We start from the raw sequence: 56,340 nt of genomic DNA, 5'->3' as shown, positions 1-56,340 counted from the left end.
ACCTTCGGGGGCGGGTTCCAAGGGCAGCTTACATATCCTCTCAACGTAGGCCTCTCGCCAGTCCTCGAGCGGATGCTGCATCGGCAATCCAGCCTGATGGCTAAGCGCTTCGCGGATCGTGACCCGCTCTTTTCCTTTCTGGCCAAACTCTGGAATGATCTCTGCAATAAGCGTCGTCAGTCACGGTTGGCCGCGATCGATAAACCTGAACAAGGTAGCTGCCGTGAGCTGCTTGGTCAGCGACATGATGGGCAGGACGTCGTCGACGTTTGCCATCCGTCCCTTGCGCGTGTCGGAATACCTGATCGCTTCGTGCATGACGATCCGCCAGGCGCGGGCAACTCCTTGTTTTAGCGGTATTCGGGGTGGTGCTCGCGTCGCACTATTCCAGCCACGTTGGCGAAAGCCATCCCGCTGATCGCAGAACATCTGTAGCGCTAAAGGCTGTGGCAATCGGCTATTCGGCGCCTGGCGGGTGATCGCCGATTTCTACTGCCCGCGCTCGCGGCGCCTGGAGGAAGCAGCATGACCGATACGACCAAACCTCTCGCGCTCCTCACTGAGGTTGGTCCCGGCACCGGCCTCTCGCTGGTGCGGCGCTTCGCCGAGTGCGGCTACCGCGTGGCAACGCTGGCGCACGATGCCGACCGTCTCGCCGGGCTGGAGGCGGAGATCGCCGACACGGTGTCGGCGCCCTGCGACGTCAATGCCGACGCGCTGGGGCGGGCGATCGCCGAGGTCGGGATGCCCAAGGTTGTGGTCCACAACGTCGTCGGCGGCGCGTTTGGCACCTTCATGAACGTCGAGGCCGAGACGCTCCGGCAGAACTTCGAGGTCGACACGATCGGCGCTGTTCCATCTGGCGCGGCTTACGACGCCGGCGATGATCGAGGCGGGAAGGCGCGCTCATCGTCACCGGCAACGGCGCGTCGCAGCGCGCCAAGGCGCTGCGCCGTCTTGGTCGGCGCGAAGCCGGCGAACACCGTGCCGTGGCAGCGCGAGCTCCAGCCGACTAAGCCGGACGACTTCTTCATCTCGCCCAAGTCGATCGCGGCCGAGGTGCTCCACCTCGCGCACCAGCCACACAACGCCTGGTCGTCGCCGAGGTACGCCCGTTTCACGAGCCATGGTGACTATTATGGCCGACGTCGTCGAGTGGGAGATTGTGCATCGCCGCGGCGTTCTCGAGGGCGGGTCTAGCATTCACCGGCGAACCCGGCTGATGTGCATTGCAGCATGGTGTGGCGAGGCCCTGCTCGCTGCCGACCTCCGCAATAAGGCAGCGGTTGGCGTGCGTGGAGTTCAATTGGTTGCGGGCAAGCGAGCACACGCCTTGGGATACGGCCAGGCGCCGCACTCGGCTGTGGCCAATGATCAAAATTGTCTCCACCAATGTCAATTTCGGTCCGTTTTTGCCGTTTGGCCCCATGTTAACAGGCGAACGTAGCAGTACCGGGCTCATTCGCGAGTGTGAGTTCCGACACTCAAACAATAAGCAGCTGCGCCGTGGGAGGAATCATGAAACGCACGTTGACGATCTGCGCGGCAACTGGTCTGGCGCTAATTCTGAGCGGACAGGTTGCGCTGGCGGAAGTGAAGATTGGCGCAGTTGTCTCTACGACCGGGCCGGCGTCTTTCTTGGGAGAGCCGCAGAAGCAGACCCTTGAGCTCTATGTCAAGGAGCTCAATGATAAGGGCGGCATCAATGGCGAGCCGGTGAAGCTTGTCTTGTACGATGACGGAAGTGATGCAAATGCGTCGCGCACATTCGCAACTCGGCTAGTTGAAGAGGATCGTGTAGACGCGGTTGTTGGTGGGAGCGGCACCGGCAATTCCCTGGCCATGATCCCGGTCTTTGAAGACGCGCAGATACCGTATGTCTCCTTTTCGGGGGGCGTCGAGATCATCGATCCGGTGCGCAAGTGGGTATTCAAGCCTCCGCACACCGATTTGATGGCCTGTCAAAAGATCTACGAGGACATGAAGAAGAGGGGAATTTCGAAGATCGCGATCATCGCTGGACAAGGTGGCTTCGCAAAGTCGATGGAAAAGCAATGCAAGCGCGTCGCGTCCAACTATGGGATCTCTATCCTGATGTCGGAGAGCTATGGTCCTCGTGATAGCGACGTCACGCCGCAATTAAATCGCATCAAGGCCTCGACCGGTGTGCAGGCGGTTCTCAACCCCGACATAGGTCAAGGACCGGCGATCGTGACCCGCAATTTCCATCAGCTTGGCATGGGGGCCCAGCTCTATTTGAGCCATGCCGCCGCAACATCCGGCTATCTGAAGGCTGTCGGGAGCGATGCAAACGGGGCATTGCTACCGGCCCCTTCGCTCTTGGTCGCCGAAGCTCTGCCGGAGTCTGATCCACTGAAGAAGGTGCTGACCGGCTACAAAACGCTGTTTGAGAAATCGACTGGCAAGGAGGCGGATGCGTTCGGGGGGTATGCGCGGGATTCCTTCTTGCTGCTGGCGGACGCAATGAAGCGCGCCGGTACTAAGGAGAAAACGGCAGTGAGAGACGCGTTGGAGGCCACCAAAGGCTTCTTGGGCACCGTCGGTACGATCAATATGTCTCCAACTGATCACCTTGGGATCGATCTAAGCTCATTCAAGATGCTCAAAGTCGTGGACGCAAAGTGGGGCATCGCTGACTGAATGCTGTCAGGCGAAGGCAGATAGTCGGGACTTCGCAACATCTGAACCGAAGTATCTCAAGCTTGGAGCACGCGTTGACTACATTTTTTCAGCTCGTTGTTTCGGGCATCACGGTTGGTTCAATATATGCCTTGGTCGCGATCGGCTTCACTCTTGTCTATCGGGCCTCAGGCATCTTCAACTTCGCACAAGGCGAGTACGTGATGTTGGGGGGGATGATTACGGGCATCTTGATGACGACGTGCGGTGTGGGTTTTGTGCCCGCGTCGCTAGTTGCAATCTTAGTAACGGTGGCTATCGGAGCGATTAGCTATTTGCTTGCAATCAGACCGGCGCGTTCGGCTGCGCAGGTGCATCTTCTCATCATTACGATTGGCATTTCGGTGCTCTTGCGAGGGCTCACTTCGGCTCTGCTTGGCAAGGATTTCGTGCGGATTCCGACCTTTGTTTCGCCCGAGACGTTCAATATCGGCGGTGTAGTTATCCAATCCCAAGCCCTGCTGGTGATTGCGGGGGCAATGGCCATGGCGAGCCTGCTGTGGCTCTTTCTGACCAGAAGCTTCGTGGGCAAGGGCATAACAGCGGTGTCGGCCAATTTGATGGCGGCCAAACTGGTGGGCATCAACCCCGCCGCGATTGTTGCGCTCTGTTTTGGCATTTCGGCTTGCATCGGCGCCGTTGGTGGTTTGGTGGCCACGCCAATCACGATGACGAGTTACGACGCCGGCACAATGCTTGCGATTAAAGGATTTTCAGCCGCTATGCTCGGTGGGATATCGAGTGCAGCCGGACCACTGGTTGGCGGTCTCCTTATCGGATTGTTCGAAGCGTTCGGCGCCGGATACGTTTCGTCGACCTACAAAGACGCCTTTGCTCTATTGATTCTTCTGGGGGTACTAGCGTTTCGTCCGCAAGGGTTATTCGGTAACAGAAGTACCCAGAGGGTGTGATGCTGACCAAAGCGCTACAAAATCCCTTTGTTTCGACACTCGCGGTGGCTCTCATCGTCGTTGCACTACCGCTCGTCGTCGGGTCAAACTTTCACATTCGCTTGGCTACGATGGTGTACATCTTTTCAATCGTGGTGCTCGGGCTCAACCTCCTTATGGGCTATGCGGGGCAAGTAAGTCTCGGGCACGCGGGCTTCTTCATATTGGGAGCATACTCGGTCGCACTCGGCCCGTCTCAGCTCGGGCTTAATCCATGGCTATCGATGGCCGGAGGCGTGGCTCTCACCTCCGCCCTTGCGTTCGTCATCGGGCGGCCGCTCTTGCGCCTGAGCGGCTATCATCTTGCCATGGCGACGCTCGCTTTTGGCGCGATCGTGTACGTGTTTATAACCAACGAGGTGGATTTGACTGGTGGACCAGATGGTATGCAGGTGCAGCGAGCCAATCTGTCTGTGCTGGGACTTTCTCATCTTATGAGCTGGTATTGGCTCGCGGGCGGATTTCTCGTCCTCTCAATGCTGATACTGTCAAATCTCTTGTCCAGTCCAGCGGGGCGAGCACTACGCGCACTGCATGATAGCGAGGTGGCCGCGGGTGTTCTTGGAATAGATGTGGCTCGCGCCAAGCTCATGGCGTTTGTGATTTCGGCCGCTCTCGCGGCTCTGGCTGGCGCCAACCTGGCCTTGCTCGACGGTCATATTACGCCCGCGGCAGGAGGAATCTTACGGTCCGTAGAGCTGCTTACTATGGCGGTGGTTGGCGGCCTAGGTTCTCTCGTCGGAAGCGTCGCAGGAGCGGCCTTCTTGGTTCTCCTGCCTCAATTCCTGACTGAATTTCATGACTATGAGCACGCGATTCTTGGATTTCTGCTCGTGGTGATCATGGTGATGTTGCCACTCGGCATTGTGCCCTCACTGAATGCGGTTATGCGGCGGTGGCTGCCATGACGCGAATTCAGGTAGACGCAGTTTCCATCCATTTCGGCGGCGTTAAAGCACTACAAGACGTCTCGCTCGAAGTCCGCAAGGGCGAAGTCCTGGCGCTCATCGGTCCCAATGGGGCAGGCAAGACCACTCTGTTCAACGTAATTTCCGCAATCTATCAGCCAACGTCCGGCCGTGTCCGGCTAGAGGGACAAGATGTAGCCGGATTAGCGCCGTTTCAGCTTGCGCACAAAGGGCTCACCCGTACGTTTCAGAATCTCCAGATATTCTTCCGTATGACCGCACTGGAAAACGTGATGGTTGGGCGAAATATCCGGGAGCGAGGCAACCTGTTTGGTTACTTGTTCGGGCTGCCGTCTGTGCGGCGGCAGAATGCTGACAGCCGGCTTTGCGCGCTCGAGTTGCTAAAATTTGTCGGTCTCGATCGTTATGCAGATCGACCCGCGGGTGAACTTTCCTATGGCATTCTCAAGCGGTTAGAAATCGCCCGAGCACTGGCCTTGGAGCCTACTGTCCTCTTACTGGATGAGCCGGTCGCTGGTTGCAATGCGACGGAAACCGCCGAGATCGACCAGGTCATTCGCAAGGTCGTCTCGACCGGCGTATCGATCCTGTTGGTGGAGCACGATATTCATCTGGTCATGAATCTCGCCGACAAGGTTCATGTCCTCGACCGGGGGGTGACGCTGGCTACAGGAACTCCGCAGGAGGTACGAAGAAATCCAGCTGTAATCGAAGCGTATCTTGGTGAATCCCAAGACGAACAAGAGCCCGCGAATGCTGAAAGTTGACCAACTGGCGAGCGGCTATGGCCGCATCAAGGCTCTCCATCAGGTTAGTCTTGAAGTTAAGCGCGGCGAGATTGTCGCGCTTGTTGGTGCGAACGGCGCCGGAAAAACGACCTTGCTGAAGGCCATCGCCGGTGTTCAGCCCGTTGCCCAAGGGCGAATCTTTCTCGACGCCGCACCAATCGAGAAATTGCTACCCCACCAGCGGGTCAAACTCGGACTCGTGCTTGTTCCTGAAGGCCGGCAGATATTCGCGCCCTTGACGGTCGAAGATAATTTGCGCGTTGGCGCCTGGACCAGGGCGGATGACCGTTCGGACGGCGACCTTGAAAGGGTATTCTCATATTTTCCAGTACTTAAGGAATTTAGGGCCCGGCTTGCGGGCTCCTTGTCAGGAGGCCAGCAACAAATGTTGGCCGTCGGCCGAGCGCTGATGTCGCGTCCGAAAATGCTCTTGCTGGATGAGCCATCCATGGGGTTGGCGCCTCTGGTGTTCAAGCAGATCATCTCCGTGCTGGAGTCGATCCGGCAAAGTGGGGTGACGATCTTCGTCGTTGAGCAGAACGTCAATGCGGTCCTAAAAATAGTGGATCGCGCATACGTGCTTGAGATGGGAAAGATAACTCTTCAAGGGACTGGCAATGAGCTGCTCGCAGATACTCGCGTTCAAGCAGCCTATCTCGGCGTTTAGTCATGGCAACAGTATCGCTTCACGCGCTGCACGGAGTTCCGGATATTAGGCCAGGCGACGATTTGGCTGCAGTGGTTCTGCAGGCGGCAAATTCTTCCAGAATTCCTCTGGACGATGGTGATATTGTTGTTCTAGCTCAGAAAATCGTCTCGAAATCTGAGGACCGCTACGTCGATCTTGAATCGGTCGCCCCCGCCGCGGAAGCAAGGAGGCTCGCCGGGATCTGTGGCAAAGATCCGCGCATTGTGGACCTCATCCTAAAGGAATCGATCGAAGTACTGCGTTGCGTGCCCGGCGTAATCATCGTCCGGCATAAGCTCGGTCTGGTCTTGGCTAACGCCGGGATCGACCAGTCAAACTTGCCGGACAATCTCAGCAACGACCGAGCACTTCTCTTGCCGATCGATCCAGACGGTAGTGCCTTCGAACTTCAGCAGACGCTAGAGGCAAGGACCGGCCGGACGCTGGGGGTAGCCATCATCGACAGTCTTGGCCGAGCATGGCGTAATGGAACCACCGGCATTTGTATTGGAGCCTCCGGTTTCGAGGCATTGCGCGATATGCGTGGTAGCCGCGACCTATACGGCCGAGGACTGCAGGCGACCGTCATCGGAGTTGGCGATGAGCTTGCTGCCGCGGCGTCTCTCGTCATGGGCCAGGCAGATGAGGGGACACCAATTATACTTGTCAAAGGGATGAGCCTGACCAACTCGTCAGCGCGGGCTCGCGACCTCGTGCGCCCCGTACATCAGGACCTCTTTCGATGAATAAGAGCTATATCGCGCTTTGCGGCGGAGTGGGAGGCTCTAAGCTCGCGGATGGGTTGGCCCGCATCCTGCCTCCAGATCGACTCACGATCGTAGTCAACACCGCCGACGACTTCGACCATCTCGGTCTTCGGATCTGTCCCGATCTTGATACGGTGACGTACATGCTCAGCGACCTCGCTCACCCGCAAAGGGGGTGGGGGCGTGCCGACGAGACATGGGCCTGTATGGAGGTCACGAAGCAGCTTGGCGGGGACAGTTGGTTTCAGTTGGGTGATCGTGATTTGGCACTTCACCTGTACCGTACCCAACGTATCAAGGAAGGTGCATCGCTCTCGGCGATAACCAGCGAGATTTGCCGGCGATTTGGCGTGGAGCATTCGCTCGTGCCTATGTGCGAAGAAGTGGTCAATACGATCATAGATACTGAAATCGGAGAACTGAGCTTCCAAGACTACTTTGTCAGGCATCAATGCGCAATCACAGCACACCGTGTGCGCTACGAAGGACTTGGCCGCGCAAAGCCATCTGCCGCGTTCGAAGCAGCTCTGAGCTCGCCTCAACTCGCGGGGATTATCATCGCGCCGTCCAATCCGATCCTTAGTATCGGACCAATAGTCGGGTTAGCTGGCGTTCGCGAGGCTATTGCAGAGCGCAGGATTCCGGTAGCTGCGGTTTCACCCCTGATCGGGGGTAAAGCGGTGAAGGGACCTGCCGACAAATTATTGGCGGAGCTGGGCTATGAAGCAGGAAATGGTGGTTTGCTTGCCTACTACGGTGGTCTGATCGATGGCGTGATTATTGACAGCCGGGATGAGGTAATTGGCGCAAACCCCGGCAACTTGACCGTTTCCGGAGATATCTTGATGAAAGACGCACAAGACCGGATCCGCGTCGCGCAGCTTTGCATCGATTTGTTGAGTCGACTGACATGAATACCGCTGTTGTTGTCGGTGAAGGGAAAGTAGCTTCGGACATCTTCGAGCTACTTGTTCGAAGCAAAATCCAAGCAACACGCGTGGCAGTCGCTGAGATTTCTAGCGTGAGAGATATTGAGAGCGCGGCTTTAATTGTCGAGGCGAGCGGTTTCCCTTTGGAGCTGAAGAAGCCTCTGCTCTCTTCTATCTTCGTAAGGGCTTCTCGTGCCGCAATTGTTTGCTCTGATGAGTCCGTGATTCCGAGGCGTGAGTTGCTCGAGGGAGTTCCAAGTGAATTTCGCGAACGCTTTGCGATTTGTCACTTCTTTGTGCCGACGAAGAACCTGCCGTTAGTCGAGCTGGTATCCGGCGAGGAGCTCGATCCGGAGACCGAAGGCCACCTCACCGTACTCTTGCAGACCGTCCTCGAACGGATCGTCGTTAAATGTCCAGATACCCCTGGCTTCATCGCAAATCGCGCCGGTTTGTACTTTGCTTTCCGCGCTGCCATGCTTGCGATGGAATATGGCGTGCGGCCAGACCATGCTGACGCGTTACTTGCGGATACCTTCGGGGTACCGCGGATCGGCGCGTTTGGGCTATTCGATTTGGTTGGACTTGAAGAGATGAACGCAATCGCCAAAAACATGAGGGGCCGGCTGTCGGGGAGCGATCCCTGGCAAAGTTGTGAGCTCAGCAAGGAAGCGCTCGCCATAGTGCGCAAAGGAGCAGGAAAACCAAGCGGGTGCTTCTATCGGAGGGGCGGCGCAACCGGACACAGGATGGTCCTCGATCTCGCTCGTGCTGAGTATGTACCCTGCTCGGGTGGCTCAACCGATCCGCAAGTTGCATCCAAGCTGATAGCTCGGCTTGCAAGTGATCTCCAAGAATGTTGCTCTAGGATTGCAAATGCAACAAAGGTTCCGCCCGCCGCTATCGACAGCGTCATATGCGCCGGCTTCGGATGGGCCCGGGGTCCATTTGCCCTCTTGAAGCAATCGCCAATTTGCTATCAAATTGAGCCAATTCAATAAGTTAGTCGCTTAAACGGGGCTATCCGCAGTTTGGAGCGGGCGTACGCCGGTGGCAGCCGCTGCTCGATTACATGGTGAGCGCAGATTTAGGCGATCATGTCCACATCGAGCTCGCATTATTTTCGTGAAGCCATTCGTGGAGCCGAGCGCTGTGGCCTCGACGGGGAGCGGCTTCTTGCGGAGATCGGGGCGACAAGAATCCAGATCGAAGATCCGACCTGGCGCGGCAAATCTGAGCAATTGGCTCGGCTGATGCAATTGGTGTGGCTCGCACTCAGTGACGAGTTCATGGGGTTTACTGAGCACCGCTGCAAGGTCGGAACGTTCGCCATGATAACGCACGGCATCATCGGGGAGGAAACGCTCGAGAGGGCATTGCGCAAAGGCGTTCTGTTCTATGGACTCGTGACCGATGACATCCAAATGGAACTTGAGCCAAGTTCTAGCGGTACTCTGGCTCTCAAGATCGAATTTGCGCGTCCCGATTTGGATCCGAACCAATACATGCACGAGTTCTGGCTGTCGGTTTGGTATCGGCTGATCAGCTGGCTGGGCGGATCTCTGGCTCCCCTTGAGAAGGTTACGTTTTCGTATGTAAGGCCGGTCGTGCGGATCGAAGAATTCAAATACATGTTCCCGGCTGTCTATGAATTCGACGCGCCCGTGACGAGTCTCGTTTTCCGCCGCGAGTTCCTGCAAAATCCGATCGTCCGCTCCAAGCCGGAGCTTAAGAGCTTTCTTTCCGTCGCACCGCTTGGATTCATGACTATTCCGGCAGATGTCTTCAGCTACGGTCGCCGAATCCGCAATCTGATTCTGCCTGAACGCAAGCTTCCACTCGAATTTCCGGAGTTTGAAGAGGTCGCTACTCGCCTGGGGATCGGCGAGCAAACACTAAGGAGAAAGCTTCGGCAGGAGGCGACTTCCTATCGAGCGATCATCGAGAATATCCGCCGCGATATTGCCATTGAAAAACTGGTGAGAGGCAATCACTCCGTCGCGGAGTTGGCTGACATGCTCGGATATTCGGAAACGAGAGCTTTCACCAGAGCATTCGGCCAATGGACGGGAATGAGCCCTGTCCAGTATCGCGATCACTTCCGCTCCCACGTAAGTCAACCCTCACGGCGGTCCCCCAGCCAGCGCACTGGCTGACAGTGCCAATCTCGGTCCAGCACAAAGATCGTTTCTGTCCTGTCTAGGCCGGTGCGGCCGGCGATACCCTCTCCCTAATAGCAGAACATGCTGGGGAGGAGAGATTGTCCACGTCCGCCGTCCATCCGGTAGCACACACGGCTACCCCGCATACTCACGTCCTTGCATTTGCTTGGCGCTGGCAGGCTGGAACCATGTTTGTGGGGAGGATCGCATGACGGTACCTCATGCCTCGCTTCCGCTGGATCCGATCGAAAAGGCGAGTCTCGACGAGCTGCGTGCGCTTCAACTGACGCGCATGAAGAGATCGGTTCGGCATACCTACGATAATGTCGAGGGCTTCCGGCAGCGGTGTGAGAAGAGTGGCGTGCATCCGGATGATCTGCGCTACCTCGAGGATCTCAAACTGTTCCCCTTCTCGACCAAGCAGGATTTCCGTACAGGCTACCCGTTCGGGATGTTCGCGGTCCCGATGGATCAAGTCGTTCGTATTCACGCTTCCAGCGGAACGACGGGCAAACCTGCAGTGGTCGGATACACAGCCAACGACATGGATGTGTGGGCGAGCGTCGTCGCACGATCGCTCCGGGCTGCTGGCGCGCGGCCGGGCGACCGGGTTCATAACGCTTACAACTACGGATTATTCACCGGGGGGCTCGGTTCGCACGATGGCGCGCAGAGGCTCGGTTGCACTGTAATCCCGGTGTCTGGCGGGCAGACCGAACGACAGGCGCAGCTGCTCGTCGATCTTGAACCGACCATTATCATGGTGACGCCCTCGTACTTGCTCAACATCGCCGATGAGGTTGAGCGCCAGGGCATTCGACGCGATCAGTTGAAGTTGCGAATTGCAATGGTCGGTGCCGAGCCCTGGACGGAGGCGATGCGGGAGGAAATCAACCGCCGCCTGAATCTGACTGCGATCAATTACTACGGATTGTCCGAGGTGATTGGCCCGGGCGTTGCGTCTGAATGCATCGAAACGATGGACGGTCCGACCCTCTGGGAAGATCACTTCTATCCCGAGATCATCGATCCGCAGACAGGAGAGGTCCTTCCGGAGGGGTCTCACGGGGAACTCGTTATCACGAGTCTCACGAAAGAGGCATTGCCGGTTGTTCGTTATCGAACGCGTGATCTCACGCGGCTGCTGCCCGGAACAGCAAGGGCTATGCGACGTCTGGACCGGCTGACCGGGCGATCGGACGACATGCTGATCATTCGGGGCGTCAACATGTTTCCTTCGCAGGTTGAGGAGCAGATCCTCTCCATGCCTGAGTTGGCCGGTCACTATCAAATCGAAGTTTCACGCCAGGGCAATCTCGATGAACTCACCATCCAAGTCGAGGTGCGTTCAGGCGTCGAGATCTCCAGCCATCGCGAGCTGAGCGCCGAATTGGTCAAAAAGCTGAAGGCCTTTATTGGCGTGAGCGCTCGCGTAGAGGTCCAGCCAAGCGGAGCCATTCCACGCTCACTCGGCAAAGCGGTTCGCATCGTCGACCGCCGCAAGATCTGATTCCAGCTACAGCACAGAGGCAAACTATGAAGATCGAGACGCTGCTCCCACTCGGAAAAGTCGACCCCGGTTTGCGCGCGCCGGATACCCCCCTCGACATTAAAAAGGTCGGAGAGCAGGCCAAGCTCGTCGAGTCGCTTGGCTATGACGCGCTTATGACCGAGGAAACTAAGGACGATCCGTTTGTGATCATGGCCTTGGCTGCGCAAGCAACTAGTACCCTCAAGATCGGGACAGCGGTTACTATCGCATTTCCGCGTAGCCCAACCGTCATGGCACTGAGCGCGTGGACAATCCAGAAGCTCTCTGGCGGACGATTCATCCTGGGGCTGGGTCCGCAGGTGAGGGCGCATATTCAACGCCGCTACGGCGTTGAGCCGCATCCGGCCGGACCGTGGATGCGTGATTATGTCAAAGCGGTACGCGCGGTCTGGGATTGCTGGCAGAATCGGACCAAGCTGAATTACCAAGGTGAATTCTACAAGCTCGATCTGATGGTGCCCCTGTTTGATCCCGGCCCGATCGAACATCCTGAGATCCCGATCCACGTAGCGGCAGTCAATCCTGTGATGTGTCAGATCGCTGGAGAGGTCGCGGATGGTGTTCGGCCTCACCCGGTCTGCACTCCTTCCTACATCGAAGAAGTCATGCTTCCCGCAGTGCGCGCTGGTGCGAAGAAGGCGGGCCGCAGCCTCGACAACTTCAGCGTATCAATGAAGCCGCTTGTGGCGTCAGCGCCGAATGAGGAAGAGCTGCAACCGAAGATCCGGGACGCACGGGCTCGCATCGCATTTTACGCGTCGACGCCAGCATACGTCGCGGGCTTCGAGCATCTCGGCCTTCAAGACCTCGCCAACGAGGCAAAATACCTGTCGCGCGCGCAAGACTGGGAAGCGTTGCCGAAGCTGATCAGCGACGAAGTTCTTGAGAAATTCGCGGTTATCGGAACTTACGATAACATCGGCAAGAAGCTGGTGGAGCGCTTTGGCAGGGTTGTCACCAACTCGGAGTTCTCGATTCCGGTGCGGAACGAGGCAGAGCGCGAAGCGCTCGCGGGGCTAGTCACAGATGTGCATGCCTCAGGAGAGGCTGCTGCACGTGCTACCATTGCCGGCAAGGCCTGACCGGGATGAGCAACGAGGTGTTCCTGTTCGACGCGGTCCGCACGCCGCGAGGCCGTGGCCGGCCGGGCGGGGGACTCTACGAAACGAAACCGATCGACCTGGTGACGACGCTTCTCCGGGAACTCGAACACCGGAACGGGCTGGACACCGAACGGGTCGACGACATCATTCTTGGTGTCGTCAACCCCATCGGCGAGCAAGGAAGCGTTCTGCCGAAAATAGCCGCGCTGTCGTGCGGCTGGAGCGAGCGGGTCTGCGGCGTCCAGCTCAACAGGTTTTGCGCGTCCGGGCTTGAAGCGATCAATACGGCTGCTGCCAAGGTGGCATTTGGCCAGAGCGAGCTGATCGTAGCTGGCGGCGTGGAATCGATGTCCCGTGTGCCAATGGGGTCGGACGGCGGTCCTTGGGCAGAAGATGTGGCTACCAGCATCGCGACGAAGTTCGTGCCGCAAGGCATTTCCGCGGACTTGATCGCAACCCTGGACGGCGTCGACAGGGCTGCCGTCGACGGCTTTGCACTGAATTCGCATCGGAAGGCGTCTGCGGCCACCCGGGCTGGTCATTTCGCGAGATCCATGGTTCCCGTCAGCGACACCAGTGGGCTTCCCATTCTAGATCGGGACGAGCTGATCAGGCATGAAGCTACCGGAAGCGCGCTCGCTCAACTCAAACCCGCTTTTGATGGGATGGGAGCAATAGGCTTCGACGCGGTGGTGCAAGCGCGCTATCCAGAGGTCAATGTGATTTCGCACGTGCATACGGCGGGGAATTCGTCGGGCATTGCGGACGGAGCTGCGCTCGTTCTGTTGGGGACTGCGGAGGCCGGACGCGCGGCCGGACTCACGCCACGAGCGAAGATCAGTCGGGGCACCGTGACTTCCGGAGATCCGACGATGATGTTGGCGGAACCGGCGCCGGTCACACGCAAGCTGCTGAAACAAGCTCGGCTTCGCGCGGAAGACGTCGATCTCTTCGAGGTAAATGAGGCGTTCGCGTCTGTCGTCCTTCGCTGCATCAGCGAGCTGCGCGTCGACCCGGACCTTGTTAACGTGAATGGCGGGGCCATAGCGATGGGGCATCCGCTTGGCGCCACGGGCGCTGTATTGATTGGCACGCTCGTCGACGAGCTGGAAAGACGGGACCTCAAGCGTGGCCTAGCTACACTGTGCGCCGCAGGCGGCATGGGAATCGCCACGCTTGTCGAAAGGGCCTGACGACATGACGGCCAGTTGTTATTCGCTCGTAGTCGATGAGACCGGTATTGCCACAGTGGGATTCGATCTCCCTGGCAAAGTCAACATTATGGACGATACGTTCATGCAGGTTATGCCGCGTCTGATCGACCGGCTGGAAGGGATGCGGGAACACCTGCGTGGTGTAATCCTGACATCGCGCAAATCAACATTCTTCGCTGGTGGCGATCTTGCTCTGATGAGACGCGCCGAGAGGGGACAGGAGCAGTTTCTGTTCACTCACTTCCAACGGTTGAAGAGCTTTTTACGCCGGCTGGAGAAGCTCGACCGTCCGCTCGTGGCAGCGATCAATGGAACCGCGCTGGGTGGAGGCTACGAACTGTGTCTGGCGTGTCACCGGCGTATCGCATTGGCAAACCCCAAAACTCGCATTGGGTTGCCGGAAGTGAATTTTGGGATACTTCCCGCTGCAGGAGGTGTGATCCGGCTGACGGCGATCCTAGGTCTGCTGCCTGCTCTTGATTTCCTGGTTACGGGACGCGCAGTTGACGTCGCGGCTGCATACGTGTCCGGTCTGATCGATGAAGCCGTTGAAACTGAAGCTATGCTGATGGAACGCGCAAAGGCCTGGATTCTGGAAAATGCCGGCACCAGGCAAGTGTGGGATCGGCCGCGCGAGCTTGGAGCGCATCGCCTGTCCGCCGAGAACCGCGGGGCAATCTTCCAAGTTGCGCCTTGGCTTCGCAAAAGCTTCCGGCAGCCCAGTCAGGCCGCGGTTCGCATCGCGGACATCGCAGCCCAAAGCATCTTTCTTGACTTCGACATTGCGTCTCGGATTGAGACACGTGGTTTTGTGGAGCTTGTGCTGACCCAAGAAGCGAACAAGCGGATCTCGGCGTTCTTTGAGACCAATACCCGGCCACAACGGCTTGATTGACAGGCGGACTTTAAACGGGAGATCTAAGCTATGTCGCATAAGCCCTCGATCGCGATCATTGGCGGCACCGGAGCACTCGGGACTGGTCTGGCCCGCCGGTGGGCGCTGGCGGGATATCCGATCACTATCGGCTCGCGAAGTGCAGAGAGTGCGACCGTGTCGGCCCAAGGGCTTTCCGCTCTGCTCAGCGAGAAGGGTGTGTCGGGGCGGGTTGCCGGTGCAGAGAATGTCGAAGCTGCGCGAGCAGCCGACATCGTCGTCCTAACGGTGCCGTTCAGTCAGCACGCCGGCATGCTTGGCCACATTCGAGAATCCGTACAGGGGCGGCTCGTGCTCGATACGACCGCTCCACTTGTTCCTCCGCGTGTCGGCACCGTGCAGCTCCCGCAAGCGGGTTCGGCGGCGGTGTCCACGCAAGAAGCGTTAGGTGACAACGTAAGCGTCGTCTCCGCTTTTCAAACAGTAGCAGCAGACAAGCTGCAGGCCTTGCATCCGATGGAAGGCGACGTGATCGTTTGCGGCAACAAACGGGAAGACTGTGCGCGCGTTATCGAACTCGTCGAGGCGACGGGCATGCGGGGCGTCTACGGAGGACCTCTTGCGAATTCCGCGGCATCGGAAGCCTTGACATCGGTCCTGATTACCATCAATCGGCAGTTCAAGTGCCAGGCGGGCATAAAGCTGGTCGGGCTTACATGACATGGACATCATCGTCCCGGTAAAGAGGTTCTCGGAGGCGAAGACGCGTCTCGCGGGCGCGCTTCTTCCAGCCGAACGAGTAAAACTCGCCAGGCTGCTCGTTGCCACGGTCATCGAGCAGTTGGCTCGCGTGCGCGGAGTGCGGCGCGTAACCCTCGCTTCCTCGGAGCCGTCGCTGGTGCGAATGGCGGCGCCTTTCGGCTTCGAGGTGCTGCCGGATGATCCGCTGTCGCCGGGTCTGAACGCTGCGGTCGACCGCGCAGTCAAGCGTTCCGTCGCCGACGGAGCGAACGATGTCGGCATCGTATTCGCGGATCTGCCTCTCTTCGATGCAGAGGAATTCGAAGGTATCCTGAAGCAGCATCTTGATGGTGCGCCAGTTCAAACGACCATCGTCATGGATCGGCTTGGAGCCGGTACGAACGTGCGGCTATCCCGACCGGGAGACCTGTTGCCGCCGCTCTATGGCAGGAATAGCGCCGTTGAGTATCAACGCGCGGCAGCTCTCAAGACCGCCGAGATTCGCTTGGTTGAATCCGCATGCCTTTCGCATGATTTGGATCACTTCGCGGACATTCAGGCCGTGCTGAAAGTCGCTGGACACCACGTGCTGCCTCCTACCCTTCGTTCGATGCTCACGAAGTGGGTCGAACGGGACGCTCAAGAAAGGCAAAACAGATGCGCTTGAAGAAGATCGCAATGTCAGTGGTCGGGGGGGAGACGCTTTCGCCCGAGCTACTAGCTTCTTTGTCCGAAGAGAAGCTCTCGGATCTTTTGGAGGCGGCGTCGTTCATCAGGGATGCGGGCTTCGGCGATGTTACGACCTACTCTCGCAAAGTGTTTATTCCATTGACGGAATTGTGCCGGGATGTCTGCCACTATTGTACATTCGCAAAGGCTCCGAAGCGGCTCGACACCCCCTACATGTCCATCGATGGCGTCCTCGCGCTTGCGGAACGCGGCAGGGCAGCTGGCTGCAATGAAGCGCTGTTCACTCTGGGGGAAAAGCCCGAGCTTCGCTATCGGGTGGCTCGGGAGTGGCTCGAAAGGGAAGGCTTCGCCTCAACGGTAGAGTACCTCGCCCATGCTGCGGGTGTGGTGCTAAGGAAGACCGGTCTTCTCCCGCACATCAATGCCGGTACGTTGACTGCTGGCGAGCTTCGATCGTTGCGCTCCGTCTCGGCCTCAATGGGGATCATGCTGGAATCTGCATCGGACCGTCTGACGGCGCATGGCATGGTGCACCACGGATCGCCTGACAAGATTCCAGCGGCCCGGCTCGGTACGATCCGGGCCGCTGGCGAGCTGAAGATTCCCACCACCAGCGGAATCCTCGTGGGAATTGGCGAAACCATGCGGGAGAGGGTGGAGGCTCTTGTTGCGCTCAGAGAGTTGCATCGCGAGTATGGTCATTTGCAGGAGGTGATCGTTCAGAACTTCCGGGCAAAGCCGGGTACCAGGATGGCAAACCATTGTGAGGTGTCCGCCGACGAGTTCCGCCGCACTATTGCGATCGCACGTTTAACACTTGGTGCCTCAATCAGCATCCAAGCTCCGCCAAACCTGAGCCCCGGCATGCTTCGACTTTTGATCGAAGCCGGCATCAACGACTGGGGTGGTGTGTCGCCGGTTACTCCGGACCTTGTAAATCCTGAAGCGCCTTGGCCGCACATCGAAGAACTGGAACGGAAGACAGCGGACGCGGGCAAACGCCTCGTTCAGAGGTTGACGGTGTATCCGTCGTATGTCGCTGATCGATCTCGCTGGATCGACAAAGCGGTTGCTCCACGTGTTCTGGAGAGAGCGGACGCGGAGTGGCTCGCAAGGGAATGTGAGTGGAGGGCCGGCGGAGTCCGACCTCCACCTGACACCCCGAAAGCCGGGGCGCGGAGGAGCAGCAACGTCAGCGAAAGCGTCCGCGCGATTGTCGCTCGCGGTCTGGATGGCGAACGTCTTGAGACTTCCGCAATCGTACGTTTGTTCGCTTGCCGCGGCGACGAGTATGCCTTTGTGTGTGAATCTGCAGACCAGTTGCGCCGGCACGTGAACGGCGGTGTCGTATCTTATGTCGTAACCAGAAATATCAACTATACAAACGTCTGCACTTATGGCTGCAAGTTCTGCGCTTTCTCCAAGGGAAAGACGCATGAAGATCTTCGCGGCAAACCATATGATCTGACGCTCGCCGAGATCTCCCGGAGAGCCCGTGAGGCATGGGCACGGGGCGCGACCGAGGTTTGCCTCCAAGGAGGCATCAATCCTGATTATACTGGCCGGACCTACCTGGATATCTGTCGCGCCGTTCGTGACGCTACCCCGGAGATGCACATTCACGCATTCTCTCCTCTTGAGGTGACACAAGGGGCGGCCACCCTCGATATACCGCTGCGGGACTATCTCGGTCAGCTAAGGGATGCCGGCTTGGGGAGCCTTCCGGGCACTGCCGCCGAAATATTGGACGATGAAGTCCGTGCCGCCCTCTGTCCGGATAAGCTGACAACTAGCCAATGGCTGAATGTGCTCGAAACGGCGCATTCGGTAGGTCTGAGAACGACGTCGACCATCATGTATGGCCACATTGAGGGTACCGAGCACTGGGCCAGGCATCTTCTCCATCTGCGTGACCTTCAGGCCAGAACGGGAGGCATCACCGAGTTCGTTCCTCTGCCATTCGTATCGCAGGAAGCTCCGATCTACCTCAAGGGAGGCGCTCGCCCAGGACCGACCTTCCGTGAAGCGATCTTGATGCACGCAGTCGCGCGAATTGCACTGCATCCTTTCATCACCAACATTCAAGCCTCTTGGGTGAAACTCGGGCCCACGGGAGTCCGCCTCGCCTTGAGTGCAGGCGTCAATGATCTTGGCGGCACGCTCATGAACGAGTCCATCACACGGGCGGCGGGTGCGGTTCACGGGCAAGAAGCGCCGCCCGAAACGATCGAAGAATGGATCGCAAGTGCCGGCCGGCAGGTGAGGCAGCGAACAACGACGTATGGCGAAGCGCCGGCGGCGCAACGGACGGCCTCTTACGGCGCGCCGCCACTTGGTGAGCTCCAGAACACGTCCTTCAAAAGAGTCGGGCAAGCGGCGACGGCATGAGGGCGGTAGGCCGCTAGGAGAACGATCGAATGAATCCCTTTCAATTCAGGGCACCCACCATCGTATTTGCCAACAAGTCGGCAGCGCAGCTTTACGACCTTGTTGGCGGCTTACTCGGCGATAAAGTGCTTTTCGTCACCGATAGCGGCTTGCGCCGACTCGGGATTTGTGACGCGGCTATTGGCTCATTGGACCGGGCCGGGGCGAAGGTGGAGATCTTCAGCGACGTGGAGGCGGACCCTTCCTCAAGGACCGTCCTGCGAGCGGTCGATGATGGACGCTCGGCGGGCGTTACTGGCGTGGTTGGCTTCGGCGGCGGTTCGTCTCTCGATGTGGCCAAATTGGCTGCTTTGCTCTTGGGGTCGGGTGAAGACATTGACGGGGTCTGGGGCGTCGGAAATGCGAAAGGGCCGCGTTTACCACTCGTCCTGGTGCCGACAACGGCTGGAACGGGCTCTGAGGTCACACCCGTTTCCATCATTACAGTGGGCGAGGACGAAAAGCGCGGGGTCTCCTCGCCGATAATCCTGCCGGATATCGCAATTCTAGATCCAGAATTGACGGTCGGACTACCGCCGGCCATTACTGCGGCGACAGGTGTGGACGCGATGGTTCACGCGATCGAGGCCTACACATCCAAAAGCGGCAACAACAATCCGATCTCGCGAACGCTTGCGCGCGAAGCCCTCAAGCTTCTAGGGGCCAATATCGAACGAGCCGTGCTCGATGGAGCCGATCTCGAAGCCCGGGGTGCCATGCTATTGGGATCGATGCTGGCTGGTCAGGCCTTTGCCAATTCGCCTGTGGCCGCGGTTCACGCTCTTGCCTATCCAGTAGGCGGTACCTTCCACGTGCCGCACGGGCTGTCGAACTCTCTGGTATTGCCACATGTGTTGCGATTCAACGCGCCGGAGGCGGCCCATCTCTATGCGGAGATCGCCGCTGATGCGTTTCCCGAGATCGCAGAAGAGCCGAGCGTCCAGTCAAAGTGCGTGGCGTTCATTGAGGCGCTTGCATCGCTGTCGTCCCGGCTCGGGATGAGCACAAAGCTCCGCGATGTCGGCGTCGGCGAACGGCATCTTGCCCAGATGGCGAAGGATGCGATGAAGCAGCAGCGCCTTCTTGTGAACAATCCGCGCCCGGTGACAGAGAGCGATGCACTGGCGATCTATCGGGCCGCCTGGTGAGGCACATGGCGGCTCGATCTGCTCCCTCGCGGGCCTCCGACTACAAGGCGTGGCGCGCCATTACGACGCGCTGGCTGGATAATGACGCCTATGGGCACATGAACAATGTCGTTCACTATTCGCTGTTCGATAGTGCCGTGAACGGTTGGCTGATCGAAAAGAGCATGCTTGATATCAATGGCGGTGGCCAGATTGGTCTCGTCGTCGAGACGGGTTGCCGCTACTTCTCCGAGCTCGCGTTTCCCGACTTGATCAGGGTAGGTCTGCGAGCCGACCGGATCGGGACGTCGTCCGTGCGATACCGCATTGGGCTGTTTCGAAGCGATAGCGAGATTGCGGCCGCCGAAGGATATTTCGTGCACGTGTATGTCGATCGGAAGACGCGGCGGCCGAAACCGATTCCTGAATCGTTTCGCTGCGCTCTGAAGGAAATCTTGGTCTCGGATAATGGTGACGTCGCGGAGTGAGAGGATGACGGCTGTGAAATTAACTGACCCGACCCTGCTGCGCTCGCACTGTTACATCAGTGGCGCGTGGGTCTCCGCCCAAAACGCAGACACCATCAAGGTGACCAATCCAGCGACAGGCGATCTGGTGGGCTCAGTGCCGAGCATGACCGCGGGCGAGACGCGTCAAGCCATAGAGGCTGCGAACCGAGCCTTTCCAGCTTGGCGCGCCAAGACAGCGAAGGAGCGATCCTCCATACTGCGTAGATGGTTCGATCTGACGATGGCGAACCAAGAGGATCTCGCTATCATCATGACGGCAGAGCAGGGGAAGCCGCTTAGCGAAAGCCGCGGCGAAATCGCCTACGCGGCGAGTTTCATTGAGTGGTTTGCGGAGGAAGGCAAGAGAGTCTACGGCGATACAATTCCGCCATTTACGGCCGACCGCCGGATCGTCGTTCTGAAGCAGCCAATTGGGGTGTGCGCGGCCATCACTCCCTGGAATTTTCCTGCTGCGATGATTACCCGCAAAGCTGGACCAGCGCTCGCTGCGGGTTGTACGATGGTTTTGAAGCCTGCAAGTGCAACGCCTTTGTCTGCACTGGCGCTCGCGGCGCTTGCTGAGCGAGCCGGCGTGCCGGCAGGTGTTTTTTCGGTGATCACGGGCGCGGCTGGGGCCGTCGGCGGCGAAATGACGTCGAACCCTACCGTGCGAAAGCTGACTTTCACCGGCTCGACCGAGATCGGAAAACACCTCATTGCCCAAACTGCATCAACCGTAAAGCGTACCTCGATGGAGCTTGGAGGAAATGCGCCGTTCATCGTGTTCGACGACGCCGATATCGATGCCGCGGTGAGGGGCGCTATTGCTTCGAAGTACCGGAATGCTGGCCAAACCTGTGTGTGCGTGAATCGCATTCTTGCGCAAGACAACATCTACGACATCTTCGTTGCGCGTCTGTCGCAGGCTGTTCGTGACAATTTGAAGGTTGGGGACGGCTTCGAAGAAGGAGTAACGATCGGTCCGCTGATTGACATGGCCGCGGTCGAGAAGGTCGAGGAGCACATCACCGACGCGAGGTCCAAGGGTGCCAAGGTGGCAGTGGGTGGAAAGCGCCACGCTCGCGGCGGTACGTTCTTCGAACCCACTGTCCTGGCTGATGCGACGCCGGAAATGCTGATATTCCGTGAGGAGACCTTCGGCCCGGTCGCTCCCGTGTTTCGCTTTAAGAGCGAGCAAGAGGCCATCCAGCTCGCCAACGATACCGAGTTCGGGTTAGCCGCTTACTTCTATGGCCGTGATATTGGACGCGTCTGGAGGGTTGCCGAGGCACTCGAGTATGGGATAGTCGGCATCAACGATGGAATCATCTCGACCGAGGTCGCTCCATTCGGCGGGGTCAAGGAAAGTGGGAACGGCCGAGAGGGCTCCAAGTACGGCATCGAAGACTATCTTGAAATCAAATACCTCTGCATGGGAGGTGTCTGACCTTGGAGGGGCCGAACGATGCGTTGGGCGGTTGTAAACTGTGGCCTAGTGCAATGACGGTAATTGACTGGATCAGTGGCTAAGCCGTGTGCGATGTATGTGCCGGCACCTGCTCGCGGCTCCTTCGCGAATATTTGACAATGTCAGTGGGGAACGTGACGTAGCATCCTTCTCTGTGATTCCGGGAGTATTCGATTTCCATGATCTCTCTAGCATTTGGTGGATTGGCTCCGTTCGTTTTGGAAGCTGGTGTGGCGAATAAAATCGGCGCAAAGATTCAATCGTTAAGAGCTCAACGGCCTCTGATTCTGGCCGATCGCAAGTTGATCGCAACAGAAGAAATCGTCGCGAATATTCGCAAGGATTCTCACAGCGTAGCGATCACCGAATTCGACCTGGATGCCACGCCGGGTGCGGTAGAGTCTACCATCCACCTTGGCCGGTCGGCGAAGTCAGACGTCGTCATCGGGCTAGGTGACGACAATGCAATGGCCACCGCAAAATTTGCTGCGTGTGCCCTGGCGGGCTCTGGAGAGGTCGCGGATCTTCTCGAGGAGAGGCGCTTTGCCGAGAGGTTGCCGCTCATTTTGATCCCGGTTGGAGCGGGAGGCGGATCAGAAGTGTCAGCCACTGCTGTTTTGGTAACATCCTCTCGCCAGCGGAGCTCATTCTCATCGCCGAACTTGCGTCCGGATATGGCATTTCTGGATCCGGAGTTGGCGGCAAGTGTTCCTTGGCATGTAACGGCGGCAATTGTGATCCAAGCGCTCGTGCACGCCATAGAGGCGTATACCAGCCGCCACAGAAAAAATATGGTGGCAGATATGTTGGCGCGCAAGGCCATCAGCCTAATAGTTCCCAACCTCTCCGTGGTGATCGAAAGACCGGAGGATTTATCTGTTCGCGGCGAGATGCTGGTCGGAAGTGCGTTGGCAGGTGCCGCGCGTGCTAACGCCTCAGGCGGCGCAATCAGCGCTTTGGGCGCCCCTCTATGGGAACACTTCCACGTTTCACAAGGTGTCGCATGGGCACCGCTTCTTGCTCCCGTGTTGGACGTCAATGCGGAGAAGGCGCACGCGCAGTATGCTGAATTGGCAGCAATAGCCGGGGCAAAGCAGAACACGGCGTCGGCGTTCATTGATTGCATCCGAGAGGCGCTCGTGACATCGAACCTGTTTCTTCGTTTGCGTGATCTGGGCGTGTCAAGAGCGCATCTGGATCGTCTTACAGGGGAGGCGATGAAGGGCTCGGGCTCGAACTATCCACTCGAGGTCGACATATCGGAAGCCCGGAAACTGTACGAGCTCGCGTTCTAGGCGTGAATGGGCAAATGTGCATTGTCAGTAGACAATAGAACTGCGGTTATGGTGTCGAAGCGAAAATATGCGCGAAGTTCGCGTCCGTCCACCGAGGGGAGTGTACCCGACGCTCGTCGCGAGCCAGAAGGGATCGCGAACATTGCGCCTCATGTCGGCGACAATTTGAGCGCGGCCGTTCTTCTAAAATTGCGTGACGGTCCAAAGCGCCTGAGCAGACTGACACGCGAGTTGGCTGGGGTGGTATCGCAGCGTTCGTTGATATTGCTTTTGCGAAAGCTGGAAGGAGATGGGTTAGTGACTTCAACGATGTTCGCTGACATTCCTCCACGCGTCGAATGGGATCTGACGCGCATCGGCCATGGTTTGTCTGACGCAGGCATCGACTAGATCGAGTGCCCGGCTGAATCCGGATGTGTCCTCATCGACCGCTTCCACGCCGGCTTGAAACGGCAGGTGCTCTCGTCGGCAGAAAAGGGGCCTCCATTCAAATGCGGGGTGCGGGGAGCGGTCAGGGCCGGCGGAGCGGTCGCGGCTGGCGATAGCGCGCGGGTTCGGCTCCCGTCCCCTTCGTTTCGCGCGTTACCGGCCCTGTAGGACACTTCAGGAGGCGTTCGCCCTCGCTCGTTCGCGCGCCTCGCGCCGACGTTCGCGGCATTCGCGCCGCCGCTTGGCTCGATCAACGGGCTGCCGCAGCGGCGGAACCTGCGTCGCAGCGATTGTCGCAGCCGTAGCCCTCTCAACCAACGGCGCCTGGATCGGCTGGGGCGCAGCAGGGCGAGCTTCCATGAACTCAAGCACTGCCCGTCCCTTAGCCGTGATCTGCCATCCGCCGCTCATCCGTTCGACCAGCTTGTGGGAAAAGATGTCGAGATCGGGGACTCGGGCCGCAAGGCGCTTGGTCCGGTCCGCCCAATCGCGGCCACTGGTCGCGAGGATCGCCATGTCCCTCTTGAGGTCCTCCATGACGGCGAAGCCATCCGGATAGCTCACCAGAATCTTGAGGACCGTCACCTGGAAGTTCACGCCCCCTCCGGATCGATCAGCGCCACATCGTGGGTGCACGGGACAGCGCGTCGCGGCCGACCTCCCTGAGCCTGACGGGGAGAACTCGTCCCTGGTAGCAGCTTCCAGGATCTTCGATGCGAAGTGAGGAACCTGCTCCGATCTCGCGGTGCGAGACGCTTTCGCATACTTCGTCGAGGACCGCGCGCAAAAGCGCGGTGGTTGCCGTGTCGAACATGAGCTGCCCCAATAGGGAAAACCCCATCCTAGTCCGGTTTTGCCGGCTCGGGGATTCAGACATCGAGCTTCGCGAAAAAATGCCCTCGAATCTTAGGGAAGCAGGGGCGCCGGGGGGCGAGAGAGACGATCGCCGCGATGCAGCGGGCGTGCTCGGCGCGCCGCCCGGCTTCGGTCCATGCGAACGATTGGATTTCGAGCTCGAGATGGGATTTTACTCGCGGGCGACGATCAGCTCAGCATGCTGGAGTTCGCGAATGGCGGGTCGAAGCCTGTCGTGCTTTCCAACAGCGAGCAGAGGCGATTTCTGCAGGACGGCAATGAGATCACATTCCGGGGCAAGTGTCACCGATCGGGATACGCCTCGATTGGTTTGGCTCCTGTGTCGGGACGATCTAGGCCGCCGAACTCGTCGCTGGCGGCACGACATCCGGCTGACGCGCAGGGAGATGTGAGATGGAGTGCCGGGCCCCTTGTATACGCGGCGCTCATTTCACCGTTCCTCGAGCTGGACGAGGTGCGCCATGGTCAGCTACTGACGGCCTTGGCGGCTGTCTCGACGCTGATCCTGGTGACGCTGATTTCCAACCTGGTCAGGATGATGGCCTAATTCTACCGCATCCGCGCGGGGTTGCGGAAATCGGTCGGCGAGCGGTCGGTCCATTTCTTGAAGGCTTTGCGAAAGCTAGTCGCGTCGGCGAAACCGATGCGCTCGGCCACCTGGTCGATACTCATATGCGTATTCTCGAGCAGCTCGGTCGCGAGCGACCGGCGCATCTCGTCGACGATGGATTGATAGGACAGTCCGCCGTCCGACAACCGTCGGTGAAAGGTCCGTAACGAGAGGCCGAGCTGGGAGGCGATTTCAGAGGCTGGCGGGAATCGGTTCGGGCTGTTCAGGCAGGCAGCACGAATGCGCCGCACGAGGTCGGATTCGCCGGGGTGTTCGGTCAATACCGTGTCGCAGACTTGCTGGCAAATCTTCGCGGTGATCGGGTTGGCATTCGGACAGGGCAGATCCAGGACCTTGGCATCGAAGTGCCACTCCATCCGATCCGCATCGAAATCGATCGGGCAGTTGAACAGGCGTTCGTAGTTGCGCCAATGGACCGGGGGCGGGAACGGGAAGATCATGCGTTTGGTCGGGAACGGCAGTTCGAGGACGCGACTGAACAGCACGGTCATCGAGCTTCGCCAGAACTCCGCGGCAAACGGCAACAATTCGCCGAGCGTGTCGAGACCGTGGCTTCTCAGGATGGCGGTCGTCCCGCCCTCAATGCGGAAGCTGATCTGCCGAACGGCCGGGCCCGCCATGGTCACATGATCGAGCGAGAAGTGCAGCGCATCTCCGAACGCGGGACTCGAGACCATCGCGTATCCATAAATGCCGTAGTCGCTGATCCTCTGCCTGGCGCCGGCTAAAAGCCCGACGTCGGAGCGCTTCGCGAGCCTCATGGCGTTCCGGTAGATTGCGAGCCGCTGGCGATGCGAGATGCGGGCATAGGCATCCTCAAGCTGCGCCGGGTCGACGCCGGTCCGCGCGAAGAGATCCCGGACCGAGATGCCTTCCGCCCCGAGCTCCGCGGCCAGCGCCGCTAGGCCCAGAAGGTTCTGGGTCGGGGCGTCGAGGTCGCCCGAGATCGGAGTCACGAGTTTGATCAGCTTCATCAGATCGACTTGTCTGGCACGGATTGACCTACGGCTAATGTCAATAAAGCCATGTTTGGCAGTGATTGACATCATAATTGGCAGACCCTGACGTTGTCACTTCCCTTCCGTGCGACCAGATTTCACTGGAAATAGACGGCCGAAGGCCTACGGCAGCCGCCGTGAAACGAGGAAGCGTTCATCGGTCGGGCCCGGACCCCGGGTCTTTGACTGTTCGGAGGAAGACGGATGACCACAGTTGCTCACGAAATCGACGGGAAGGTCGGCGTGGTGACGCTCGCGAAGCCGCCGCACAATTTGATCGACGACAGATTGGTCGAAGATCTTATGGCTGCGTATAACGCGGTCGTCAGCGGCGGCTGCCGCGCGATCCTGCTGCGCAGCTCGATGCGCCATTTCTGTGCCGGCGCTGAAATGGCGTCCTGGGGCACCGGGACGACCATACATACCGACAAGCCTCGGTTCGAGGCCATGCTTCATGCCCTCGAAGACGTTCCCGTGCCCACGGTGGCGGCCGTGAACGGCGGCGCCCTTGGAGGGGGCCTCGAGATCGCGCTGACCTGCGACATGATCCTCGCGGCCGACACCGCTTTCTTCGGTCAGGTCGAGGTCGCGGTGGGCCTTTTGCCTTTGCTCGGCGGTACACAGCGGCTCGCGCAGCGGGCCGGCGTCGCGCGCGCGAAGGAGATCGCCATGCTCGGCCGCCGCCACACGCCGGAGGCGTTCGAGCGTTGGGGCATCATCAACCTCGTGGTGCCGGAATCCGAATTGGGATCGGCGTCGTTGACCTGGGCGCGGCAGCTTGCCGCGGGCCCGACACAGGTGATCAAGGGCATCAAGATGCAGGCCAACCTCGAGGCACGCGGTGGAATCGGGGCGGCCGACGCGCGACAGATCGAGATCAACGAGATGATCTGGGAGGCCAGGGACCGTCAGCGCGGTGCCGAGGCGTTCTTCGCCACGGGCCCGGCAACTGCCGTGTTCCAGGGAGATTGACCGTGTCTGCTGCTCCCCTGGAAGGCGTGCGGGTGGTCGACTTCACCCGGGTCCTGGCGGGCCCACACTGCACCAAGGCGCTTCGTGATCTGGGCGCCGACGTCATCAAGATCGAGCCACCGTCCGGCGACCTCGGACGCGTCGGTCTGCCCTATGTCAGCGGCATCGGTCTGTATTATGTCCAGCAGAATGCCGGGAAACGAAATCTGAGCCTCGACTTGAACTATCCCGAGGCGCGCGAGATCGTCACGCGGCTGTGTCGCGAGGCGGACGTCATCGTCGAGAATTTCCGGCCCGGCACGCTCGCCCGCTTCGGCTTCGGCTACGAGCATGTAAAGGCGTTCAATCCGAGCGTTGTCTACGTGTCCCTGAGCGGATACGGACAATCGACCTCCTGGAAAAATCGGCCGGCCTTTGCGCCCACGGTGCAGGCGGAGACCGGCCTAACCGCGATCGTCCAAGAGCATTTCGGCGAGGCGCTATCCGAGCCGCGCGGCGACTCCTGCAGCCATGCGGACGTCTACACCGGATTGCAGGGAGTGATCGCCGTGCTCGCGGCCTTGCAGCATCGCAACCGGACGGGCGAGGGTCAGCACGTCGACGTCTCCATGGCGGCCACTATGCTGTCAGTGAACGAGCGCGCGGGGGCGCTGTTGTCGGAGATCGACACCTATGGCGAGCCCATCGCGTTGTCAGCCAACGAATCCCACATCTACGAGATGGCTGACGGCACCCAGTTGACGATCGCAGGAAGTCCGATCTACTCGCCGATGTTCACGCGCTTCTGCGCGATGATGAGGCGAAGCGACCTCCTGACCGATCCACGCTATGCGACCGCAAAGCTGCGCCGCGAAAACCTAACGTCATTGCTCACCGAAGTTCGGGCATGGCTCGCGACGTTTGCCAATCTCGAGCAATTGCAGGCGCAAGTCAGCGAATCCGGCCTTGCTGTCGGCCGCGTTCGGACCGTCAACGAGTTCGCGAGATCAGACTGGATCAAGGAGTGGAACGCTGTCGTGGAAGTTGACGATAGAAACGGCGGCTCGTTGCGCATGCCAGGCAATCCATGGATCTTCAGCAGCTCCGAGCTGCCGGCGCCCGGCGCACCGGCGTACCAGGGCGAGCACAACGAAGAGATATTGAATGAACTAAGAATTCCGCAAGAACGAGTACGCGATATGCAGCAGAAGAACATCATTCTGAGCCGCCGTTGAAGTGGGTGGCAAGATAGCTGCGACTCTTGGGGACAGGGGAGTAGCTGGAGCGGGGTCGTTGGGCTATCGGCCATCCTTGTCCGAGTTGATCAGGGAGACCGAAGGCGCGCTCGCTTTGAGTCCTGACTGATCATCATTACTTTTCCGCTTTTGGCGTGTTCGCGGAGGCACCGGACACCGGACGGCACGCGACCAGGTGATCAGCCCTGCTTTTCAGGATCAGATGATCGCAGACGCCCATATCAGCGAGGTCGAGACCAAGCCCACGGGCCATACCCCCTTTGTGACCGATCCAGCCGCTCTCGTCGCCGTGATCAACAAACTCGCGCGTTAGCAGCGGCCGCCGGTGCGCTTTCTGAACGCGCGCCGATACAGTCAATTCCGGCCGGGTCACGCGTGCCCGGCTGGATCATTGAGGGAGAGCCTTCTCCCGCGCGCCGGTCGGTCGATGGGTTCAAGATCCATCAAGTGTCTAGAAATGAAACACCTTGTCCTCGGAGACATTCTCGACCCGCTTGTGGCGGACGCGCCAGTCGCCGGCTGACGTCCTGGTAAGCCGATCCGTGACCATCGCGTAGGAGATCAGCTTGGGCAGATGCTCGTCGTATTCCATGATCTCCATGGGAGCGGCCTTGAGTTTGCCGGCCTGGCTCGATGGAGCAATACGGATGAGCAGGATGTAGTAGGTGACGACGATGTCGTCGTCAGGCCCGGCGTCGATCACATGGTTGCAATTGTGCCGCCGGACGCCGTGGGTGATGGGCTCGTAGGCCTTTAGGAAAGTCGCCAATTCCACCTTGCCGGTACTTCGACCAAGCGGGTGATCAACGATCACATCGTCGGAGAACGCGGCGAGCAGTTCCTCCGGTCGCCAGCGGTCGAACAAGAAGTTGACTCGGTTCACGAAATCGATGGCCTCGAATCGCGTATCGGCGTCGATGCGTCGCCTCGATTGAGCGGGAAGTCCATCGCTGGTGCTCATGAAGAGATCCTCTCATGGTTTGTGGGGCTCATCGTCGATGAGCGATCCGCGCGACGTTGATCGGCGTCCCTTGGCCTGATGTTCTTCAACGATTGAAGGCCGGATAATTCGGCGGGACGCATTTCGAGTGTGCGCTAGACGAGCGAGTCCACGACGCCGCCATCGACCCTCAGCGCAGCACCGGTTGTGGCGGACGCAAGGGAGGACGCGACGTAGACCACCATGTTCGCGACTTCGTCGACCGTTGCCGGCCGCTGGATGATGGAGGTGGGCCGATGCGTTTTGACGAAGTCGGTGCCAACCTCTTCGAAGGATCGCTCGGCCGTGACATGCCCCTTGAGCATCTCGGCGGCGCCTTCCGACATGGTCGGGCCAGGCAGCACGGAGTTCACCGTCACTCCTGTGCCAGCCGTGCGCTTGGCAAGACCACGCGCGACAGCCACGTCGGCGGTCTTGCTCACGCCGTAGTGGATCATCTCGACGGGAATGTTGAAGGCGGATTCCGAACCGAGGAAGATGAACCGCCCCCATGACTTGGTAGCCATTTTCGGAAGGTAGGCGCGGGCCAGACGCACGCCGGCCATGACGTTGACCTGCCAGTGGCGATCCCAAGTCGCATCGTCAGTTTCGAAGAAATCGAGGGGCTGAAAGATGCCGAGATTGCTGACAACAATATCCGGCGCGGGCTCGGCCTGGATCAATGCCCTACACCCGTCGGCGCTCGCGAGGTCAAGCGCATGCCCGCGCGCCCGGCCACCAAGGCGCGCCACCGCTGCATCGACCTTCTGCTTGGAGCGGCCATTGATGATCACTTCTGCGCCGGCATCGTGAAGTCCGCGGGCGATCGCGAATCCGATGCCCTCGGTAGACCCGGTGACGAGGGCGACTTTGCCTGAAAGATCAATGTTCAACTTGCTTCTCCTGGAGAACTTGAACTGGGACGGGTTGCACAACTGGGTGCGCCGCTCCGGTGCTCCTGTCGTTGCACGACACCCACTCTTGGGAGGATACTCGTGAACTGACGATCCGTTGGCGACCGGCGGCGGCTTCGCGCTATGCCGCGGCCGGAAGCATCGACGCGAGGAACGCTTCCACCGACTTTGGATCCGCCGCAAAGGACGCTGCGGCATCGCGAGACAGCCGGCCAGGAAAGACTCGATTTCTTCGGCCTCCAGTGCGGCAAGCGTCTCGGCCGCAACGTCTCGGGGTGAGACTTTAGGCTGGTCCGTCCACGACGCCATGGGCGTGTCGACTTGAACGGGCAGGCTTGCCAAAACTGCGGTCTTGTTCGCCGCCAGCTCTGCGTGAGGCTGCGTGACAGTGCAAGTTCGGCCGACTTCGATGCGCAGTACGTCCCCATCAGAGGCAGGGTGGCCAGCGCAAGGAATGAGACTATGTTGACGATCGCTCCGCCTCCGTTGGCAGCAAGTGCCGGTGCGAAGGCATGGGCCATGCGCAGCACCCCGAAATAGTTAACGTCCATCTCCCGACGGGCTTCGAATATTGCGTCCTTGGAAAGCGCACCCCTGATGCCGCAGTAACCGGCATTGCCCGAAATAGTGGGAATCGCAATGTAGCGGACCTCTGGCTCGAACCCGCGACCGCTCCCAGGGCAAGGCGAGCGTGATCAGGCGCCCTGGCGTTTCGATTCTAATATTGCCAACGGATCGGCCGACCGATCCACCCGTACAGGCCGCTGCCTTAAAGAGCAATTTGAGATGGTTGCATGTCCCCGCAACCACTTTCGTTATAACTCACTCATCGTCCCGGTCTAATCGACGGGATGGCTTTGGCTTTTTGAGGAACGCGCCGGCACGCCGCATGAACTCGACGGCGCTGCTTGCGCCGATCGTGGATGCTGTGTCGACGTGTTCGACGTCAGCACGCGAGGTTCTCCAAGGCTAGCCTTCGAGGGATCCTTGCCGATCCAAATTGGGCCGAGCGGGCGCGGAACGCGCCGGCCGCTCAAGCGCCTTTGCGGTCGCGGCCGCCAATCAGCTCATCTACCCCCGGCAAGCGAAACTCTTGCGCTCGGCGAACAGCAGGTTTGTTGAATGTGCCGAAAATTTCATCGTGCCTGCTCATTACACAATACTTGACATGCATTTCCGCTTGATGAAAGTAGTATCCACTAGATGGGAATATGTCTTTGGAGCCGCCGGCGGGAACCGCGGGTGGAGTTCGCCGAAAGCTAGAGAGGATGAGTCAGATGGCCCGTTTCGGAATTGCGTTGCTGATCGGCGCCGCGATTTTTGCTGTGGCCGCGGGAAGCCCGGCCCAGGCCGAAGTCAAGGTCGGGTTCCACGCGCCGCTAACCGGCTTTGCGGCTGCCGATGGCAAGTCGGCCAGTGTCGCGGCTCAGCTTGCGGTGGAGGATATCAATGCAACCGGCGGGCTCGCCGGGGAGAAGGTGGTCCTGGTGTCGTACGACGACCAGGCTCAGCCCGCTCAATCCATCGCGATTGCCAACAAGCTCATTGCCCAGGATGGCGTTAGTTTCGCCGTTTCGGGAACCTACTCAGAGCCGACCCGGGCAGCCGCGACGGTCTTTCAGGAAGGATCGGTCCCTTATATCGCGGCATACGCCACCCATCCGGCCATCACCGCAGCCGGCCCTTATGTTTTTCGTCCGTTCAAGATCGGACCTCCGCAGGGTGCGGCCGCAGCGCGCTTCATCGTCGAGGATTTGAAACTCAAGCGCGTGTCAGTTGTCTCCGTTGACAACGACCACGGCCAAACTGCCCTGAGCGGCTTCAAACCAGCAGCCGAGAAGCTGGGCCTCGAAATCGTCGGCGCCTACACGTTCGGCATGAAGGACCGTCAGTTCGGTCCGATCGTTGCGAGCGTGAAGCGTGATAATCCCGACGTGATCTACGTCGCCGGATATTTCTTCCATGGCGCCCCGCTGGCCATCCAGCTCCGTGCAGCCGGCGTGACTGCCCCGATCGTCGGCACGCAGGGTTTCGAATCGCAGGAACTGATCTCGATCGCCGGCGCGGCAGCTAACGGCATCTATGTTATCAACGGCATGAATCGCGACAACCCCAATCCGAAGTACAAGTCGTTCATGACGCGGTTGACCGAGCGTGGTGGAGCTGAAGCTACCGGCGTCGCGTCGGCGGTCTATTCAGCTTTCATGCTGCTTCAGGATGCCGCAAAGCGCGCTGGGTCGATCGACCGTACCAAGGTTCGCGAAGCGCTCGCGGCCACGACCAACTTCCCGCACTTCTATGGCACCTTGCAGGCTTTCAATGCCGATCGGGACGGACAACTGCCAAGCCCGGTGATCATGGTCAAGAATGGCAAGTTCGTCTTCGTGGCGAACATCGCGAACTAGTTGCTTCCGTGCCGGCAGCCGGCAAAAGGCCGGACAAATGATGTCGATCCGACCGTAGGCTCGGGCAGTCAGAGATCAACCAGGAAATTGCCTGGGCACGCGGCCACTGAAGGCAAGTGAAGACATGTATTACGTTGAACTGGCGGTCCAGGGTCTGATCTACGGCAGCATGTATGCCCTGATGGCCCTTGGGTTGACTTTGATCTACGGCCTTCTGAGGGTGCTTCACATCGCACATGCCGCGGTGTTCACCCTCGGTGCCTATGTCGGCGTTATCACCGCCAACGCCACCGGATCGCTCTGGATTGCGTTTCCCGCGGCGATCCTCGCCGCGGTGCTGGCGGGAATTGCTATCTACCGCCTGGTCTATGCGCCGCTGCTGGATCGACCCCCGCTGGTGCCCCTGATCGCCTCGGTCGGATTGCTGATCTTGCTGGAAGACCTGTTTCGAATCGTGTTCGGCAACCAGGGCATCGCCTTCAACGAAAATCCGTATGTCTACATGACCGTAACGATCGGCGGGCTGAGCATCGGCGTGCTTCAGCTGGCGATGTTTGTTGGATCCGTTGCCAGCCTCTCCGCCTTTGCGGCCTTTGTTGCGTTCAGCCGCACGGGAGCTGCATGGCGCGCGACCCTTGGTAATCCGCAAATGGCCACCAGCTTCGGCGTGAGCGTGGCGCAAGTCCGTTATCTGAATTTTGCCATTGGTTCGGCCTTCGCTGGCCTCGCCGGCGTCCTCATTGCGCTGCTCAACAATTATGCCGAACCAGGCATGGGTACGATTGTCAGCTACAAGACTCTCGCAATCATCGTGTTGGGTGGTCTTGGCAGCATGCGCGGCGCGCTGATCGGAAGTCTGCTGCTCGGTGTGATCGAGTCGTACGGCACGGTGTACCTTAGCGGCGGCGTCGACCGCGACGCCATCGCTGCTCTCTGCCTCATTGCGATCCTGATGTTCCGCCCCGAGGGTCTGGCGAAAAGGATCGCGGCATGAACGGGTATCTCGTCAGCCTCGTTCCGCTAATCGGCGTCAATGCCATCCTTGCGCTCGGGCTCAATATCATTGCCGGTTTCTGCGGTCAGATCAGCTTGGGGCAGGCGGCGTTCTATGGAATCGGCGCTTACGCGGCGGCGTTGATGGCGCTCGCCGGCCTGCCGTTCTGGCTTACGCTACCGTTGGGGGCGCTGACAGCGGGTGTCTTCGGCCTCGTCGTCGGCCTCGTCTCGCTGCGCGTCCGGGAAGATTTCCTGGCCATCACGACGATGGCTGTCGGCTTCCTGTTCCTCGGTCTGGTCCGCAAGAGCGCGTTGTTCGGTGGCGAAGTGGGACTCACCGGCATTCCCCCAAGCGGCCTCGGTCCGCAAGGTTATGCGCTGCTGGTCGTTGGATTGGTTGCTGCGACAGTCGCACTCAGCATCTACATGAAGGCGAGTTGGCTCGGCTTCGCCTTCGCCTCAATCGCCGAAGACGAGGGCGCCGCCCGCGCGCTTGCGGTCCCGGTGCCGCACTACAAGCTCGCAGCTTTCTTCATCGGCAGCGCGCTTTCGGGACTGGCTGGCGCCATCTACTGCTACTATGCGCGATTTATCACGCCGGACACGTTCAGCTTCCTGGTTTCGGTGTCCATCCTGGCCATGGTGGTCATCGGCGGCATTGGGTCGACCTGGGGAGTCCTGCTTGGCGCCGTCGCCCTGACGCTACTTCCCGAGATATTTCGTTTTGCTGGTGAATACCGGCAATTCCTGTTCGGCCTTGCGCTGCTGATGGTGATGCGATTTAGCCCGGCCGGCCTGTTCGGCATGCTGTCGAGGCTGGTTCCCGCAAGGCTCGGCAATTTGAGAAAGGCCCGCGCATGACGGCCATTCTCGAAGCGCGCGGCGTCACCATCTCGTTCGGTGGCATCAAGGCCGTCCAGGACGTCGCGCTAACGGTTTCAAAGGGCGAACTGCTGGGGTTGATCGGCCCCAACGGCGCCGGCAAGACGACGTTCCTGCGCCTACTCACCGGCATCCTGCGGCCGCATGAGGGCCAGATCCTGCTCGGGGATGTCGATGTCACGCATCGTTCGGTAGATCGTCGTGCACGCGCCGGCCTTGCAGTGACGCATCAGATTGTCCGGCCATTTCGCGCGATGACAGCCGTCGAGAACGTGATGCTTGCTGCCGGCCACGGTTTCACCAGGTCGCCGCTTCGCGCCTTTCTGCACGTCAGCCGCGTCGCTGCCGAAAGGCGAGCCATGCAGCTGTTGGAACGCGTGGGTATCGCCGATGTCGCGAGACGGCTTGCGGGCACCTTGCCGCTCGGCCAATTGAAACGCCTCGAGGTCGCACGCGCGCTGGCGCTTGACCCGCAGCTTCTACTGCTCGACGAGCCGCTCGCAGGACTCAACCAAAACGAGGCGAGCCGCCTGAGTGATGTGATCACCGAGCTGAACCGCGACGGGATCACCATCGTCCTGGTGGAACACAGGCTCGTCGAAGTGCTGCGGATCGTCGATCGTCTCGCCATGCTAGACAAGGGCCGACTGCTTGCCGTTGGCGCGCCGACGGCGGTGATGCAGCGCGCCGATGTTCGGGCGGCCTATCTCGGAGGCGCTGACGATGCTGGAGATTGAAGATCTCACCTGCACCTACGGCTCGGTGGTGGCCGCCTCGCAGGTGTGCCTATCGGTCAAGGCCGGCGAGATCCTCGCCCTCGTCGGTTCGAACGGCGCGGGCAAGACCTCGACGATCATGGCTACGATGGGACACGTGCGTATCACGGGTGGCTCGATCATGCTTGACGGCGTCGACGTCACCCGGCTTGGACCGCGGCATCGTGCGCGGCTGGGAATGGCTGTGGTGCCGGAAGGCCGCCGGCTCTTTGCCGATATGACCGTTGATGAAAACCTCACCGTCGGCGGCTATACCCGGACAAAACCGGCGGCGCGGCAGGCGCGCGAGCGAGCCTATGCGTTGTTTCCGCGGCTTGCCGAGCGGCGTCGTCAGATCGCCGGCTCAATGTCCGGTGGCGAGCAACAGATGCTCGCGATCGGCCGGGCCCTGATGGTGTCGCCAAAAGTCCTCCTCATCGATGAGCTGTCCCTCGGACTGATGCCCAAGATCATCGACCTCTGCATGGAGACCATCGTTCGGCTCAAGCGCGAGGGAATAGCCATCGTCTTGGTCGAGCAGAATACCGACCGTGCGCTCGAGGTCGCTGATGCTGTGGTCGTGTTGGCCTCGGGACGCGTCGTCAAGGCTGGAACGCCTGAAATGATCCGCGCCGATGACACATTCTTCCAGACCTATATTGGCCTTGACGGCGGACAGGCCGTCCGCAACCAGGTCGAAGCGAATGTGGAGCAAAGATCGTCATGACGATCGCAGGAACAGCAAACGACGAGATCGAGCCGAAGGCTCAGGATCGCACGACAGTCCGAGCGGTGGAGCGAGCCTTCGAATTGCTCGGTTGCTTTAGTCCGGAACAGACGACTTTGACGTTGAGCGAGGCCGCCCGCGCCGTCGACCTCCCGATCAGCACTGTTTCGCGTCTGCTTGGGACCCTGGAGACAATCGATTTCGTCCGTCGCCTTCCAGATGGGCGGTACATGCCCGGTGGCCGTCTCCTAAGGATAGGCGTCGTCGCGCTCCACGGCGTTGACCTTTACGATCTGTCGGCCCTGCATCTCGAACGGTTGGCAAAGCAGACGGGCGAAACCGCCAATCTCGGCATCCCGGTTGCAGGCGACCAGGTGCTCTATCTTCGTCAGGTGCTGAGCCAGCATTCGATCCGCCACGGGTCGTGGATCGGGCGCGCCGTACCAATCGCAGGGACCGCCATCGGTGCCGCGATCAACGGACGCTCCGGACGAGAGGGCTATAGTACGACCCGCGTCACCATCGAGCCTGATGTGACGGCGCTGGCGGCTCCGGTGTTTGGCGCAGACGGCCAGATCGTCGCGGCGCTCAGCGTGACCGGTCCGAGCTATCGGATGGACGATGCGGTGGTGCAGCGTGCTGGCGCCTTGCTGGTGCGGGAAGCGCGCGAGATGTCTTCCCACCTCGGAGCGCCACGCGATCTTGCTTCAACTCCAATCGCCGCTCCAGAGACGCATCGTTCAAAGGCATGACATGAAACGCAAGCTGACAAAGATGGATGTCGCTCCGGCCATGATCGGGGGGCTATTGCTCTCGGCCGGTGGAAGCGGCGTCGCCCGTTCGCTCGAGCGACACGATGTGGCAGCCGAAGTCGCGCTCGGTCTTGGCGATGTCGCCCTGGTTTCGATCGATGAACTGCCGCTGGACGGCGTCATCATTGCCTCGACCTCCGTCGGCGCCCCGGGCTTCGCCAAGCCCGAACTGGTGCTGCGCGATCACGTCGATGCTGCGCAGGCGGTCGTGGCAAAACTTGGCCGGCCTGCGGTCGGCGTTATCTGCGGTCACGTGCCGGGGTTCAATGCCTGGCTCGTCGCGGCCGCGCTCGGCATTCCCTACGTCGATGCCGCAGCAAACGGGCGGGGCCATCCCACCGTCCAGATGGGTGGGATGGGTCTGGCTTCGCGACCCGATGTCTCGATCGTTCAGGTTGCCCAAGCTGGCTATGCCGATACCGGCACGCGGCTCTCCGTCGTTGCCGAAGGAAATCTCGTGCGCACGTCGCAGGTGATGCGTCATGCCGCTATCGTTGGTGGTGGTCTCGTCGCTTCGGCGCGCGGCCCCTATCCGGTCGCCTTCGTCGGCGCGAATGGGGCGGTCGGAGCCATATCGTTCCAGATCGATCTCGGCCGGTCGATGCTGGCGGCAGAGCCCGGACCTGCCCGTACCGCCGCAGCGGCGGCATTCATGGGTGGCGAAGTGTTGATCACCGGCGAAGTGACCGAGAATAGTGTTGTCTATCGAGACGGCTACGATGTCGGCCGGCTCGTCGTGTCGGACGGATCCGCAGAAGTCGTGCTCGGCGTCTTTAACGAGTTCATGACCGCTGATCGTGGCGGTATTCGCGTCGCGACCTTCCCGGACATGATCGGTTCGACGGATCCGGCGACGGGCGATCCGATCGCGATCGCGCAACTCCCTAAGGGAAGTCCGGTGTCGATCGTCACCGCCCACCGGTCGGGCTTCCCGCTCGGCAAAGGCGCGCTCGATCCCGCCGTTTTTGCCGAGGTCGAGCAGGCGCTCGGTCTCGATCTCCATTCCTTTCTGGTCTCCCGATGCGAAGCGGCGCCAACATGATCAAGCTTTATGACAGCAGGCTCTCCGGCAATTCCTGGAAGGTGCGGCTTCTGCTCCGACACCTCGGCGTTCCCTTTCAGCGCAAGACCTTGAATCTCGCGGAGGGCTCGCACAAGACGCCGGACTTCACGGCCCGTAACCGGTTCCAGAGGATACCAGTGGTCGAGCTGGAGGACGGCTGTCACCTCACGGAATCCGCAGCCATCCTGCTCTATTTTGCCGAGGGTACGTCACTCATTCCGTCTGATCCTGTGGAACGCGCGAAGGTGACCGCTTGGCTGTTCTATGAACAAGCCGACTTGATGCGTTTCCTGGCCTTTCCGCGCTTCTACGCAATGACGGGACAGAGCGAGGCGAAGGCTGATGTTATTGCCCATTACCGGGAGGTCGGCGAAGCAGCCCTTGCTCCCCTTGAACGGGCGTTCGGCGAGCACGGCTGGTTGCACGGCGATATGCCGAGTGTCGCCGATTTTGGTCTTTACCCGTATATTCGGCTGTCTGCGGAAGGCGGCTATGATCTCGCGCAATGGCCTGCCATCTGCGGCTGGCTCACGCGCTTTGAAGCGCTATCGGGATACGAGCCTCTGGTCCCTGGAGTCTGACGATGGATCAAGACTCGTCGCAGAGAAAGCTGCCGCCAAGCCAGAACAGATCCGTCGATGCCGACCGCCTTTGGCAGGATCTGATGGCGTTAGGTACGATCACCGATCCGGGTCGGCCATATACGCGGCGCTGCTTCACCCATCGTTTTGTCGAGGGGCGGCGTTGGCTTGCCAATCGGTTTTCCGAAGCGGGCCTTGCGGTGCGGCTCGACACCGGCGCGAACATGATTGGCCGGATGCAAGGGCGCGATCCTTCACTGCCGGCACTGCTGATCGGCTCGCATTCAGACACGGTTCCTTCCGGCGGGCGTTTCGACGGCATGCTCGGTGTCCTCGCAGGCCTCGAGGTCATACGCATGCTGCGCGATCGGGGGATCGTTCCGCGGCATCCGATCGAGATCGTCGATTTCCTCGGGGAGGAACCGAGCGACTACGGGTTGTCCTGTATCGGCAGCCGCGCGATGTCCGGTCTGCTGAATGACCCCATGCTGGATTTCAAGAATGCCTCGGGCGAGACGCTGGCAGCGGCGATGGCGCGCATGGGCGCTGAACCCTCGGCTCTCGCGGGCGCCCGGCGTAGCGACATTGCGGCATATCTCGAACTGCACATCGAGCAGGGCCGCGTGCTGGAATCCGGCGGCACCAATGTCGGCCTGGTCACCGGCATCGTCGGGATCGCGCGCATCGAGATCGAGTTCACGGGAGCGGCCGATCATGCCGGGACGACGCCGTTCCACTTGCGACGAGACACGCTGATTGCGGCCAGCGAAATAGTGACGGCAGTGCGCCGTATTGGAGAATCCTACGCAGTGCGTAATGAGGGTTATTTCATTGCCACGACCGGCTGTCTCGATATCGAACCCAATGCTTCGAACGTGGTACCGGCTCGCGCGCGGCTCGTCGTAGAGGGGCGGGCGGAGAACGGATCGTGGCTGTCCGAGTTTACCGACGAACTCGACGCGCTGAGCCGCTCTGCGGCGAAGGCAGCAAATGTCGAGCGTAGCGCGTTCCGGTTGATCTCCCTCTCGGAGCCGGCGCCATGCGACGCACGCGTGCATCGTCACCTCGTCGCAGCCGCTGCCGAACTCGAACTCTCGACTGCCGACATGGCGAGTGGCGCCGGCCACGATGCTGCATTCATGGCGCAGATTGCGCCTGCGGCCATGGTGTTCGTCCCTAGCCGCGATGGCCGCAGCCATTGCCCCGAAGAATGGACCGCCGCGGAGGATTGCTCCAACGGCGCGGCCCTGCTGTTCGAGGCGCTTCTGCGCATCGATGCGGACGATGCTTTTCTGCAGTGCGCCCGCCCGGTAACTGGCGCGAGAGGAGTGACGTCGTGACGGTCCATCAGGTTCTTGCCGGGCGAGGTCCCGAACTGCGCTGCAAGGGTTGGCGCCAGGAAACGATCCTGCGCCTGCTCGAGAATAATTTGGAAAACGCGGAGAATCCGGCCGACCTCATAGTTTATATGTCATGGGCCAAGGCGGCGCGGGATTGGGACGCGTTTCATCAAGCGGTCGCGGCCCTCAAGGTGCTCGAAGAAAACCAGACGCTGGTGATGCAATCCGGGCGACCGGTCGGACTTTTTCCCTCCCAGGGCACCACGCCGCTCGTGCTGATGGCCAACGGAAATGTTGTCGGCGGCTGGGCCGGTGACGACGATTTCCGTACCCTGGAGCGAAAGGGTCTCACCATCATGCCCGGGATGACGGCTGCCGCGTGGCAGTACATCGGCACCCAGGGCATCCTGCAGGGCACGTACGAGACGTTCATGACCGCCGCCCGGATGCACTTCGGCGGCTCGCTTGCCGGACGGTTGATCGTGACCGCCGGATGTGGCGGCATGAGCGGGGCGCAGCCGTTGGCGGGACAGCTCGCCGGCGCGGCGACCCTGGTTGTAGAGGTCGACGAGACGCGCATCCGCCGCCGGGTCGATACCGGCTACTGTCAACGCATGACCCGCGACCTCGATGAGGCGCTGCGATGGTGCGCTGAAGCACAAGTGGAAGGGAAGGGCGTCTCCGTCGGACTCGTCGCCAACATCGCGACCGTACTGGCCGCGCTCGCGGTTCGCGGCATTACACCCGACATCGTCACCGATCAAACCATCGCTGATCCCGTCAACGGCTATGTGCCCGTGGGCATGAGCGTTGAGGAGACGGCCGCCCTGCGCCGTAGCGCCCCCGAAGAGTTGAAGGCGCGGGCGTACGCGACCCTTGTCGATCACGTTTCAGCTATGCTGACCTTGCAGGAGCGCGGATCGCTGGTTTTTGAGTATGGCAACAATCTGCGTAAGTTTGCCCGGGAGGGCGGCCTCAAGAATGCATTCGGATTCCGTTCCTTCGTCGAACTGTTTATCCGTCCGCTTTTCTGCGAGGGCATTGGGCCATTCCGCTGGATCGCGCCATCGGGAAACCCTGATGATATCCATCGCATCGATGATTTGATTCTGCGTCTCTTTCCTGCCGATCACCGCATCTCGAGCTGGATCCGGACCGCGCGCGAACATGTGCGCTTCACCGGCTTGCCCGCCCGCATTGGCTGGCTTGGCTACGGCGAGCGGCGCGTCCTTGCGCTCGCCGTCAACGAGATGGTGGCAAACGGCGAGCTCGATGGACCGATCGCGTTTACCCGCGATCATCTGGACTCCGGTTCGGCCACGCTGCCGCATCGCGAGACGGAAAATATGGCTGATGGCTCGGATGCCATCTCCGACTGGCCAATCCTCAACGGGTTGCTGAATTGCGCGTCAGGAGCGGATCTTGTCGCCATCCAGGCACTGGGCAATTGGGGCCAGTCGGCCGGCGTGACGACAATCGCTACGGGCACGCCGGATGCCGCTGCCCGGTTGGCTCGGGTCATGGACAACGATACCGGGCTCGGCATCCTGCGTCACGCCAGCGCCGGCTATTCCGCGGCTCGGATCAAGGCGCGCGATGCCGGTCTCGGCATCACGGCGCAGCTTGATTGAACCGATATGCGATCCGGCGCTTCTCGCAAGACACTGACGGCCACGCATTGGGGTGCGTATGTACTGCGTACTGACGACGGTCGATTGACCGGCGTGGAACCTTGGAGCGGCGATCCGGATCCATCTCCCATCGGCCAGTCGCTGATCGGGTCCGTCGATGGGCCGCTCCGCGTGGCGCGTCCGGCCGTACGTCGGGCATGGCTGGAGGGAGATCGATCGCGCCCTTGCGGTCGACGTGGTGCAGATCCCTTTGTCGAAGTCTCCTGGGACGATGCGCAGGCGCTCGTCGCGGCCGAGCTCGACGGAATTCGTAGCCGATACGGAAACTCGGCGATTTATGGTGGCTCTTACGGCTGGGCAAGCGCGGGCCGATTCCATCATGCCCAGAGTCAGATCCATCGCTTCCTTAATTCGATTGGCGGCTGCACCGGTTCGGTTTTGACTTACTCGTCGGCTGCGGGTGAGGTCATTCTTCCGCACATCATAGGAAGCATGGACGGTCTCGTCGGCAACCATTCGACGTGGGACGGAATCGTCGAGCATAGCGAGCTCGTCGTTGCATTTGGCGGACTGCCGCGCCGCAACACCCAGGTGCAGGCAGGTGGACCGGCCCGACATGAGGCGACCGAAGCCATCAGCCGGGCGGGCAAGCGTGGGGTGCGCTTCATCACCGTATCGCCGGTGCGCGACGATGGTCCGGATCGTGTAGCAAGCGAATGGCTGTCACTGCGTCCCAACAGCGATGTTGCCGTTATGCTGGGACTTGCCCATGTCCTGATCACCGAGGGGCTGCATGATTCCGGCTTTGTAGAACGCTACTGCGTTGGTTTCGATACCGTCCGCGCCTACGTGTTGGGCGAGAATGATGGCGTACCGAAGACAGCCCGTTGGGCTGCCTCGCTCTCCGGCCTGGATGCGAACCGGATCATCGCGCTGGCGCGAGAGATGGCTGCCAAGCGTACCATGATCGCCGTCAATTGGGCGATCCAGCGGGCCGACCACGGGGAACAGCCTTACTGGATGGCGGTAACGTTGGCTGCGCTGCTGGGCCAAATCGGATTGCCGGGTGGCGGTTTCGGCTTCGGGTATTCGTCGACAAATGGCATGGGACGGGCGGAGCTCGGATTTCGCTGGCCGGCGTTCCCGCAGGGAAAAAACCCGGTCACTAGCTTTATTCCGGTCGCGCGGTTGACCGACTTGCTGCTCGATCCCGGCGGCCACCTCGAATTCAACGGCGAGGTTCTGACTTATCCGGATATCCGATTGGTCTATTGGGCCGGCGGGAATCCCTTTCATCATCACCAGGATCTCAATCGCCTCGTCGAAGCCTGGCAGCGACCCCAGACGATTATCGTTAACGAGCCGTACTGGACCGCGACCGCCCGCCACGCCGACATCGTGCTCCCGGTCACGACGCCACTTGAGCGCAACGATCTCGCCTTTTCGAACCGCGAAAATGTGGTGATCGCTATGAAGCAGCTGATCGCGCCGATGGGTGAGGCGCGTGACGATTTCGCGATTTTTGCGGGACTCGCCGCCCGTCTCGGCATCGAGGAGGCATTCACCGGCGGCCGTGATGCGACCGAATGGATCCGGAACATGTACGCCGAGGCGCGATCGGCCGCGGCCGCTCACGAGATCGCCTTGCCGGAATTCACAGAGTTCTGGCAGCGCGGGCATGCGGAAGCCAAGCGCCGCACCACCTCCCACATCTTGCTCGGTTCGTTTCGCGAGGACCCGGTGCGCCATGCTCTCGCGACCCCTTCCGGGCGAATTGAACTATTCTCGAAGCGCATCGCCTCGTTCGGTTACGACGACTGCCCCGGCCATGCCATTTGGCACGAGCCGGCGGAGTGGCTGGGGAGCCCGCTTACGGTGCGCTATCCCTTGCACCTTCTGTCGCCGCAGCCGGCCGAGAAACTGCACAGCCAGTATGACCAGGGCTCGGTCAGCCGGGCCGGCAAGGTAGCGGATCGCGCACCGCTGCGCCTCCATCCGTCGGACGCGGCGATACGCGGAATCCGGAACGGCGATGTCGTCAAAGTGTTCAACGACCGCGGCGCTTGTCTTGCCGGTGCCGTGCTGACGGATGCGGTGTCGCAAGGCGTGGTGCAGCTGCCAACCGGAGCCTGGTACGATCCCGCCGATCCAAAGATCGCGGGTTCGCTCGAGAAGCACGGCAATCCCAATGTCCTGACACTTGATCACGGCTCCTCTCGCCTTGCGCAGGCGCCGATCTGTAACACGACCTTGGTCGAGGTCGTCGCATTCGAGGGGCCCGTTCCTGCGGTGACCGCCTTCACGCCGCCAGCCATCGTGCCGGCGTCATCGCATCTTCCGAAGATAGAAAGGTGATCCATGAGTGATTTCGATCTGGTTGTAACCGGGCGGGTTGTCCGCACCGACCACGTTCTCGACGACGGCTATGTAGCCATCCGGGGCGCGCTCGTTGAGCGGGTCGGCAACGGACCAGCGCCCGCGGCCCGGGAACGTTACGACTTCGGGTCGGCATTCGTCCTCCCTGGCGCCATCGATGCGCAAGTGCATTCCCGTTCGCAGAAAGATCAGGAGGACTTCGTGTGGTCGACGCGGGCGGCGGCCGCAGGCGGTGTTACCACCATCGTCGACATGCCCTATGATGCCGGCTTTCTCGTTTGCAACGGTGATCGCGTCCGGCAGAAGATCGATGAGGCAGGCGCGCAGGCCCGCGTCGACTTCGCCCTCTACGGCACCGTCGATCCCAACGAGGGGCCCGCGCAAATCGCCGGCATGATCGATGCTGGCGTCGCCGCTCTCAAATTCTCCACCTTCAACACAGATTCCAAACGCTTTCCTCGCATCCCCCCGCAGACCCTGCACGCATGTTTTGCCGAGATCGCCAAGCGTGATCTCGCCGCCGGCGTACATAACGAAAATGACGAGATGGTGCGGGCGGCGGTCGCCGAGGTCGAGGCATCCGGCATCTGCGACTACCGGGCGCACGGGCTGTCACGCCCCCCTGTGACCGAAACGCTTCCGATGGCGGAGGTCTACGAGATCGGCGCTCAAACTGGCTGCTCGGCCCACGTGGTCCACTGTTCGGTCGGGCGCGGTTACGAGCTGTGCGAGTCCTATCGCCGCCAGGGCTACGACACGACCGTCGAGGCATGTATCCATTACTTGTTCCTCGACGAAGAGAACGATGTTGCCCGGTTAGGCGGTAAGGCGAAAGTCAATCCACCGATCCGTCCGCGACGTGAGGTGGAGGCGTTGTGGCGCCACCTTGCAGCCGGCCACGTCACGGTCGTCTCGACCGATCACGTAAGCTGGTCGGAAAACCGCAAGAACGACCCGGAGATGCTGAAGAACGCGTCGGGCGTTCCAGGGCTCGAAGTGCTTTACGCGCTACTGCTCAAAGGTCTCTTCGAGCGCGGGCTGGATTTCACATGGGCAGCTCGGCTGCTCGCGGCCAATCCTGCGCGATTGTTTCGCATCGGCCATCGCAAGGGTGCGATCGAGCCAGGCCGCGACGCCGATCTTGTGGTGATGGCACACGATCCCCGTCGTTACGAACCTGCTGCCAGCGGGCACAATTTTGTGGGATGGAGCCCGTACGAGGGCATCGAGCTGCCTTTCAGACCGGTGGCAACTTTCCTGCGCGGGCGACCAATCTTTGACGGCAGGACTGTGACGTCGGAATCCGGAGCAGGTGTCTTCATAAAGCCGGCGTCGTAGAATTCCGCCCGATTTCGTTGGGTCGGCTCGGCATAGCTATACTCATTCGGTGGAATGAGTATAACTCCACTGATTTGCGGGAACACGCATCGCCTGTCCGCCGGCTTCTCCGGTCTGGTCAAATTGAGACAACCATTCATTCCGACACAGAGAAAACGTACTGAAAGTTCAACGCAGGTCTAGCGGCCCAGTTGTCGGAATAGGCATTGATTTTCTTGGCAAATCATACGCCTCTTAATCAGCGGGTCCCAGGTTCGCGCCCTGGTGCGCCCACCAAATAAAAGTCCTTCGCTTTCAATAAATTACAAGAATAGTCGCCGAGAACAAAAGCGGTCTTGTGCGACGTTTTTTGGTCTTCGCACCGTGAGATTGCTGTGCGACGTTTTCGTTCGTTTCTGCATCTTCACTCATTCGATACAGCGCGCAAATCCCATGACACAGATCGATTACGCGCTCGTCGTAGAATAGCATACCGGGGCGAGAAACCCGGACAATCCGGTTTGCCCATTGCTGCAGGGTGCCGCTTGCTGCAGAACCGGATCGTTCGAGCGGAAGCTGGATAAAGGTGGTTCAGCTCTTCGTGCCAGAGCCCCTCAGCGTGTCCCACGCGGCCCGACTGGCTTGATCGAACGACTTGCGGGATTCTGCCAACGCGGCGCTCAGCACCGACCATGATTCGCTGCCCGCCTGCTTCAGCTTCTGGAGACGTGCTTCAGCCAGGGACGCGTCGGACTTCAGCTGCTTGAGCGCGGCATCGAGATCGGTGGTCCGCGCTCCGGCCACTTTGCCGGCCGCCTCACGAAATCGTTCCGCGGCGTCGCGCCACGCCTTACCCTGCGCCGCTGCGATGTCTTTGAACGTGGCCTGCTGCTGCTCGATCTGCTTGGCGGTGCCCTCGAAATAGGTCTTCATCTGCGTTTCGAATCCGGCCCAGTGCTTGTCCAGCTCCGGCTTGGCGCGCGCCCAGGCGGCTTCGCCGGCCTCCGCTTGCGTCTTGAGCTGCGCTTGAAAATCATCCCGTCGTTTCTTCAGATCGGCGATGATCTGATCGGCCTTCACCATGGACTCGGCCTTGGCCTCCGTCGCCCCCACCTCGAAGGAAGCCAGCGCGGCATCCATTTCGTCGATCCGCTCCTTGGCCGAATTGAGGTAAAGATGCATGGTGCTCTGCTCTGACATGACTGATCTCCATTGATTAGCCGATACGCTGACAACCATCACACGGCTTGGCGTTTCTCACTTGACCTGCGTCAAGCTGCTCGCTGCGTCTGCGTCTGAAACCACTTGAGGGAGGAGTATTGACGTTCCAAGCGACTCCGCCTTCCTGGCTGTTGCGCGGCGCTCGATAATGGCGGACGGCGAGTGCTACGCAGCGTCCAGCCACCATCGATCGCAAGATTGGCGTCGGTGATCTGCGCGGCCTCGTCACTGCACAGAAAAAGTGCGAGCGAGGCCACCTGCTCGACCGTGACGAACTCCTTGGTCGGTTGGGCCGCGAGCGGGACGTCGCTGATGACCTCATCTCTCCGCATCTTGCGTGCGTTCTGTTTGTAGCCCATCGTGCCCGCCGCAACCCGCAACGGACCATAGTCGAGCGTACCGATCAGTGTGTCGATCTCGGTTCGTAACGTCGGCTGGCCGAGCTTCTTCGGGAAGCCCATAGTTCGCGTCCGCCTGCGATGGGCCCTTCGTCGTTGAGGAACATGCAGTGGGAGTAGCCTCCCTTGCGCCCTCGGAATGAGACGGGGATGACCTGGCCGCTTTCCGTGTAATCGCCAAAGCCGTTCGAGTCCGGCATACGAATGGATTCATACTTGACGAGCGGGTTGCGGTCATCGAGTTCCAGCGGCTCGGGCACCACGGCGCGCAGCCTTGCCGGGTCGGTGCGATAGGTGATGCAGGTACTCGCGATCCACAAACCGGTAAGGGCGTGGCGGATAGGCCGGGCGGGTGAGCGGCATCGCAAAGGTGCGCTTGCGCACGTCATTCTCACGCATGCAGTTCTCCGTGCGCCAAATCAGCGTTCCTACTCACGGCCATCGTGCTCGAGATCGAATGTGAAAACCCCGTCCGGGGTGACCGGGCGTGCGAGCACCTCGGGATGGCGCAGGGTGCGCAGCGCATCGTGGTAGCCGGCGCGCCAATGGTCTTGCATCGAAAGGCGGGAGAATTCGTAGTCCTTGGAGTGGCCTTCGTGGTTGCGCGCCCGATAGATCAGGTGGACGATGTTGTAGACATTGGGAGACACCGCGGTGTTCAGGAGCTTCACATCCTCGTGCTCCCTGAGTTCTTCGGGACTCCGGTCCAGGAGCGTCGTGAGCGCACGCCGCAGGCGCTGCACGTGCTTGAACTGGCCGGTGCTCGCGCGCGTGCGACTGGAATATTGAATTTCCTTCTGACGCGTGACGACCTCGGGCAGATTGCCCGGAAGCTGTCCCTTCGCGCTCCAGAGATCGACCTGAAACGCCAGCATGTCCTGCGGCACACCCGCATCGATCACCCATTGCAGCGGCGTGTTGGAGACAAGGCCGCCGTCCCAGTAATGCCTCGCCGTCGATCTCCACGGCGGGAAAGCCCGGTGGCAGCGCGCCGCTTGCCATGATGTGCTCGGAGCGAATCGTGTGGGTGCTGTTGTCGAAATAAACGAAATTGCCCGTTCTCACGTTAACCGCGCCTGCGCTGAAGCGTGTCAGGCTGGATATTCATGGTCTGGCTTGCTTTCGGTGATCGAGGGCTGACGCTTTGCGAAGGGCAAGGAACGGCCGGGAAACGAAACTATACGGTATAGTATATACATTTCCGCGCCTTGGCAACGCACGAGGTCGTGCGCGGTGGCCGACCAGCGCTTAGTGTTGGACCGACCGTTGCCCCACCTTGGGCGGTTCGAGCATGACTTCCTTCAAGCGGTCGCCGGTGGCGATAACGACCACGAAGTTGAGTTTGCCGTCCTGTTTCATCAGCCCACCGGCGAGCGCGTTTCCCTCCGCGGCTTTCTCGGCGACCCGCACCGCGTCCGACAGCTCCTGCTTGATCCACTTCAGCGCGATGATGTTGGCGAGATCTGCGCGATCGAGCTCCTTGAGCGATGACGCGATCTCCGTTTGCGATACCCTTCCGGTGTTCGCATCGATGACATTCTCAAAGACCCGCTCGTTCTTGATCGTGCGCACGCGGTAGACCGGCGGACCGGATATTTCGAAGCTGATGTCTGCGGTCCTCGACCCATCGTGCAGACGCTCCGCAATCGCCATGGCCTGACCGAGTGGGACCTTTGTGGTGTGGAACTGCTCCAGCACGCGGCGGACGGCTGCCTCCTCGACATTGCCCTGCGCCGTCGCGCTTTGCTGTTCGGTGTCGGCAGGGGCCTGCATGACGCCGGCCAGAGCACCGGTGCCGGCAAGGGCAGCGGAACAAACGATGAGGGCAAACAACTGCTTCTTGGACATCGCGCGTAATCCTGTGGCGGTCTTCATGATTGGTGGCCTAGTTCGGCACGAAGGCGTACCGGCTGATCTGGAAGCCCGGATGCCGAGCAGATCGCCGAAACTTTCCAGGCCGCGTCTGAACGAGCTTGCTCCGCCGCGCCGTGATCTGACGTAGCCTTCCGCCCCGACCTGCTTGTTCCTGAACGGCGGGCTGCAACTGGGCTAGGCTTTCGCGAAGGCGCAGATCGGTCGCCGCCGCAGGGCGGCCGTCACCGACGTCCGTAACGGCGTCGGCAACATCAGTTTCAGGCCGCTGCGATGGAGCTTCGGCGCTATCGCGCCCGGTGGGCGCTGGATGATATTCAAACCCTCTGGTGTCGAAGACGATGGCTTCGGGTCCTTTCAGGTCTGAGTGGATGCGGATCGGCGGCTGCGCGGAACGCGAGTCCGTGAGCCGGCTCGGCAGAGGTGCAGGCAGCACCCAATCGGCCGCCAGAAGCAGCAAGAGCAACGCACCTCCAACCGACAGAAAATAGGCCCGCAGGGGAAGCTCGGGTTCCACAAGGCTGTTCGCGTATCGCGACAACACGGATTTCCTGCTCACGTTAGCCAGCTCCCAGGCATGGAATGATTCCCTCTCGTTTCAGATGCTCGAGGGCCGCGGATGCTGGCGCGCGCGTTCGACATCGAGATAGCCGCGCTCGTCGAGCCATTCGATCGGGCAATAGGCCATCGCCTTCGGGTCGATCATGTGCCCGTCGCGTTTGAGGGCCGTTCGCGTGCCCGTGAGGCCGGTCCACACCGAAGCGCCGGTGGACGGCTCCACGCGAATGACGTCGAAAACTTCGATGAAATTGAACATGTCGGACGTCCACGATGCTCAGGCGGCGGGCGGGGAAGGGTGCTCGACCCCTTCAAGTGCGACGCCTCTGCGGACGAGCTCCGATTCGATCGTGTCGAAGATGGACTCGACCGGCGCGAGCCACACAGTGACCCAGCAGATGATGTAGTCCCGTGCAAGCAGTAGCCCCTGGGTCATGCGAAGCCCCTTCGGTTGGCCGCATGCGTCGGCGCGGGTTCGCTATCGGCAAGCGCATGCACCCAGGCGAGCACCGAGATGGTGAGACCCAGCAGCAGGCCCACCCCCACTAGCGACACGGCCACAATCAGATTGAGCGACGCGACGGCAATCCCGGGCCAGGGATTTTCCCGGACAAGCGCCAGGAACAGGCTTGACATCTTCTATCTCCTAACTACACTAAACCGTATATTTCATATACAGCGCGGACTGCGGGGCGTGTCAAGAGCAGAGACTCACAACCCCGTGTTCGCCCTGGTCGCGCGCAAGGCGGCGAGGCCGCCTCCCGCTCGGATGCGTTAACCGGAGAAAGGATCGGATATGTTGAAGAAGCAGATGATAATGTCAGGCTTGCTGCTCGCTGCATTGGGCACCGCTGCGTTCGCGCAGGAGGAGCGTGGCACGGCCGAACAGCGGGCGGCATGCACGTCCGACGCGTTTCGCCTGTGCGCGAGCTACATCCCCGACGCCACCAATGTGGAAGCCTGTCTCCGGCAAAGAAAGTCGGACCTGAGCGAAGCCTGCAGGGCCGTCTTCGAGCACGCGGCCGCTGCGGCTTCCGTCAGGACCGTGGGGTCGCACCGCTATCGTGGCGCAAAAGATGAGGAATGATCGCATGAACACGATCTATGTTCCCGCCTTCGCTGCGTTCGGAGGCTCGGCGTTCGGAGCGATTTCCACGATCGTGACGGGATGGGTGACCCGTCGCCGCCGGGTGCGCGAGCGCTATCACGCCCATGCCGTCTCCAAGCGTGAAAAGCTGTATCGATGCTTCATCGAGCATGCCGCGGAGCGGGCGGGGCGGCGCATCATCGAGACTTACCTTGCGCCGAACACGTCATTCGTCGACCTGCCGGGCTTCATGGAAGAGATGGATCCGCTGCGCGAATTCGGCGAGGCCTGCCGGCGTGAAATGCACGCGGCTCCGGCGCGTTGAGGCCGAGCATGCTGAAGGCACAGACCACGCGCCTGACTGCATCGTCGAGCACGCGTGAAACAATCATGCAGGCTGCGATCTGCTTGTACCGGCAGATCGGGTACCGCAAGACCACGGTCGCCGACGTCGCTCGCGGCGCGTCGATGTCGCCGGCAAATCTCTATCGGTTCTATCCGTCGCGCCAGGCGCTGGAGGAAGCCGTCGTGACAGAGCTGCTCGCGCAGGTGTCCATGGCAGCTGCAGGTGCAGCACGAAGCGGCCGCTCCAGCCTGGAGCGGCTGAATGCGGCGTTGACTGCGATCTCCCGGATGCATGAAGACCGGCTGGCAAACGATGTCCGATTGCACGAGCTGGTGGTTGCCGCAGGACAAGCGAACTGGCTGGCCAGCCTATCTCACGCGGATCGGCTTCGCGGCGTCGTGCGGTCGATCATCGTGGCTGGACAACTGAGCGGGGAGTTTCGGGGAGGGAGCCCGATGGCGCTTGCCTGCTGTCTGCTGGACGCAATGGACGCTCACCTCAATCCGTCCCGTATCAAGCCGACCGCCCTTCGGCCGGCTTTCAGCGAAATGATGCGCTTTTGCGCGGCGGCGCTTGGTAGCACCGCGTCAGCTAATGTCGCGCCCCCTCAACTCATCAATGTTCAGGCTGATTTGCGCTACAAATCCGCCTGTTGAACGCAGCGCTCGACGGGGGCGCGCATTCACGGCGTCCAGTCCGCCTCACACGCCGCGAGGAAAAAGCCGACCCGTTCGCGCACGAAAGAGGGCAACTCCCGTCGCAGGTCTTTCGGTGTTTCACCCACCAGCGAACGAAACAGCATCGGCAACAGGATCAGATCCAAAAAGATCTGAGCGGTGGCAAGGCTCCGCTTGCCGCTGAACGGGCCCTTGGGCGAGCGCTCAAGCTTCTGCGTCGTTTCATTCAAGAGCTGGGAGACGGCGGCGACGGAACGATCGCGCGCGGCATCATGGACATTGCGGCTCAGCTCCGGGAAACGCTGCGCCTCGGCGATCGTGGCGCGAACCATCCCCAACGATTCTTCGATAACCTTCTCCACGATCGCTGTGCCGAGGCTCATCAGCTTGTCATGAAGGGTGCGGCCCTCGGGTTCGACCCCTTCGAAATCCGTCAGCCCGCTGATGGTGCGGGCCACCACCGCCGCGAACAGTGCCTCCTTGCCGGGGAAATGCGCATAGATGGTCGGCTTGCTCGCCGGCGCCAGCTCGGAGATGTCGTCGATGCTCGCGCTGCGATAACCCTTCTCGAGAAAAAGCTGCTGGGCTGCATCGAGGATCCGGACCTGCACGTCGCCGGCAAGGTCTTTGGTCGGTCTGCCCCGTTTCGGGGTGCTTTTCTTAGTCATCCATCGGTCTCCCAAATCACGAGTGTGTGCGCCCGCAGATCGCAGTTGACATGCCCGTTAGGAAAAGGCAAGAAAAAGAAAATATACGGTATAGTTTATTTATGAGATGCCACACGACGCCGGTGGCGGCCTTTCGGATGGTCGAGGCCGCAAGCGCGCTTGCGTTGGCCCCCGCGACCATCCGGTCCATCTCAGGAGATCACGGTGAATATGTTGAGCCCCGACCCGGACCGTCCACAACGCAGCATCCTGCTGCGCGAGTTGCGTCAAAGGGTGGATAAAGGGATCGCCTCGGCGATCGATCTGGTCTCGGCCGCGGTCGTCCGGGCCGAGGGGGCGGAAGCAAAGGCCGCCTTGAGCGATGTGGTCGGGCTGCTGCATGGACACGCGGAACTGCATCGGGCGCTGGCCATGCCGCAGGGCGAATCCCTCAATGATGCCGCGACATACATCCACAGACTTGGCTGCGCTCTGCGCCAGGCCTTGCTGGATCGAATGGGGATCCGGCTGACGTTCACCACCGAGCCCCTCCCGCTTCAATCGGAGCGATGCTGGCGGCTCGGCCTGATCGTCCACGACCTCATCGTCAACGCAGCGAAGCATGCGTATTTCGACGCGCGCTCCGGTGAGATCAAGCTCAAGCTGTCGCGCATCGGCTCGGTGGCGAACTGCGTGGTGGTAGATAACGGCTCGCGGCCGGCGCGGGCGGTTCTGGGCCGCGAGCTCCAGATCGGCAAAGGCCTTGCCAGGGAGCTCGGCGGACGGATCGAGCACGGCTACGCCGCCGAGTTCACCTCCGTCGTTCTGTCGTTTCATTTGAGCGAGCGGGAGCGCCATGCCAGCTGGTCGATGGCGACGCGCCGCATGCGGTCGCCGCGCTCGCTGAAACTCAGATCGTCCGCGACGGCCGGCTTGAACTCCGGCGTCTCGGATCAAATCGAGCCGTCGGCCGCAATGCGAACAGATCCCAATTCGCCGTCAGCACGTCCGAATGAGCCGGACTCCTCCAGCAGGGGCCCGGACGTTTTGGGCAATTTACTGTCACCCTCTCACCGCATGGACGCGCTATGAACCCGCGCTATTTAAAGCACTCCCAAACCGGTCCAACCGAACGCTTGCTGAAGCCCCTCGGCGGCTTCGCGCTGGCGCTTGTGGTAACCGCGCTCGGCGGCTGCGATGATCACGCCGCCACTCTCCCCGCGCGCGCCGCTTTCGTGCGCACGGAAATCGTGCAGCCGAGGGATCGGCAATCCTCGATCACCCTGACTGGTGAGGTGCAGCCCCGCTTTCGGGCGGATCTCTCCTTCCGGGTCAGTGGGCGCGTCCTCGCGCGCTATGTGGATGTCGGGTCCCACGTCAAGGCGGGCGAAGTGTTGGCCCTGCTCGATCCTGCCGAGCAGGAGGCGGACGTCGATGCCGCGACCGCAGCCGTTCTCGCCGCAGAGTCCCAGCTGCGTGTGGCGAAGGCGACCTTCGAACGGCAGGAGACTCTGATCGCAAGCGGCTTCACCACGCGCACGAGCTACGACCAGGCGCAGGAAGGATTGCGTACCGCGGAGGGCGCACTTGAAGCGGCACGAGCGCAATTCGGAACTTCAAAGGACGCTCTCGGCTACACCGCGCTACGGGCAGAAGCCGACGGCGTCGTCACCGCGCGCAGTCTCGAAACTGGTCAAGTCGTACAGGCTGCACAACCGGTATTGTCCCTGGCGCAGGACGGGGAGCGAGATGTCGTCTTTGACGTCTATGAGTCGATCTTCCTCGGTACTGCCGACGGCCGCAGCGTTTCGTTGGCACTGGTCTCCGATGCGGGCGTGACCGCAAGCGGCCACGTTCGCGAGGTTTCGCCGGCCGTCGACGCCAGAAGTTCGACCATTCGGGTCAAGGTGACGATCGAAAACCCGCCTGCCGCAATGACGCTTGGAAGCGCCGTCGCGGGCACCGTGAAACTAGAGGCCGAGCGGCAGATCGCATTGCCCTGGAGCGCATTGATGGCGGCGGGCACCAGGCCTGCGGTCTGGACCGTCGATCCGGCAACGCGGACCGCCGCGCTGAAGCCGGTGACTATCAGTGGCTACGAGGCCGGAGAAGTCCTGATCAAGGCGGGTCTCGATCCGGGTGAGCGCGTGGTCGTCGACGGCGGCAAGCTTTTGAGTGTGGGCCAGCCCGTGACTTATGAAGGAGACCCCTCATGACGAGCCGCGCAATCATTGTGGCGACCCCGCTTGCATGTGCGCTCGCGCTTGCCGGTTGCCAGCAGGAGACCAAGGCGCCGGAGTCCGTACGGCCCGTCCAATCGGTGCTTCTCGAGGCGGACCACGCCGACGCTGCCGTCGCAGTGGGCGTTATCGAGCCCCGCTACAAGACCGATCTCGGCTTCCGCGTGCTGGGACGCCTGACGAGCCGTCCGGTCTATGTCGGCGATCTCGTGAGCGAAGGTCAGACGATCGGCATCATTGATTCGACGGCTCTTGAGCTCGCCGTTCGCGCGGCCAAAGGTCAGCTTGCGAAGGCCGAGGCGCAGTTCGCCACGGTCAGGGCGACGGAGGAACGGCAGCGGACGCTCATCACCACCGACGCCACCACAAAGCAGACTCTGGACAATGCCGAGCAGGCGCGCGCCGGCGGCGAAGCAACGGTAGCGCGCGAACAGGCAAGTCTGACCAAAGCGATGGAGCAGCTCGGTTACTCGCAGATCAAGGCCGACTTCGCCGGCGTGGTCACCGCGATCGGGGCGGAAGTCGGCCAGGTGGTGTCCCCCGGCCAAAGCGTGGTGACGATCGCAAGGCCGGACGTTCGCGAGGCTGTCGTCGATATCGGCGAGGACTTTCCGCTGCCGCTGGAAGTCGGCCTGCCATTCACGGTCAGCCTGCAGCTCGTGCCGGCAGTTCAGGTGGAAGGCAGCATTCGCGAGATTGCGCCGCAAGCCGATCCGGTGACGCGCTTGCGCCGGGTCCGCATTGCGCTGAGCAACCCGCCTGACAATTTCCGCCTCGGTGCAACCGTCACGGCAGAGCTCGACAAGCAGCAGGGCCCGGTTCTGCGCCTGCCAGCCTCCGCGGTGCTCGCCAAGGAGGGCGCGAATTTCGTCTGGACCGTCGATCCGCGCGACAGCACCGCCTCGCTGCAAAAAATCGACGTGGTGGCCGACCAGTCGGGCGCACGCGTCACCGGCGGTCTGCCTCCCGGAACACGCGTCGTCACCGCCGGAATCCACAGCCTCAAGCAAGGACAGCAAGTCCGTATCGAACAGGATGAGAAGCCATGAAGTCGTTCAACCTCTCCGATTGGGCGCTCGGCCATCGTTCGCTCGTCTGGTATTTCATGATCGCCTTCATGGCGGCAGGTCTTTTTGCCTATCTCCAGCTGGGGCGGCAAGAAGACCCCGACTTCACCATCAAGACGATGGTGATCCAGGCGCAGTGGCCGGGCGCCTCGCCTGAAGACGTCACGCGTCAGGTCACCGACCGGATCGAGAAGAAGCTCGAGGAGCTGGGATCGCTCGATTACACCAAGAGTGTCACCGTTGCGGGCCAGACCACCGTCTTCGTTTATCTGCGCGACAACACCAAGGCTGCCGATGTCAAGCCGACCTGGATCCGGGTCCGCAACATGATCGCGGATATCAAGGGCGATTTCCCGCAAGGAGTGATCGGGCCGGGCTTCAACGATCGCTTCGGCGACGTTTTCGGCAACATCTACGCGTTCACCAGCGACGGCCTGAGCCAACGACAGCTGCGCGATCAGGTCGAGGACATCCGCGCCAAGGTGCTGACCGTGCCGGACGTCGGCAAGGTCGACATTCTCGGCGCGCAGGACGAGGTGATCTATCTCGAATTCTCCACCCGCAAGATCGCGGCCCTCGGTCTCGACGTCCACGCCATCATGAACTCCCTCCAGGGGCAGAACGCAGTCGCGCCCTCCGGCGTATTCCAAGAGGGGCCCGAGCGGATCAGCGTCCGGGTCAACGGCCAGTTCACGTCCGAGGCGAGCCTGAAGGCGGTCAACCTGCGCATCAACGATCGCTTCTTTCCCCTGACCGACGTCGCAACCATCACGCGCGGCTATGCCGATCCGGCAAAAACCTTGTTCCGGTACAATGGCGAGCCGGCGATCGCGCTTGCCATCGGCATGAAGTCCGGCGCGAACCTGCTGCATTTCGGCGAGGCGCTGAAGCAGGAGATGTCGAGCATTACGACCGACTTGCCGGTCGGCGTCGGCGTTCACCTCGTCGCAGATCAGCCCATCGTCGTCGAGCATGCCGTGTCCGGCTTCACCGAGGCGCTGTTCGAGGCCGTGATCATCGTTCTCGGCATCAGCTTTCTCAGCCTCGGGATGCGCGCCGGGCTTGTCGTCGCGATCGCCATTCCGCTGGTGCTCGCCATTACGTTCGTCGTGATGGCCTATGCCGGCATTTCGTTGCAGCGAATTTCGCTCGGCGCCCTGATCATCGCGCTCGGGCTCCTGGTCGACGACGCCATGATTGCCGTGGAAATGATGGTCGCGCGCCTCGAGGTCGGCGATCCCCTGGAAAAGGCGGCAACCCACGTGTATACCTCGACCGCCTTTCCCATGCTGACGGGCACGCTGGTGACGGTCGCCGGCTTCATTCCGATCGGGCTCAACAACAGCAATGCGGGCGAATTCACCTTCACGCTGTTCGTCGTCATCGCGGTCTCGC

At 60.8% G+C, this 56,340-nt stretch carries 55 protein-coding genes and 2 pseudogenes; 43 read left to right on the top strand and 14 right to left on the bottom strand.

What is annotated here, in order from left to right; translation table 11 throughout:
- Positions 1–180: 180 nt before the first annotated feature.
- Positions 181–318 carry a hypothetical protein gene (locus tag GWG65_RS40510; RefSeq protein ID WP_342760683.1) on the bottom strand — a complete coding sequence of 46 codons (138 nt, stop codon included), beginning with the start codon at positions 316–318 and terminating at the stop codon, positions 181–183.
- Positions 319–525: 207 nt separating this feature from the next.
- Here GWG65_RS40510 and GWG65_RS31340 point away from each other — a divergent pair, with 207 nt between their 5' ends.
- The 21 genes from GWG65_RS31340 to GWG65_RS31240 all read left to right on the top strand — a co-directional run bounded on the left by GWG65_RS31340 (position 526) and on the right by GWG65_RS31240 (position 22,913).
- The gene (locus tag GWG65_RS31340; protein WP_275199346.1) at positions 526–1,200 is read left to right on the top strand and encodes a short-chain dehydrogenase; all 675 of its coding nucleotides are present in this window, start codon (positions 526–528) and stop codon (positions 1,198–1,200) included.
- A gap of 318 nt (positions 1,201–1,518) precedes the next feature.
- Positions 1,519–2,661: an ABC transporter substrate-binding protein gene (locus GWG65_RS31335; RefSeq protein WP_275199345.1), complete on the top strand. Its 1,143-nt coding sequence runs from the start codon at positions 1,519–1,521 to the stop codon at positions 2,659–2,661.
- 74 nt (positions 2,662–2,735) lie between these two features.
- On the top strand, positions 2,736–3,611 hold the full coding sequence (locus tag GWG65_RS31330) for a branched-chain amino acid ABC transporter permease (protein ID WP_275199343.1): 876 nt from the start codon (positions 2,736–2,738) through the stop codon (positions 3,609–3,611).
- Positions 3,611–4,558, top strand: coding sequence for a branched-chain amino acid ABC transporter permease (locus GWG65_RS31325; protein ID WP_275199342.1), 948 nt, complete (start codon positions 3,611–3,613; stop codon positions 4,556–4,558). Before GWG65_RS31330 ends, GWG65_RS31325 begins: the two co-directional genes overlap by 1 nt.
- A complete protein-coding gene (locus GWG65_RS31320; RefSeq protein ID WP_275199341.1) occupies positions 4,555–5,346 on the top strand; it encodes an ABC transporter ATP-binding protein in 792 nt (263 codons plus the stop codon). The genes GWG65_RS31325 and GWG65_RS31320 overlap by 4 nt, the downstream gene beginning before the upstream one ends.
- Positions 5,333–6,034: an ABC transporter ATP-binding protein gene (locus tag GWG65_RS31315; RefSeq protein WP_275199340.1), complete on the top strand. Its 702-nt coding sequence runs from the start codon at positions 5,333–5,335 to the stop codon at positions 6,032–6,034. Before GWG65_RS31320 ends, GWG65_RS31315 begins: the two co-directional genes overlap by 14 nt.
- A 2-nt stretch (positions 6,035–6,036) precedes the next feature.
- Positions 6,037–6,801 carry a coenzyme F420-0:L-glutamate ligase gene (cofE, locus tag GWG65_RS31310; protein ID WP_275199339.1) on the top strand — a complete coding sequence of 255 codons (765 nt, stop codon included), beginning with the start codon at positions 6,037–6,039 and terminating at the stop codon, positions 6,799–6,801.
- A complete protein-coding gene (gene cofD, locus GWG65_RS31305; protein ID WP_275199338.1) occupies positions 6,798–7,736 on the top strand; it encodes a 2-phospho-L-lactate transferase in 939 nt (312 codons plus the stop codon). The genes cofE and cofD overlap by 4 nt, the downstream gene beginning before the upstream one ends.
- A complete protein-coding gene (locus GWG65_RS31300) occupies positions 7,733–8,752 on the top strand; it encodes a 3-hydroxyacyl-CoA dehydrogenase family protein (protein ID WP_275199337.1) in 1,020 nt (339 codons plus the stop codon). The genes cofD and GWG65_RS31300 overlap by 4 nt, the downstream gene beginning before the upstream one ends.
- A gap of 96 nt (positions 8,753–8,848) precedes the next feature.
- Positions 8,849–9,907, top strand: coding sequence for an AraC family transcriptional regulator (locus tag GWG65_RS31295; protein ID WP_275199335.1), 1,059 nt, complete (start codon positions 8,849–8,851; stop codon positions 9,905–9,907).
- 214 nt (positions 9,908–10,121) lie between these two features.
- Positions 10,122–11,423 (top strand): phenylacetate--CoA ligase PaaK, encoded by a 1,302-nt coding sequence (paaK, locus tag GWG65_RS31290; RefSeq protein ID WP_275199334.1) that lies wholly within the window; start codon positions 10,122–10,124, stop codon positions 11,421–11,423.
- A gap of 26 nt (positions 11,424–11,449) precedes the next feature.
- Positions 11,450–12,547, top strand: coding sequence for a TIGR03617 family F420-dependent LLM class oxidoreductase (locus tag GWG65_RS31285; RefSeq protein ID WP_275199333.1), 1,098 nt, complete (start codon positions 11,450–11,452; stop codon positions 12,545–12,547).
- A 5-nt stretch (positions 12,548–12,552) separates the two neighbouring features.
- Positions 12,553–13,761, top strand: coding sequence for an acetyl-CoA C-acetyltransferase (locus GWG65_RS31280; protein ID WP_275199332.1), 1,209 nt, complete (start codon positions 12,553–12,555; stop codon positions 13,759–13,761).
- Entirely contained in the window at positions 13,745–14,677 is a 933-nt protein-coding gene (locus GWG65_RS31275) for an enoyl-CoA hydratase-related protein (RefSeq protein WP_275199331.1), read from the top strand. Before GWG65_RS31280 ends, GWG65_RS31275 begins: the two co-directional genes overlap by 17 nt.
- A 30-nt stretch (positions 14,678–14,707) precedes the next feature.
- Entirely contained in the window at positions 14,708–15,376 is a 669-nt protein-coding gene (gene npdG / locus GWG65_RS31270; RefSeq protein WP_275199330.1) for an NADPH-dependent F420 reductase, read from the top strand.
- Between the two features lies 1 nt (position 15,377).
- A complete protein-coding gene (cofC, locus tag GWG65_RS31265) occupies positions 15,378–16,064 on the top strand; it encodes a 2-phospho-L-lactate guanylyltransferase (RefSeq protein ID WP_275199329.1) in 687 nt (228 codons plus the stop codon).
- The gene (gene cofH / locus GWG65_RS31260) at positions 16,055–18,475 is read left to right on the top strand and encodes a 5-amino-6-(D-ribitylamino)uracil--L-tyrosine 4-hydroxyphenyl transferase CofH (protein WP_275199328.1); all 2,421 of its coding nucleotides are present in this window, start codon (positions 16,055–16,057) and stop codon (positions 18,473–18,475) included. The genes cofC and cofH overlap by 10 nt, the downstream gene beginning before the upstream one ends.
- Before the next feature lie 29 nt (positions 18,476–18,504).
- Complete coding sequence (locus GWG65_RS31255; protein WP_275199327.1) at positions 18,505–19,662, top strand: iron-containing alcohol dehydrogenase; 1,158 nt, start codon at positions 18,505–18,507, stop codon at positions 19,660–19,662.
- 5 nt (positions 19,663–19,667) lie between these two features.
- Positions 19,668–20,129 (top strand): thioesterase family protein, encoded by a 462-nt coding sequence (locus GWG65_RS31250; RefSeq protein WP_275199326.1) that lies wholly within the window; start codon positions 19,668–19,670, stop codon positions 20,127–20,129.
- Between the two features lie 4 nt (positions 20,130–20,133).
- Positions 20,134–21,597: an NADP-dependent succinate-semialdehyde dehydrogenase gene (gabD, locus tag GWG65_RS31245; protein WP_275199325.1), complete on the top strand. Its 1,464-nt coding sequence runs from the start codon at positions 20,134–20,136 to the stop codon at positions 21,595–21,597.
- A gap of 200 nt (positions 21,598–21,797) precedes the next feature.
- Positions 21,798–22,913, top strand: a complete 1,116-nt coding sequence (locus GWG65_RS31240) for an iron-containing alcohol dehydrogenase (RefSeq protein WP_275199324.1) — start codon at positions 21,798–21,800, stop codon at positions 22,911–22,913.
- Positions 22,914–23,516: 603 nt separating this feature from the next.
- On the opposite strand, the gene GWG65_RS31235 is transcribed toward GWG65_RS31240, so the two are convergent.
- Positions 23,517–23,939, bottom strand: a complete 423-nt coding sequence (locus GWG65_RS31235; RefSeq protein WP_275199323.1) for a hypothetical protein — start codon at positions 23,937–23,939, stop codon at positions 23,517–23,519.
- Positions 23,940–24,396: 457 nt separating this feature from the next.
- Here GWG65_RS31235 and GWG65_RS31230 point away from each other — a divergent pair, with 457 nt between their 5' ends.
- On the top strand, positions 24,397–24,765 hold the full coding sequence (locus GWG65_RS31230) for a hypothetical protein (protein ID WP_275199322.1): 369 nt from the start codon (positions 24,397–24,399) through the stop codon (positions 24,763–24,765).
- Positions 24,766–24,767: 2 nt separating this feature from the next.
- On the opposite strand, the gene GWG65_RS31225 is transcribed toward GWG65_RS31230, so the two are convergent.
- Entirely contained in the window at positions 24,768–25,823 is a 1,056-nt protein-coding gene (locus GWG65_RS31225; protein WP_275199320.1) for an AraC family transcriptional regulator, read from the bottom strand.
- 228 nt (positions 25,824–26,051) lie between these two features.
- On the opposite strand from GWG65_RS31225, the gene GWG65_RS31220 reads away from it, so the two are divergent.
- Complete coding sequence (locus GWG65_RS31220; protein ID WP_275199319.1) at positions 26,052–26,819, top strand: enoyl-CoA hydratase/isomerase family protein; 768 nt, start codon at positions 26,052–26,054, stop codon at positions 26,817–26,819.
- 2 nt (positions 26,820–26,821) lie between these two features.
- Positions 26,822–28,033: a CaiB/BaiF CoA-transferase family protein gene (locus GWG65_RS31215; RefSeq protein WP_275199318.1), complete on the top strand. Its 1,212-nt coding sequence runs from the start codon at positions 26,822–26,824 to the stop codon at positions 28,031–28,033.
- Between the two features lie 136 nt (positions 28,034–28,169).
- Here GWG65_RS31215 and GWG65_RS31210 read toward each other — a convergent pair whose 3' ends face one another.
- The 3 genes from GWG65_RS31210 to GWG65_RS31200 form a co-directional block, all read right to left on the bottom strand.
- A complete protein-coding gene (locus GWG65_RS31210; RefSeq protein ID WP_275199317.1) occupies positions 28,170–28,427 on the bottom strand; it encodes a hypothetical protein in 258 nt (85 codons plus the stop codon).
- 78 nt (positions 28,428–28,505) lie between these two features.
- Positions 28,506–29,015 (bottom strand): nuclear transport factor 2 family protein, encoded by a 510-nt coding sequence (locus GWG65_RS31205; protein WP_275199316.1) that lies wholly within the window; start codon positions 29,013–29,015, stop codon positions 28,506–28,508.
- 134 nt (positions 29,016–29,149) lie between these two features.
- A complete protein-coding gene (locus GWG65_RS31200) occupies positions 29,150–29,926 on the bottom strand; it encodes an SDR family oxidoreductase (RefSeq protein ID WP_275199315.1) in 777 nt (258 codons plus the stop codon).
- A 1,319-nt stretch (positions 29,927–31,245) separates the two neighbouring features.
- Here GWG65_RS31200 and GWG65_RS31195 point away from each other — a divergent pair.
- From GWG65_RS31195 to GWG65_RS31140, 12 genes are all read left to right on the top strand, one after another.
- A complete protein-coding gene (locus GWG65_RS31195) occupies positions 31,246–32,352 on the top strand; it encodes an ABC transporter substrate-binding protein (RefSeq protein ID WP_275199314.1) in 1,107 nt (368 codons plus the stop codon).
- Between the two features lie 124 nt (positions 32,353–32,476).
- Entirely contained in the window at positions 32,477–33,346 is an 870-nt protein-coding gene (locus GWG65_RS31190) for a branched-chain amino acid ABC transporter permease (RefSeq protein ID WP_275199313.1), read from the top strand.
- A complete protein-coding gene (locus GWG65_RS31185) occupies positions 33,343–34,209 on the top strand; it encodes a branched-chain amino acid ABC transporter permease (protein WP_275199312.1) in 867 nt (288 codons plus the stop codon). The genes GWG65_RS31190 and GWG65_RS31185 overlap by 4 nt, the downstream gene beginning before the upstream one ends.
- A complete protein-coding gene (locus GWG65_RS31180; RefSeq protein WP_275199311.1) occupies positions 34,206–34,967 on the top strand; it encodes an ATP-binding cassette domain-containing protein in 762 nt (253 codons plus the stop codon). The genes GWG65_RS31185 and GWG65_RS31180 overlap by 4 nt, the downstream gene beginning before the upstream one ends.
- Entirely contained in the window at positions 34,954–35,712 is a 759-nt protein-coding gene (locus GWG65_RS31175) for an ABC transporter ATP-binding protein (RefSeq protein WP_275199310.1), read from the top strand. The genes GWG65_RS31180 and GWG65_RS31175 overlap by 14 nt, the downstream gene beginning before the upstream one ends.
- A complete protein-coding gene (locus GWG65_RS31170; protein ID WP_275199309.1) occupies positions 35,709–36,464 on the top strand; it encodes an IclR family transcriptional regulator in 756 nt (251 codons plus the stop codon). Before GWG65_RS31175 ends, GWG65_RS31170 begins: the two co-directional genes overlap by 4 nt.
- 1 nt (position 36,465) lies before the next feature.
- The gene (locus tag GWG65_RS31165; RefSeq protein WP_275199308.1) at positions 36,466–37,566 is read left to right on the top strand and encodes a DUF917 family protein; all 1,101 of its coding nucleotides are present in this window, start codon (positions 36,466–36,468) and stop codon (positions 37,564–37,566) included.
- On the top strand, positions 37,563–38,168 hold the full coding sequence (locus GWG65_RS31160) for a glutathione S-transferase family protein (protein WP_275199307.1): 606 nt from the start codon (positions 37,563–37,565) through the stop codon (positions 38,166–38,168). Before GWG65_RS31165 ends, GWG65_RS31160 begins: the two co-directional genes overlap by 4 nt.
- Positions 38,169–38,170: 2 nt before the next feature.
- Positions 38,171–39,508 carry a Zn-dependent hydrolase gene (locus tag GWG65_RS31155; protein WP_275199306.1) on the top strand — a complete coding sequence of 446 codons (1,338 nt, stop codon included), beginning with the start codon at positions 38,171–38,173 and terminating at the stop codon, positions 39,506–39,508.
- Complete coding sequence (locus GWG65_RS31150; RefSeq protein ID WP_275199305.1) at positions 39,505–41,139, top strand: urocanate hydratase; 1,635 nt, start codon at positions 39,505–39,507, stop codon at positions 41,137–41,139. Before GWG65_RS31155 ends, GWG65_RS31150 begins: the two co-directional genes overlap by 4 nt.
- A gap of 6 nt (positions 41,140–41,145) precedes the next feature.
- Positions 41,146–43,494 carry a molybdopterin-dependent oxidoreductase gene (locus GWG65_RS31145; protein ID WP_275199304.1) on the top strand — a complete coding sequence of 783 codons (2,349 nt, stop codon included), beginning with the start codon at positions 41,146–41,148 and terminating at the stop codon, positions 43,492–43,494.
- A 3-nt stretch (positions 43,495–43,497) separates the two neighbouring features.
- Entirely contained in the window at positions 43,498–44,853 is a 1,356-nt protein-coding gene (locus GWG65_RS31140) for a dihydroorotase family protein (RefSeq protein ID WP_275199303.1), read from the top strand.
- A gap of 570 nt (positions 44,854–45,423) precedes the next feature.
- Here the strand turns inward: GWG65_RS31140 and GWG65_RS31135 are convergent.
- The 7 genes and pseudogenes from GWG65_RS31135 to GWG65_RS31105 all read right to left on the bottom strand — a co-directional run bounded on the left by GWG65_RS31135 (position 45,424) and on the right by GWG65_RS31105 (position 49,517).
- Positions 45,424–46,032: a hypothetical protein gene (locus tag GWG65_RS31135; RefSeq protein WP_275199376.1), complete on the bottom strand. Its 609-nt coding sequence runs from the start codon at positions 46,030–46,032 to the stop codon at positions 45,424–45,426.
- Between the two features lie 71 nt (positions 46,033–46,103).
- A pseudogene (locus tag GWG65_RS31130) lies at positions 46,104–46,850 on the bottom strand (acetoacetate decarboxylase).
- A 29-nt stretch (positions 46,851–46,879) separates the two neighbouring features.
- A pseudogene (locus tag GWG65_RS31125) lies at positions 46,880–47,546 on the bottom strand (DUF3734 domain-containing protein); the annotation flags it as partial.
- A 153-nt stretch (positions 47,547–47,699) separates the two neighbouring features.
- Positions 47,700–48,299, bottom strand: a complete 600-nt coding sequence (locus GWG65_RS31120; RefSeq protein WP_275199302.1) for a PepSY domain-containing protein — start codon at positions 48,297–48,299, stop codon at positions 47,700–47,702.
- 37 nt (positions 48,300–48,336) lie between these two features.
- Complete coding sequence (locus GWG65_RS31115) at positions 48,337–48,882, bottom strand: hypothetical protein (RefSeq protein ID WP_275199301.1); 546 nt, start codon at positions 48,880–48,882, stop codon at positions 48,337–48,339.
- A gap of 39 nt (positions 48,883–48,921) precedes the next feature.
- Positions 48,922–49,140, bottom strand: coding sequence for a hypothetical protein (locus GWG65_RS31110; protein WP_275199300.1), 219 nt, complete (start codon positions 49,138–49,140; stop codon positions 48,922–48,924).
- A gap of 173 nt (positions 49,141–49,313) precedes the next feature.
- Positions 49,314–49,517: a hypothetical protein gene (locus GWG65_RS31105; RefSeq protein ID WP_275199299.1), complete on the bottom strand. Its 204-nt coding sequence runs from the start codon at positions 49,515–49,517 to the stop codon at positions 49,314–49,316.
- 160 nt (positions 49,518–49,677) lie between these two features.
- Here GWG65_RS31105 and GWG65_RS31100 point away from each other — a divergent pair, with 160 nt between their 5' ends.
- Genes GWG65_RS31100 through GWG65_RS31090 form a run of 3 tightly spaced genes read left to right on the top strand, consistent with a single transcriptional unit; the run spans position 49,678 to position 50,970 of the window.
- A complete protein-coding gene (locus tag GWG65_RS31100; RefSeq protein WP_275199298.1) occupies positions 49,678–49,968 on the top strand; it encodes a hypothetical protein in 291 nt (96 codons plus the stop codon).
- A 4-nt stretch (positions 49,969–49,972) separates the two neighbouring features.
- Positions 49,973–50,293, top strand: a complete 321-nt coding sequence (locus GWG65_RS31095; RefSeq protein WP_275199297.1) for a hypothetical protein — start codon at positions 49,973–49,975, stop codon at positions 50,291–50,293.
- 8 nt (positions 50,294–50,301) lie between these two features.
- Positions 50,302–50,970 carry a TetR/AcrR family transcriptional regulator gene (locus GWG65_RS31090; protein ID WP_275199296.1) on the top strand — a complete coding sequence of 223 codons (669 nt, stop codon included), beginning with the start codon at positions 50,302–50,304 and terminating at the stop codon, positions 50,968–50,970.
- Between the two features lie 26 nt (positions 50,971–50,996).
- Here the strand turns inward: GWG65_RS31090 and GWG65_RS31085 are convergent, their stop codons facing one another.
- Positions 50,997–51,659 carry a TetR/AcrR family transcriptional regulator gene (locus GWG65_RS31085; protein ID WP_275199295.1) on the bottom strand — a complete coding sequence of 221 codons (663 nt, stop codon included), beginning with the start codon at positions 51,657–51,659 and terminating at the stop codon, positions 50,997–50,999.
- Between the two features lie 159 nt (positions 51,660–51,818).
- Here GWG65_RS31085 and GWG65_RS31080 point away from each other — a divergent pair, with 159 nt between their 5' ends.
- The 4 genes from GWG65_RS31080 to GWG65_RS31065 all read left to right on the top strand — a co-directional run.
- Positions 51,819–52,730, top strand: a complete 912-nt coding sequence (locus GWG65_RS31080; RefSeq protein WP_275199294.1) for a sensor histidine kinase — start codon at positions 51,819–51,821, stop codon at positions 52,728–52,730.
- The gene (locus GWG65_RS31075) at positions 52,727–53,854 is read left to right on the top strand and encodes an efflux RND transporter periplasmic adaptor subunit (protein ID WP_275199293.1); all 1,128 of its coding nucleotides are present in this window, start codon (positions 52,727–52,729) and stop codon (positions 53,852–53,854) included. Before GWG65_RS31080 ends, GWG65_RS31075 begins: the two co-directional genes overlap by 4 nt.
- A complete protein-coding gene (locus GWG65_RS31070; RefSeq protein ID WP_275199292.1) occupies positions 53,851–54,927 on the top strand; it encodes an efflux RND transporter periplasmic adaptor subunit in 1,077 nt (358 codons plus the stop codon). The genes GWG65_RS31075 and GWG65_RS31070 overlap by 4 nt, the downstream gene beginning before the upstream one ends.
- Positions 54,924–56,340: efflux RND transporter permease subunit (locus GWG65_RS31065; protein WP_275199291.1), on the top strand; the 1,417-nt coding region annotated here is incomplete at its 3' end. The genes GWG65_RS31070 and GWG65_RS31065, both read left to right, overlap by 4 nt.

It is taken from the genome of Bradyrhizobium sp. CSA207, from assembly GCF_029051685.1.
Taxonomy (GTDB): Bacteria; Pseudomonadota; Alphaproteobacteria; order Rhizobiales; family Xanthobacteraceae; genus Bradyrhizobium.
The sequence above is the reverse complement of the archived record's forward strand: the minus strand, read 5'-3'. Positions and strand labels throughout refer to the sequence as shown.

Excerpts from the sequence above, each read along its gene's own strand:
- GWG65_RS31140 (WP_275199303.1), top strand. The coding sequence starts at position 43,498 with ATGAGTGATTTCGATCTGGTTGTAACCGGGCGGGTTGTCCGCACCGAC.
- GWG65_RS31095 (WP_275199297.1), top strand. The coding sequence starts at position 49,973 with ATGAACACGATCTATGTTCCCGCCTTCGCTGCGTTCGGAGGCTCGGCG.
- GWG65_RS31340 (WP_275199346.1), top strand. The coding sequence starts at position 526 with ATGACCGATACGACCAAACCTCTCGCGCTCCTCACTGAGGTTGGTCCC.
- GWG65_RS31225 (WP_275199320.1), bottom strand. The coding sequence starts at position 25,823 with ATGAAGCTGATCAAACTCGTGACTCCGATCTCGGGCGACCTCGACGCC.
- GWG65_RS31155 (WP_275199306.1), top strand. The coding sequence starts at position 38,171 with ATGGATCAAGACTCGTCGCAGAGAAAGCTGCCGCCAAGCCAGAACAGA.
- npdG (WP_275199330.1), top strand. The coding sequence starts at position 14,708 with ATGTCGCATAAGCCCTCGATCGCGATCATTGGCGGCACCGGAGCACTC.
- GWG65_RS31165 (WP_275199308.1), top strand. The coding sequence starts at position 36,466 with ATGAAACGCAAGCTGACAAAGATGGATGTCGCTCCGGCCATGATCGGG.
- GWG65_RS31255 (WP_275199327.1), top strand. The coding sequence starts at position 18,505 with ATGAATCCCTTTCAATTCAGGGCACCCACCATCGTATTTGCCAACAAG.
- GWG65_RS31335 (WP_275199345.1), top strand. The coding sequence starts at position 1,519 with ATGAAACGCACGTTGACGATCTGCGCGGCAACTGGTCTGGCGCTAATT.
- GWG65_RS31070 (WP_275199292.1), top strand. The coding sequence starts at position 53,851 with ATGACGAGCCGCGCAATCATTGTGGCGACCCCGCTTGCATGTGCGCTC.
- GWG65_RS31145 (WP_275199304.1), top strand. The coding sequence starts at position 41,146 with ATGCGATCCGGCGCTTCTCGCAAGACACTGACGGCCACGCATTGGGGT.
- GWG65_RS31325 (WP_275199342.1), top strand. The coding sequence starts at position 3,611 with ATGCTGACCAAAGCGCTACAAAATCCCTTTGTTTCGACACTCGCGGTG.
- paaK (WP_275199334.1), top strand. The coding sequence starts at position 10,122 with ATGACGGTACCTCATGCCTCGCTTCCGCTGGATCCGATCGAAAAGGCG.
- GWG65_RS31075 (WP_275199293.1), top strand. The coding sequence starts at position 52,727 with ATGAACCCGCGCTATTTAAAGCACTCCCAAACCGGTCCAACCGAACGC.
- GWG65_RS31315 (WP_275199340.1), top strand. The coding sequence starts at position 5,333 with ATGCTGAAAGTTGACCAACTGGCGAGCGGCTATGGCCGCATCAAGGCT.
- GWG65_RS31220 (WP_275199319.1), top strand. The coding sequence starts at position 26,052 with ATGACCACAGTTGCTCACGAAATCGACGGGAAGGTCGGCGTGGTGACG.
- GWG65_RS31185 (WP_275199312.1), top strand. The coding sequence starts at position 33,343 with ATGAACGGGTATCTCGTCAGCCTCGTTCCGCTAATCGGCGTCAATGCC.
- GWG65_RS31170 (WP_275199309.1), top strand. The coding sequence starts at position 35,709 with ATGACGATCGCAGGAACAGCAAACGACGAGATCGAGCCGAAGGCTCAG.
- GWG65_RS31250 (WP_275199326.1), top strand. The coding sequence starts at position 19,668 with ATGGCGGCTCGATCTGCTCCCTCGCGGGCCTCCGACTACAAGGCGTGG.
- GWG65_RS31105 (WP_275199299.1), bottom strand. The coding sequence starts at position 49,517 with ATGTCAAGCCTGTTCCTGGCGCTTGTCCGGGAAAATCCCTGGCCCGGG.
- GWG65_RS31110 (WP_275199300.1), bottom strand. The coding sequence starts at position 49,140 with ATGTTCAATTTCATCGAAGTTTTCGACGTCATTCGCGTGGAGCCGTCC.
- GWG65_RS31120 (WP_275199302.1), bottom strand. The coding sequence starts at position 48,299 with ATGTCCAAGAAGCAGTTGTTTGCCCTCATCGTTTGTTCCGCTGCCCTT.
- GWG65_RS31230 (WP_275199322.1), top strand. The coding sequence starts at position 24,397 with ATGCTGGAGTTCGCGAATGGCGGGTCGAAGCCTGTCGTGCTTTCCAAC.
- GWG65_RS31320 (WP_275199341.1), top strand. The coding sequence starts at position 4,555 with ATGACGCGAATTCAGGTAGACGCAGTTTCCATCCATTTCGGCGGCGTT.
- GWG65_RS31175 (WP_275199310.1), top strand. The coding sequence starts at position 34,954 with ATGCTGGAGATTGAAGATCTCACCTGCACCTACGGCTCGGTGGTGGCC.
- cofE (WP_275199339.1), top strand. The coding sequence starts at position 6,037 with ATGGCAACAGTATCGCTTCACGCGCTGCACGGAGTTCCGGATATTAGG.
- GWG65_RS31160 (WP_275199307.1), top strand. The coding sequence starts at position 37,563 with ATGATCAAGCTTTATGACAGCAGGCTCTCCGGCAATTCCTGGAAGGTG.
- GWG65_RS31090 (WP_275199296.1), top strand. The coding sequence starts at position 50,302 with ATGCTGAAGGCACAGACCACGCGCCTGACTGCATCGTCGAGCACGCGT.
- cofC (WP_275199329.1), top strand. The coding sequence starts at position 15,378 with ATGGACATCATCGTCCCGGTAAAGAGGTTCTCGGAGGCGAAGACGCGT.
- GWG65_RS31190 (WP_275199313.1), top strand. The coding sequence starts at position 32,477 with ATGTATTACGTTGAACTGGCGGTCCAGGGTCTGATCTACGGCAGCATG.
- GWG65_RS31135 (WP_275199376.1), bottom strand. The coding sequence starts at position 46,032 with ATGTCAGAGCAGAGCACCATGCATCTTTACCTCAATTCGGCCAAGGAG.
- GWG65_RS31100 (WP_275199298.1), top strand. The coding sequence starts at position 49,678 with ATGTTGAAGAAGCAGATGATAATGTCAGGCTTGCTGCTCGCTGCATTG.
- GWG65_RS31180 (WP_275199311.1), top strand. The coding sequence starts at position 34,206 with ATGACGGCCATTCTCGAAGCGCGCGGCGTCACCATCTCGTTCGGTGGC.
- gabD (WP_275199325.1), top strand. The coding sequence starts at position 20,134 with ATGACGGCTGTGAAATTAACTGACCCGACCCTGCTGCGCTCGCACTGT.
- cofH (WP_275199328.1), top strand. The coding sequence starts at position 16,055 with ATGCGCTTGAAGAAGATCGCAATGTCAGTGGTCGGGGGGGAGACGCTT.
- GWG65_RS31285 (WP_275199333.1), top strand. The coding sequence starts at position 11,450 with ATGAAGATCGAGACGCTGCTCCCACTCGGAAAAGTCGACCCCGGTTTG.
- cofD (WP_275199338.1), top strand. The coding sequence starts at position 6,798 with ATGAATAAGAGCTATATCGCGCTTTGCGGCGGAGTGGGAGGCTCTAAG.
- GWG65_RS40510 (WP_342760683.1), bottom strand. The coding sequence starts at position 318 with ATGCACGAAGCGATCAGGTATTCCGACACGCGCAAGGGACGGATGGCA.
- GWG65_RS31300 (WP_275199337.1), top strand. The coding sequence starts at position 7,733 with ATGAATACCGCTGTTGTTGTCGGTGAAGGGAAAGTAGCTTCGGACATC.
- GWG65_RS31085 (WP_275199295.1), bottom strand. The coding sequence starts at position 51,659 with ATGACTAAGAAAAGCACCCCGAAACGGGGCAGACCGACCAAAGACCTT.
- GWG65_RS31205 (WP_275199316.1), bottom strand. The coding sequence starts at position 29,015 with ATGAGCACCAGCGATGGACTTCCCGCTCAATCGAGGCGACGCATCGAC.
- GWG65_RS31280 (WP_275199332.1), top strand. The coding sequence starts at position 12,553 with ATGAGCAACGAGGTGTTCCTGTTCGACGCGGTCCGCACGCCGCGAGGC.
- GWG65_RS31240 (WP_275199324.1), top strand. The coding sequence starts at position 21,798 with ATGATCTCTCTAGCATTTGGTGGATTGGCTCCGTTCGTTTTGGAAGCT.
- GWG65_RS31295 (WP_275199335.1), top strand. The coding sequence starts at position 8,849 with ATGTCCACATCGAGCTCGCATTATTTTCGTGAAGCCATTCGTGGAGCC.